This is a genomic window from Saccharothrix sp. ST-888 (assembly GCF_000955975.1).
In the GTDB taxonomy this organism is placed as follows: domain Bacteria; phylum Actinomycetota; class Actinomycetes; order Streptomycetales; family Streptomycetaceae; genus Kitasatospora.
Window position 1 is genome coordinate 1 of record NZ_JYJF01000013.1, and the last position, 57,671, is coordinate 57,671.

The 57,671-nt window shown below is 69.8% G+C and carries 47 protein-coding genes and 4 pseudogenes (1 of these 51 running past the window's edge); 26 read left to right on the top strand and 25 right to left on the bottom strand.

All coding sequences use genetic code 11. The features are described from left to right. The 4 genes and pseudogenes from UK12_RS40995 to UK12_RS41000 form a co-directional block, all read left to right on the top strand. Positions 1–302: pseudogene (locus UK12_RS40995) on the top strand (mycothiol conjugate amidase Mca); the annotation flags it as partial. Positions 303–380: 78 nt separating this feature from the next. Next, positions 381–572: a hypothetical protein gene (locus tag UK12_RS07615; RefSeq protein WP_045301019.1), complete on the top strand. Its 192-nt coding sequence runs from the start codon at positions 381–383 to the stop codon at positions 570–572. A gap of 116 nt (positions 573–688) precedes the next feature. Continuing rightward, a pseudogene (locus UK12_RS37640) lies at positions 689–847 on the top strand (DUF255 domain-containing protein); the annotation flags it as partial. A gap of 57 nt (positions 848–904) precedes the next feature. After that, on the top strand, positions 905–1,054 hold the full coding sequence (locus UK12_RS41000; protein WP_197084641.1) for a hypothetical protein: 150 nt from the start codon (positions 905–907) through the stop codon (positions 1,052–1,054). A 170-nt stretch (positions 1,055–1,224) separates the two neighbouring features. Here the strand turns inward: UK12_RS41000 and UK12_RS07620 are convergent, their stop codons facing one another. After that, positions 1,225–2,598 carry a helix-turn-helix domain-containing protein gene (locus UK12_RS07620; protein ID WP_082119407.1) on the bottom strand — a complete coding sequence of 458 codons (1,374 nt, stop codon included), beginning with the start codon at positions 2,596–2,598 and terminating at the stop codon, positions 1,225–1,227. A 424-nt stretch (positions 2,599–3,022) separates the two neighbouring features. On the opposite strand from UK12_RS07620, the gene UK12_RS07625 reads away from it, so the two are divergent. After that, positions 3,023–4,984, top strand: coding sequence for a JmjC domain-containing protein (locus UK12_RS07625; RefSeq protein ID WP_045301024.1), 1,962 nt, complete (start codon positions 3,023–3,025; stop codon positions 4,982–4,984). A 113-nt stretch (positions 4,985–5,097) separates the two neighbouring features. On the opposite strand, the gene UK12_RS37645 is transcribed toward UK12_RS07625, so the two are convergent. The 8 genes from UK12_RS37645 to argS (UK12_RS36395) form a co-directional block, all read right to left on the bottom strand. Continuing rightward, on the bottom strand, positions 5,098–6,357 hold the full coding sequence (locus tag UK12_RS37645) for an arginase family protein (protein WP_082119409.1): 1,260 nt from the start codon (positions 6,355–6,357) through the stop codon (positions 5,098–5,100). After that, positions 6,354–7,688, bottom strand: coding sequence for an MFS transporter (locus UK12_RS07635; protein ID WP_045301026.1), 1,335 nt, complete (start codon positions 7,686–7,688; stop codon positions 6,354–6,356). Before UK12_RS07635 ends, UK12_RS37645 begins: the two co-directional genes overlap by 4 nt. Beyond that, positions 7,685–8,404 (bottom strand): GAF domain-containing protein, encoded by a 720-nt coding sequence (locus tag UK12_RS07640; RefSeq protein WP_052681698.1) that lies wholly within the window; start codon positions 8,402–8,404, stop codon positions 7,685–7,687. The genes UK12_RS07635 and UK12_RS07640 overlap by 4 nt, the downstream gene beginning before the upstream one ends. Continuing rightward, on the bottom strand, positions 8,379–9,305 hold the full coding sequence (locus tag UK12_RS07645) for a S8 family serine peptidase (protein ID WP_082119410.1): 927 nt from the start codon (positions 9,303–9,305) through the stop codon (positions 8,379–8,381). Before UK12_RS07645 ends, UK12_RS07640 begins: the two co-directional genes overlap by 26 nt. Beyond that, complete coding sequence (locus UK12_RS07650) at positions 9,306–12,416, bottom strand: adenylate/guanylate cyclase domain-containing protein (RefSeq protein ID WP_045301028.1); 3,111 nt, start codon at positions 12,414–12,416, stop codon at positions 9,306–9,308. A gap of 103 nt (positions 12,417–12,519) precedes the next feature. After that, positions 12,520–14,682, bottom strand: coding sequence for a B12-binding domain-containing radical SAM protein (locus UK12_RS07655; RefSeq protein ID WP_052681699.1), 2,163 nt, complete (start codon positions 14,680–14,682; stop codon positions 12,520–12,522). Between the two features lie 186 nt (positions 14,683–14,868). After that, on the bottom strand, positions 14,869–15,060 hold the full coding sequence (locus UK12_RS07660; protein ID WP_052681700.1) for an aroma-sacti cluster domain-containing protein: 192 nt from the start codon (positions 15,058–15,060) through the stop codon (positions 14,869–14,871). A gap of 128 nt (positions 15,061–15,188) precedes the next feature. Next, positions 15,189–15,566, bottom strand: coding sequence for an arginine--tRNA ligase domain-containing protein (argS, locus tag UK12_RS36395; protein WP_052681701.1), 378 nt, complete (start codon positions 15,564–15,566; stop codon positions 15,189–15,191). Between the two features lie 125 nt (positions 15,567–15,691). Here argS (UK12_RS36395) and UK12_RS43055 point away from each other — a divergent pair, with 125 nt between their 5' ends. Further along, a complete protein-coding gene (locus UK12_RS43055; RefSeq protein WP_052681702.1) occupies positions 15,692–16,120 on the top strand; it encodes a YunG family protein in 429 nt (142 codons plus the stop codon). Positions 16,121–16,286: 166 nt separating this feature from the next. On the opposite strand, the pseudogene argS (UK12_RS44980) reads toward UK12_RS43055, so the two are convergent. Both argS (UK12_RS44980) and UK12_RS07675 read right to left on the bottom strand, forming a co-directional pair. Next, positions 16,287–16,646, bottom strand: a pseudogene (argS, locus tag UK12_RS44980) (arginine--tRNA ligase domain-containing protein); the annotation flags it as partial. Further along, positions 16,565–16,777, bottom strand: a complete 213-nt coding sequence (locus UK12_RS07675; RefSeq protein ID WP_156178595.1) for a hypothetical protein — start codon at positions 16,775–16,777, stop codon at positions 16,565–16,567. The gene UK12_RS07675 and the pseudogene argS (UK12_RS44980), both read right to left, overlap by 82 nt. A gap of 503 nt (positions 16,778–17,280) precedes the next feature. Here UK12_RS07675 and UK12_RS07680 point away from each other — a divergent pair. Further along, positions 17,281–19,320 carry a thioredoxin domain-containing protein gene (locus tag UK12_RS07680; RefSeq protein WP_045301033.1) on the top strand — a complete coding sequence of 680 codons (2,040 nt, stop codon included), beginning with the start codon at positions 17,281–17,283 and terminating at the stop codon, positions 19,318–19,320. Positions 19,321–19,410: 90 nt separating this feature from the next. Continuing rightward, the gene (locus tag UK12_RS07685; RefSeq protein ID WP_045301034.1) at positions 19,411–20,262 is read left to right on the top strand and encodes a GNAT family N-acetyltransferase; all 852 of its coding nucleotides are present in this window, start codon (positions 19,411–19,413) and stop codon (positions 20,260–20,262) included. 28 nt (positions 20,263–20,290) lie between these two features. Here UK12_RS07685 and UK12_RS07690 read toward each other — a convergent pair whose 3' ends face one another. Continuing rightward, complete coding sequence (locus UK12_RS07690) at positions 20,291–21,223, bottom strand: hypothetical protein (protein ID WP_045301035.1); 933 nt, start codon at positions 21,221–21,223, stop codon at positions 20,291–20,293. Positions 21,224–21,487: 264 nt separating this feature from the next. Between UK12_RS07690 and UK12_RS07695 the strand changes: the two genes are divergently transcribed. The 3 genes from UK12_RS07695 to UK12_RS07705 all read left to right on the top strand — a co-directional run bounded on the left by UK12_RS07695 (position 21,488) and on the right by UK12_RS07705 (position 23,517). Beyond that, positions 21,488–22,144, top strand: coding sequence for a papain-like cysteine protease family protein (locus UK12_RS07695; protein ID WP_045301036.1), 657 nt, complete (start codon positions 21,488–21,490; stop codon positions 22,142–22,144). A 10-nt stretch (positions 22,145–22,154) separates the two neighbouring features. Further along, positions 22,155–23,006 (top strand): hypothetical protein, encoded by an 852-nt coding sequence (locus UK12_RS07700; protein ID WP_045301038.1) that lies wholly within the window; start codon positions 22,155–22,157, stop codon positions 23,004–23,006. Between the two features lie 259 nt (positions 23,007–23,265). Then, on the top strand, positions 23,266–23,517 hold the full coding sequence (locus UK12_RS07705) for a hypothetical protein (RefSeq protein WP_156178596.1): 252 nt from the start codon (positions 23,266–23,268) through the stop codon (positions 23,515–23,517). 17 nt (positions 23,518–23,534) lie between these two features. On the opposite strand, the gene trhA is transcribed toward UK12_RS07705, so the two are convergent. Next, entirely contained in the window at positions 23,535–24,215 is a 681-nt protein-coding gene (gene trhA / locus UK12_RS07710) for a PAQR family membrane homeostasis protein TrhA (RefSeq protein WP_045301130.1), read from the bottom strand. 274 nt (positions 24,216–24,489) lie between these two features. Here trhA and UK12_RS07715 point away from each other — a divergent pair, with 274 nt between their 5' ends. Next, positions 24,490–26,334 carry a phosphoenolpyruvate carboxykinase (GTP) gene (locus UK12_RS07715; RefSeq protein ID WP_197084648.1) on the top strand — a complete coding sequence of 615 codons (1,845 nt, stop codon included), beginning with the start codon at positions 24,490–24,492 and terminating at the stop codon, positions 26,332–26,334. A gap of 165 nt (positions 26,335–26,499) precedes the next feature. Here UK12_RS07715 and UK12_RS07720 read toward each other — a convergent pair whose 3' ends face one another. Further along, a complete protein-coding gene (locus UK12_RS07720) occupies positions 26,500–27,714 on the bottom strand; it encodes a pyridoxal phosphate-dependent aminotransferase (protein ID WP_045301043.1) in 1,215 nt (404 codons plus the stop codon). A 79-nt stretch (positions 27,715–27,793) separates the two neighbouring features. Continuing rightward, positions 27,794–30,082: a protein kinase domain-containing protein gene (locus UK12_RS07725; RefSeq protein WP_045301045.1), complete on the bottom strand. Its 2,289-nt coding sequence runs from the start codon at positions 30,080–30,082 to the stop codon at positions 27,794–27,796. Between the two features lie 99 nt (positions 30,083–30,181). Between UK12_RS07725 and UK12_RS07730 the strand changes: the two genes are divergently transcribed. Together UK12_RS07730 and UK12_RS07735 are read left to right on the top strand one after the other, a co-directional pair. Beyond that, a complete protein-coding gene (locus tag UK12_RS07730; RefSeq protein WP_052681704.1) occupies positions 30,182–30,835 on the top strand; it encodes a prepilin peptidase in 654 nt (217 codons plus the stop codon). A 205-nt stretch (positions 30,836–31,040) separates the two neighbouring features. Continuing rightward, a complete protein-coding gene (locus tag UK12_RS07735) occupies positions 31,041–32,492 on the top strand; it encodes a S41 family peptidase (RefSeq protein WP_197084643.1) in 1,452 nt (483 codons plus the stop codon). Positions 32,493–32,615: 123 nt separating this feature from the next. On the opposite strand, the gene UK12_RS07740 is transcribed toward UK12_RS07735, so the two are convergent. After that, a complete protein-coding gene (locus tag UK12_RS07740) occupies positions 32,616–34,205 on the bottom strand; it encodes a chitinase (RefSeq protein ID WP_045301046.1) in 1,590 nt (529 codons plus the stop codon). 409 nt (positions 34,206–34,614) lie between these two features. Between UK12_RS07740 and UK12_RS07745 the strand changes: the two genes are divergently transcribed. From UK12_RS07745 to UK12_RS07760, 4 genes are all read left to right on the top strand, one after another. Next, positions 34,615–35,409, top strand: coding sequence for an isoprenyl transferase (locus UK12_RS07745; RefSeq protein ID WP_045301048.1), 795 nt, complete (start codon positions 34,615–34,617; stop codon positions 35,407–35,409). Positions 35,410–35,763: 354 nt separating this feature from the next. Beyond that, entirely contained in the window at positions 35,764–37,014 is a 1,251-nt protein-coding gene (locus tag UK12_RS07750) for a PhoH family protein (RefSeq protein WP_231591090.1), read from the top strand. A 454-nt stretch (positions 37,015–37,468) separates the two neighbouring features. Then, entirely contained in the window at positions 37,469–38,140 is a 672-nt protein-coding gene (locus UK12_RS07755) for a transglycosylase SLT domain-containing protein (protein ID WP_231591083.1), read from the top strand. 459 nt (positions 38,141–38,599) lie between these two features. Continuing rightward, positions 38,600–39,997, top strand: coding sequence for an AI-2E family transporter (locus UK12_RS07760; RefSeq protein ID WP_269431996.1), 1,398 nt, complete (start codon positions 38,600–38,602; stop codon positions 39,995–39,997). Between the two features lie 120 nt (positions 39,998–40,117). Here UK12_RS07760 and UK12_RS07765 read toward each other — a convergent pair whose 3' ends face one another. Next, on the bottom strand, positions 40,118–40,654 hold the full coding sequence (locus tag UK12_RS07765) for an alkyl hydroperoxide reductase (RefSeq protein WP_045301056.1): 537 nt from the start codon (positions 40,652–40,654) through the stop codon (positions 40,118–40,120). Positions 40,655–40,656: 2 nt separating this feature from the next. Then, positions 40,657–41,208 carry a peroxiredoxin gene (locus UK12_RS07770; RefSeq protein ID WP_045301058.1) on the bottom strand — a complete coding sequence of 184 codons (552 nt, stop codon included), beginning with the start codon at positions 41,206–41,208 and terminating at the stop codon, positions 40,657–40,659. 179 nt (positions 41,209–41,387) lie between these two features. On the opposite strand from UK12_RS07770, the pseudogene UK12_RS44985 reads away from it, so the two are divergent. From UK12_RS44985 to UK12_RS07785, 4 genes and pseudogenes are all read left to right on the top strand, one after another. Next, positions 41,388–41,555 (top strand): annotated as a pseudogene (locus UK12_RS44985) (helix-turn-helix domain-containing protein); the annotation flags it as partial. Between the two features lie 15 nt (positions 41,556–41,570). After that, positions 41,571–42,299, top strand: a complete 729-nt coding sequence (locus tag UK12_RS07775) for a LysR substrate-binding domain-containing protein (RefSeq protein WP_231591084.1) — start codon at positions 41,571–41,573, stop codon at positions 42,297–42,299. A gap of 124 nt (positions 42,300–42,423) precedes the next feature. Continuing rightward, a complete protein-coding gene (locus UK12_RS07780) occupies positions 42,424–43,500 on the top strand; it encodes an AAA family ATPase (RefSeq protein WP_045301062.1) in 1,077 nt (358 codons plus the stop codon). Beyond that, on the top strand, positions 43,497–44,234 hold the full coding sequence (locus tag UK12_RS07785; RefSeq protein ID WP_045301064.1) for an HNH endonuclease: 738 nt from the start codon (positions 43,497–43,499) through the stop codon (positions 44,232–44,234). The genes UK12_RS07780 and UK12_RS07785 overlap by 4 nt, the downstream gene beginning before the upstream one ends. A gap of 47 nt (positions 44,235–44,281) precedes the next feature. Here the strand turns inward: UK12_RS07785 and UK12_RS07790 are convergent, their stop codons facing one another. From UK12_RS07790 to UK12_RS07800, 3 genes are all read right to left on the bottom strand, one after another. Further along, on the bottom strand, positions 44,282–46,042 hold the full coding sequence (locus UK12_RS07790; RefSeq protein WP_052681705.1) for an ATP-binding SpoIIE family protein phosphatase: 1,761 nt from the start codon (positions 46,040–46,042) through the stop codon (positions 44,282–44,284). 229 nt (positions 46,043–46,271) lie between these two features. Continuing rightward, a complete protein-coding gene (locus tag UK12_RS07795; protein WP_197084644.1) occupies positions 46,272–47,021 on the bottom strand; it encodes a class I SAM-dependent methyltransferase in 750 nt (249 codons plus the stop codon). A 558-nt stretch (positions 47,022–47,579) separates the two neighbouring features. Then, positions 47,580–50,567, bottom strand: a complete 2,988-nt coding sequence (locus UK12_RS07800; protein WP_045301066.1) for an AfsR/SARP family transcriptional regulator — start codon at positions 50,565–50,567, stop codon at positions 47,580–47,582. A gap of 197 nt (positions 50,568–50,764) precedes the next feature. Here UK12_RS07800 and UK12_RS07805 point away from each other — a divergent pair, with 197 nt between their 5' ends. Then, on the top strand, positions 50,765–50,998 hold the full coding sequence (locus UK12_RS07805; RefSeq protein ID WP_045301068.1) for a hypothetical protein: 234 nt from the start codon (positions 50,765–50,767) through the stop codon (positions 50,996–50,998). 350 nt (positions 50,999–51,348) lie between these two features. On the opposite strand, the gene UK12_RS07810 is transcribed toward UK12_RS07805, so the two are convergent. Further along, complete coding sequence (locus UK12_RS07810) at positions 51,349–53,016, bottom strand: fumarate hydratase (RefSeq protein WP_045301070.1); 1,668 nt, start codon at positions 53,014–53,016, stop codon at positions 51,349–51,351. A 169-nt stretch (positions 53,017–53,185) separates the two neighbouring features. On the opposite strand from UK12_RS07810, the gene UK12_RS07815 reads away from it, so the two are divergent. Together UK12_RS07815 and UK12_RS07820 are read left to right on the top strand one after the other, a co-directional pair. Continuing rightward, positions 53,186–53,995 (top strand): DUF1707 SHOCT-like domain-containing protein, encoded by an 810-nt coding sequence (locus tag UK12_RS07815; RefSeq protein WP_231591085.1) that lies wholly within the window; start codon positions 53,186–53,188, stop codon positions 53,993–53,995. A 420-nt stretch (positions 53,996–54,415) separates the two neighbouring features. Beyond that, on the top strand, positions 54,416–54,823 hold the full coding sequence (locus tag UK12_RS07820; RefSeq protein WP_045301073.1) for a WhiB family transcriptional regulator: 408 nt from the start codon (positions 54,416–54,418) through the stop codon (positions 54,821–54,823). A gap of 87 nt (positions 54,824–54,910) precedes the next feature. Here UK12_RS07820 and glpX read toward each other — a convergent pair whose 3' ends face one another. After that, positions 54,911–55,948, bottom strand: coding sequence for a class II fructose-bisphosphatase (gene glpX, locus UK12_RS07825; RefSeq protein ID WP_045301074.1), 1,038 nt, complete (start codon positions 55,946–55,948; stop codon positions 54,911–54,913). 233 nt (positions 55,949–56,181) lie between these two features. Here glpX and UK12_RS07830 point away from each other — a divergent pair, with 233 nt between their 5' ends. Continuing rightward, complete coding sequence (locus UK12_RS07830; protein WP_045301141.1) at positions 56,182–56,685, top strand: DUF4245 domain-containing protein; 504 nt, start codon at positions 56,182–56,184, stop codon at positions 56,683–56,685. A gap of 95 nt (positions 56,686–56,780) precedes the next feature. Here the strand turns inward: UK12_RS07830 and UK12_RS07835 are convergent, their stop codons facing one another. After that, positions 56,781–57,392, bottom strand: a complete 612-nt coding sequence (locus UK12_RS07835) for a malonic semialdehyde reductase (protein WP_045301075.1) — start codon at positions 57,390–57,392, stop codon at positions 56,781–56,783. 133 nt (positions 57,393–57,525) lie between these two features. Continuing rightward, a protein-coding gene (locus UK12_RS07840) for an exodeoxyribonuclease VII small subunit (RefSeq protein ID WP_045301076.1) crosses the window boundary here: on the bottom strand, positions 57,526–57,671 show its 3' portion. It continues 106 nt past the right edge of the window; the window shows 146 of its 252 coding nt (coding positions 107–252); its start codon lies off the right edge, out of view; it ends in the stop codon at positions 57,526–57,528.

A 57,671-nucleotide genomic window follows, 5' to 3' on the forward strand; every position in this document is an offset into this window, starting at 1 on the left:
CCGAGCACGGCCACGACTCCCCGTACGGCGAGTGGATCGCGGGCTGGGAGAAGAGCGGCCGCAAGGAGCGCGAGATCACCTCCCGGGTCCGCTGTGAGGACTGGTTCGAGACCAGGGACAAGGCGCTGATCGCGCACGCCACCCAGATCGACCCGGACGGTCCCTGGTTCCGCGTCCCCCTGGACATCCAGCGCGACATCTGGCCCACCGAGGACTACGAGCTGGCCCGCTCCCTGATCGACACCGACCTGCCCGAGGACGACCTCTTCGCCGGTCTGCGCACCCCCAGCCGCGTGGCCTGACCTGCCGGTCGGCAGTCCGCGCGCGACACGTACCACCCCGGTGACCCGGCCGATGTCAGGCCGGGTCACCATGGAGAGATGAGCACCCCGATGAGCTTCACCGACCTCGCCACCGGCCTCGCCCTGGACGACAACAAGGTGACCCCCGGCCTTCTCGGTTTCGTCGTCTTCGCCGCCCTGGGTGTCGCCACCTGGTTCCTGGTGAAGTCGATGAACAAGCAGTTCAAGCGCGTCGACTTCGTCGAGGAGCCCGAGCCCGTCAAGGAGTGACCTCCCGCGCTCCCGGTCGCCTCCCCGGCCCGGCGGTCCGTCGCTTGTGCCGAGGACGCCGGTCCGACGGTTGAGCCTGCCGCCCCGAGGGGCCCGGGATGCGCGAGGATGGGCGCATGCCGAACCGACTGGCGGGCGCCACCTCGCCGTACCTGCTGCAGCATGCCGACAACCCGGTGGACTGGTGGCCCTGGGGGCCGGAGGCGTTCGAGGAGGCGCGGCGGCGGGGCGTGCCCGTCCTGCTGTCGGTCGGGTACGCCGCCTGCCACTGGTGCCAGTAGATGAACACAACCAGGTAGTTCTGACCTGGGATGTTTCCAAGGAGTACCAGAGTGAACGCGTACGATGAGCGGCTGGGCAGGGATATAGACGCCTGGGTCGAAGACCAGCTGGCCACCTCGCCCGAGTGGGCGCCCGAGCAGTACGTCAGCATTCGCCAGCAGCTGGAGGGCAGCACCCCTGCTGCTGGTGCCGACGACTAAGGGCACGAGACCGCGGATCGCAGCCCACGGGGTGGTGCCGTGCGCGTGGGTCGACCGGCTCCCGCGCACGGCACCCGGCTGACAAGAAGATCGGCAGGGCCGGGCTCAGTCAGTCCGAAGGGCGTCTGCTCGTCAGGATCGACACGAGCAGGCCGTCGATCACGAGGCCCTTATGGCACTGTCGTGACCGTCCTCGAAGCAGACGCTGGTCTCGATAGCGGAATACGGAGCCGAGGCTGGCCGGGAAGGGAAACGTTGGCGGGCGCTCCCGCCCACTCCCCCTGCATCATCGCGCGCACGAGTCCGAGCACCCGGAAACGCGGCGTGCCGGGAGTCACGTATGGGTGGATCAGCCCCGCGTCGAGCAGGCCTCGGACGCGGCGACCGACTCGAAGAGGAGGCTCGCCCAGGAGTTCCGCGATGTCACCGACCGACCAGTCGGATGCCAGCCCGGAGATTTGGAGCAGCAACTCCCTGGTGTCGGTCTCCAGGGTGGCGACCATCTCCCAGGCGCCAGCGAGAACGGCCGGTGCAGCCTCGGCCACCGCCGAGGCGATGTCGGTGGTGACATACCTGACGATGCTCTCCGGCTCGAACATGCTGAAGGCATCCGCGATGCCAAGCAGGAGCGCTGGGTTTCCATCCAGACTCCGGCACAGCTCAGCGATGGCGGCGCTGTCCAACTCAGTAGCCCTGAAGCTGGGTTGGAACCGGCGGATGTACTGCGTGAGTAACTGCACCGCTGGGTAGGCGCCAGCGTCCTCGTCCATCCATGCCGGGGCGGCGAGCGGCAAGACCGAGTGGGTTATCTCTCCGGGGAGCCGGAGTGGGCGCCTGGAAGTGGTGAGCACCTGGAACGAAGGGTGAGAAGGCCGAGGCACCCCGGCCGGCCAGCTTTCCCAGTGCGCACCGTCGACTACGAGCAGTGCAGTCCCGTTGCCGGAGAGTGCTTTCAGCACCGCATTTCGGTGGCCATACGGGGCGGACCTCCCTGAAGCGCCCACGTCGGTGGTACCGTCCGGGCCTTGGCCGCCTCCGACCCAAACCACGCGGGTGCCGGCCGCTGCCTGCACTGCGCGGGCGACCTCGATAGCCAACCGGGTCTTCCCGCTCCCAGGAAAGCCGGTGATGGTGATGAGCCGCTGGCCGCTGAGCAGCACGTTGCTCAGAAGATCGACATCGTCTTCACGACCGATGATGTCGCCGCAGGTGACGGGAAGTGTGGACTGTGCGTCCACGTCGTCGTCAGCAAGTTCAGAGTCAGCCCGGCTCTCCAGCGAATGGGCCGTGACGGCGTAATCATCATCGGAGATCCCAAGTGCACTGGTCAGCAGGCGCACGGTCACCGGATGAGGGCGAACAGTTCGGCCTGCTTCCAGTTCACGGAGGGTACGAACCCCGACCGTCGACAGATCGGCAAGTTGCAGCTGGGTCAGGCCCCGACGTATGCGCTGGGCTCTGATTCTTCCACCTATTCCTCCCTCTGCATAAGACTGCACTTGATCTACTCCTTCCCCCCACGCATTCCAGCCGATCCGCATCATGGTGCCGCTTGTGGCGGACTTGCCATACGCCCTGCTTGCAGGACGTCACGCGCTGATTCGGCTTGCGATCGTTGCACGGGCTTGGGACCTCGCACAAGCATCGAAGGAACCGTGCCCGATGAGATGTCCCCCTCAAATCCAAGTGTATCGATATGAAGCGGACGTATACACATTCGACATCGCTCGCCACCTGGAGGCGAGGACGGCCGGATCTCGGCAGGAACCGCCCTGGAGTCGCGAAGCTGCCGCTGCAACTGCCTCCATCCGCCGCAGGGTCTGCCTAGGGTCGCCGGGTCCCTGCGATATCACTGCCCGTACTCAGTCACGGAGAGTGACGCCAGGGTCAGAAGCTGATCCAGCGCATTTGAAATGAGGGTGCTCCATGTCTGTGAGACACGAGCGAAGCCAGGAAGAGTTCGCAGCCATGCCGTTCGCTCTGCCTGCCGATTTCATGGCGCGCCATTGGCGGAAACAACCGGTGCATCTGCCCGGTGCCGCCGCTGCCTTCCTGGCGAATAGCCCGACGCGAGCCGAGATCACTGCGATGCTCCGCGATGGGGCGCCGCATCAGACCGACGGTGCTACTGTCTGGTTCCTGGAAGGACTGACCTCAGGGCTGCCCGGTATCGAGGACCTGGTGGCAAATGCGCGGAGCTGGTTCGAGTGGCATGACGTGTGGTGCGATGTCTTCGCCACAACGGGTCCGTCGTCAATCGGTAGTCATTACGATGGAAGTGACAACTTCACCATCCAGTTGACCGGCAATAAGACGTGGTTTCTCAGCAGCCCGGAAGGAATTCACGCGGATGACCGCCGCAGGCGGATTATGTGTGAACCCGGGCTCGGCGCAGCCTCGATGCCGTCTACGCCCCGGGCTTTCGAGGTTCGTGCTGGCGATGTGCTTTACATCCCCAGCACCTGGATTCACTGGGGTTTCTCCGACGGGGACAGCACAAGCGTGAGCCTTGTGATCAATGTTGCCACCGCCTTCCATGCTCTGCAGGAACAGATCCTGGATGGACTACGCCGCGACCCGAGGTGGTCGCTCCCGCTCGCGGTCGGTCCGGGTAGCTCAGACGAGCGCCATCGGGCGCTGCAGAACCTCATCGCGACGGATCTGCCCAACAACCTGCACGCTGATGTGTTCGCTCGCCTGGGCGACCGCGAAGGGGCGGTCTACTCGCTCAAAGGACAGTTCATCACTCGTGAGGACACGTTGACGTGGGATCAATCGTGGATCCGTGGCTACGTCGACCAGATCGATCCGCGGCCGGAGGACGTCCGCCTGGACAGCCATCGGATCGCTGAACTGGTCCAGCTCAGAGCCCGCCGGAACTTGGAGAGGCTCCTGGTGCAGTGTCATGAGCGCTCGTCCCGGACAACGAACGAAGACGCCCGGCAGATATACCGGGCTGTCGTGACGAGGCTCCAAGGACTGTCCCACGGGACGCTCGACGCGGTCTTGATCGATCCCGATGTCTGTTCCTGGCTCGCGGTGTCCGAGCGTGACACCGCGATGGCTGCCGAACGGATGCGGGCGGAGGACCCCTTGGCACATGCTTTGGGGCTGGCACTGCTGCCCGAGCTGCTGGCGGCCCAGTCGCAGCGAACCCCCTTGATCATAACTGTCGGAGCGGACGAGGATGGTGCCCTCGCATTGCGTAGGGTCGGGCTGCAGTTGCTGCTTCCGGACCACCCGGACCGAGTGACACTGAGTGTGCGCGACGGCGATCTGTACCGTCTCGGCCCCGGTGACCGACGCCAGCTGATCCCGCTGGCGCAGCCAGCGACGGGGCCGGACGGGCTGGCGACGGTGGCGCTACCGCGGTCCTCCGCTGGGATTGTCATCACGACCGCGCGGTCGGACTGGCTTGCCAGACTGGCTCCCTGGAGTGCCATCGGTTCCGCGGTCACGTCGACGCCCGAGTGGCGCCGACGAGTTGATGCTGCTCTCGATGTCCTCGCCAGGGACACGGCTCACACCAAGGACCAGGTATCTCTGGTCTCCTGGGCACTGCTTCGTGAGGGGGCCGCAGCCGGCTGCCCTGACGAGCACCCGATCCCCGAGATGCCAGGACTCGTACTGGCGAACGCCAATGCCCCGGAGCGACTGGCGATGGCCGTGGCCTGCGCCCAGGCACGCGCGGAGATCGATGCCGTCGCAGAGTCGTTTTCCCTCGTGGCGGAAGGGACTGTCGCGCCGGCGGAGCGCAAGGCATGGGTACTCAAGATACGTAGGGAGTACCTCCGCGCGCGCATTGGACAGATGGCGGTGGAGGCCCAGGTCTCCCTAGGCGAACCGACGGACCGCAGCTGGGACGCTTCGACGCTTCGGAGCGCCCCGCTGACCCCATGGGGGCGTGTGATTCTGGAGCGATGCGACTGATCCGGCTGCACCTGGGCCTGCAGTAGTTGGCACATGACGCTGTGACGGCGCCGACGTGAAAGGGGTCGGCGCCGCCACAGCGGTACGGTTTCCTGGTCTTCGAGCTGATGCGGTCACTGACCTCTATCGCCCAAGGCACTGTCCAACACTCTGAGCAGCACGTCGGCGGCTACATGCCCCGCGTAGTGATTGCCATCAGGCATGTATTCGACGATGTCGACCCCGACGATCTCGCGAGCTCCGCACAGCCCGTCGAGCAGCTCCACCAACTGAAGGTGGGTAAATCCACCCGGTAGTGGGGTTCCGGTGCTCGGCATGACCAGTGGATCAAGGCAGTCCACGTCGATCGTCACGTAGTACGGCAGATCCGACGGAAGGTCCTCCAGGACCGACTCCGGGGTCGCAGTTGCTGCCGACACACCGGGCCAGCGGGAGACCTTGTCGTTCGGCGCGATCTCGTCCGCGATCAGTTGGCGCACTCCGAACTGGACCAACCGCTCGACCCGGGGGTCACCGAGCAGCCATCCCATGAAGTTTCCGTGATGGCACGAGGCGCGCCAGTCGTCATCGCGAGCCCGACGGTAGTCCGGGTGAGCATCGAAGTGGATGATCCCCAGCCTCGGGTGGGCCCCCAGTACACCGCGGATTGCGGGCAGGCTGATGGAGTGGTCCCCGCCCAGCACAACGGGGAACTTCCCCGCGGAAGCTGTCGCGCCGACGATCTGTTCAAGGACTTCCATGGTCTCGCCATTGCGGTCGTGCACGTCGGCAGCACTGACGTCGCCAATGTCGGCCAGCCCGACACCGCGAAGCACCCTACGTCCTCGTACCGGGTCGTACATGCCGCTCGTATCGCCCGGGACACGCTGCCGAAAGACCGTGCGACTTGCTCCTCGCAGTGTTTGTGGTCCGAATCGAGCGCCCGGGCGACCCGTCACCCCGATGTCGTACGGCATACCTACGACGACCGCCTGGACGGCGCCGTCAGCCAGAGCCGGGACCAGGCTCATGCCTTGACAGCCGAACAAGCCGACTGCCGGTGGAGCAGGGCAGAGGTCTCCTGCCTCGACCCGAACCGGTTCCTCGGTATCGACGATCAGCTGCAGATCGTGCAGTTGATCGACGAGCGGTGAGGCCCAGGACACTGCCGCTGGCTCCGCCTCGGGAGAGGCTCCGAGGCCGACGAGCGCCGCATAGGTCATCGGAGTGCGTAGCTGTTCAAGAAGAAGCTCGGCGGATCGCCCCACTCCAAAGCGCTTGCCGCTGGAGGTGTTCCAGTACGTCGCCCCATCTTCCCGCGTAGCTGTACGGATCAAGTGTGGATCTGTCACCAAGAGCCGCTCATGACCCATACCGGCGTCAACCGAGGTCATGCACTCACCTCCAACGGCGTTGGCTCGATGGTCCGCTCACGTGGCAGGGCGATTGCGGCGTAGCAGCCAGCGAGGATGATCACGATCCCGGAGGCCGCAAAGATGGTGTCGATGGGCCCGAAGGTCATCCCCGCGAAGTGTCCTCCGAAGCCTGCGAGTCCGGTACTTGCCAGCCAGCCGGCCACTGCCGCCGAGAGCATGGCGGCGAGTTCGTTGACCGGGTTGAAGACGGCAACCACTCGGCCCAGGTACTCAGAGGGCGTGGATTCGAGCAGTAGCGGAGTCATCGCGGTGTTCAGGGTTGCCACCGGTATGGCCACCAGCATCAGCAAAACGATGGCGACGACGAACTCGCTCTGTCGGGAGTAGGCGCAGACGAGGACACCGGCGATGATCAGCCCGAGCCAGGTCGCTGTCCGCGCACCGACCAGGCCCACCGCGCGCCCAGCCACCAACGCCCCCACGATCGCTCCCACTCCGAACGCCATGGAGACGAACCCGAACTGCCGAGCCGAGGCGTGGAGATTTCCCGTAGCGAAGAACACATTGAGCGTGTTGAGAGCCCCCGTCCCGATCTGTGTGATCACGGCACTCGCCAACAGGGCCACCAGCAGGCGGTTCCCGGCGAAGTACCGCAGACCGGAGGCGAAGTCCTGACGCCACCGACGAGCCGCAGAGCCAGTGCCCGGCACCGCCACAGTTGAGTCCTCGGACTGCGGAAAGCGCACCGAGCGGATCATGGCGTACGAGCACAGGTAGGAGAGCAGGTTGACAGCCATCGCCCACTGCACGCCGACACTGAACAGCAGCGGGGCCGCCAGCGGCGGCCCGAGAATCGACGCCGCTCCGGTCGTCGCCTGCCCGATTCCGGCCGCCCGGGCGCGGTCCGCCTCGCCCGGCACGATGGCTCCGACCGCGGCGAAGCGAGCCGGTGAGAAGAACTGGCCGGCCGCGTTGAGGGCGAACACCGTCAGGTAGATGCACGCCAGCCACAAGCCGACCGGCAGGGTATGCACAGGGGCCAGCGAGAGCAGCATGAGCACCGTGACGAGCGCAGCTCGGACCAGCTCGGAGTTCAGCATGATCTTCTTGTGGCTCCACCTGTCCACGAAGACCCCTGCCAGCGGGCCGACCACGAGTACGGCCGCGCCGACAGCCAGCAGCACACCACTCACCGCGACCGGCGCCCAGGATCTGCCCTTGACCACTTCGGTCGCCACCCACAGGGTCAGCGTGGTGTCGAAGACGTAGTCACCGACCGTCGAGACAGCGTGACCGCCCCACAGACGGGTGTAGTCGCGGTTGATCAGAAATCCACGCGGCGAGCTCACTGGTCCCGCCCCTCCGTTGACGAGCTCCGATCACCTTCAGCCGACGCAGGAGGTGTCGGATTCGAGCCCGGGACCGGGCGGCGAAAGGCCGCCCTCCGGGTTATCTCCCCTGCAACAGCGAGCACTTGAGCAACCAGACGCTCGTCGTCCGCGTCGAGACGGGGCAGGTCGGTGGCAATGCTCCGGAGGACATCTGTGTTGTCGGCGGCGGCGCCAGTGTTACCGGCGGCATGATGGGTGCCCTGGCGGATTTGCCGCAGCAGAGCGATCCCTGCCGCTGCCTGAGTGGACAGCAGCCCGACCAGCTCCAGAGTCTCCAACTCGTCACGCGCAGCGTCGCGGTCGAGCACCTCCAGGACCCCGATGCACAGACCCTCGTGCAGGATGGGAGCAGCAGCGATGGTGCGAGGCACATAGCCCGTCTCCTGCGCGGCCTCCTGGTCGAACCGGCTCTCCTCCAGGTCGTCGGCGATGAACGGTTGACCGCTGGCCACCACCCAACCTGCGATCCCGGTACCGGCACTGAATCTCGTGCCGACCAGGTGGCTCTCGCCTTCGCCCGCCACCGCCTCGAAGACCAGCTCATCCGTCTCGTCGTCCACCACGAAGACCGAGCATGCCTTGGCACGGAACGCGGCCTTGGCCACCTCCACGACACACTGCAGCAGGTACCGCTCACTGATCTGCGAATCAGCGTTCCATAGCGTGCTGTTCATGCTCTCCAGCTCCTTCCTCGGCGAGTGCTGCGATCCCCGTGTCGACGGGGTCGGCTGCGGCGACATTGTCGGCGGTCATGAACAGCACCGACTTCAACTGAAACGGCGTCAACCATCTGTGCTTACTGAGAATCAGAGCGGCGATCCCGGCGAGGTGCGGAGCAGCGAAACTGTTGCCGGTGTTGACGCGCTCGGTCCGGCCGGTCCAAGGCACCCTCACCCGGATTCCTCGTGCGAAGAAGTCGACTGGGGGCCCGGCGTTGTAGTAGTACCTCATCGGGTCCTCCTCGTTGTGGCAGGCGACGGAAATCACCGACGAGAAGGTCCAGGGGTAGCTGAGAACGGGCATGTTATGGGCTGAGACCACCAGGACGGTTCGCCTGAAGTAGGCGCGGTCGGCCAGCTCCCGTAGCTCGGCCGCGATTGCGGGCAGCGTGGTCGACAGGCTGAGGTTCACGATGTCGAAGTTCTGGTCGATCGCCCATGACAGGCCTTCCAGCAAGGCCTGGCCACTGCCGTTCTTACCGTGCGTGAGAACCCGCACCGATGAGAGGGAAGCTCCGGGGGCCACCGAGCGGATGACGCCGGCACACGCAGTACCGTGCCCGGCGAGGTCCTCGTGTACGCCTTCCTGGACGCTCAGTTGCCCTTGCTCGTCCATGACGACCGCAGCTGAGGTCTCGAGTCGCCCGATCTGAGGGTGAGAGTCGTCGACGCCCGAATCCACCACACAGACCCGTACGCCGGTGCCGTCCGCGCCGCCGAGAGCCCACTCGCGTGTGATGTTGGGGAACTGGCTGATGGCGAACGGCTCCAGCGGAGCCGAAGACGTGGCAGCTCCCCAAGCCGGAACCCCAGGGAAGCGGCTCGGTCGAGCCCTCAGCCAAGGTGGCACGTCCACTCAGAGGTCCTTTTCCGCTAGTTGCTGGTCGGATATCAGTGCGAGAAGTCTGTCGACGCTCGGCATCGCGGCCCGCGCGCCCTTGGCCAGGAAGCACTCCCGAGCAGTCGCGGCCGCGGTGCTGGCTCCGGCTGCATCTCCTGCGCTGTACCGCAGCATCGCGACATCGCGGTTGATGGTGCCCCGGAAGTACAGGTCATCCATGCGGGAGGCGAAGCCAACCGCATTGTCGGTCAGGCCGGTTAGCCGGTTCAGGTCATTGGTGTTTGCCGCCGCGTGAGCGGCCAGCACGCTCGACAGTGCGCCGAGGCGGGGGTCGGCAATGTCAGCCAAGGCCCGATCGTCAAGCCCCGAGTAGCGTTCGGGTACCGGGGCCCCTGCGGACACGATTTCACGCGCCGCATAGGCGTCCATGAGAGCTTCGCCGTCTGGCTGTCCGGCCGCCGCGAGGATGTCCCGGGCCTGGTAGAAGCCTTCAGCGGCGCTCGCATGAGCGTTGGCCAGCGAGTCGATCACTCCGCGAAGATAGGTCAGGGCAGCGTCGGCGCTGCGCATGCGGAGGTCGGAGGCATACCTGGCGGCGGTCTGGACGGCATCCGCCGCCTCGTCGAAGCGGCCATCGAGTCCGAGTAGCCCCGCCATTGCCCCCAGAATGGGTACCAGGTTGACGCGGCTGCCTTCGAACGTGACGACAAGCTCGCGGCAGCGAGTAAGACCGTCACTGACCGGGGCCGGCCCCCATAATGCGAGCTCGACGGCTGTCCGGTCGATACGGTCGATTTCGCGCGCGTCATCGAGGAACTGCGCGTGCCTACGGGCAGCTGTCAGACTCTCCTCAGCGGCGCCGACCTGCTCGCTCATGAGGTGGCGATGCGAGCGCAGCTGATGGAACCGGCACCAGGCAAGGTGGTCATCAGGTTGCAGGTGCGGCTCGAAACGCTGCTCGGCGGCCAGTACCGCCTCAAGCGTCATGTTCCCCCCACGCAAGCTGATGATCTCCCTCTGGATTGGCACGACCCAAGAGGAGAGCTCTGAGGACGCGGGAGCTTGGTCCTGTGACCAAGAGCGCAAGACGGCGTCCGCAACATCCAGCTCCCCAAGTTCGAGCCGTGTGTCGGACAGCCACAGCGTCAATTTAAGACGCCCGAGGTCGTCGCTGGCAAGGACACCGAGCGCGCGCTCCAGCAGACCAGCGGCCGAGCGGAGGTCTTTGCGGTTCGTTGCATCCGCTGCCTGCCAGGCGAGCTGCTCTGATGCCCGTCGACTGATGTCCTGGGTCGAGGCGCTGGCGGGGTGAAGCTGGCGGCTCAGGAGAGCGGCTGCCTCCAGGTGGTAGGTGAGCATGCTGTCGCTGTTCGCACCGTCGGGGACTGCGTAGCCGTCGGCCTCCGTAGCGCGGCTCACCAGAGCAAGGTGCCACCGCAGGCGGCTCCGCTTGCCCGACAGCTCGTAGGTGGTGTCGCGGCTGAATGCCTGCACAAAGCAGTGCCTGGCAGAGATCCGGTTCCCCGTGAGCAGCCGTGTGCGGCGCAAACGTTGCAGGCACGCGCTCAGGTCCAGTGGCTCCTGCCCGTCTTCGGCGAGGACGTATTCGATATCGGTGTCGGCGAAGTCCCGGCCGAGCACTGCGGCTATCTCCAAGACCCGCCGGTCATCCGGATGCAAGCGATCAAGCCTGGCCGCGAAGACTGCTGTGATCGTGTGCGGGAGTGGTTCGTTGGAGTTGTCCTCCATCGCCAGTAGTAGCTCGGCAAAGAGGGGGTTACCCTCGCTCGCCGACGCGACCTCCTCGCAGACCTCGTCAACGGTGTGTGCCACCACGTCACCGCTCGCAGCAAGTTGCGACACCAGGAGAAGGGTCTCGGCGTGGGTCAGCGGGACGAGGTCGAGGGTTAGCACGCTGGTCCCACCAGTCGGCCAGTCCGATCTGATGTCAGCCAGTTCGGGACGCGCTGTGCACACCTGGAGCACCGGAAGGGTCGAGAGTTCGTCAGCCAGGTACTCCAAGATGTCCAGCAAGGACGGCTCAGCCCAGTGCAGGTCTTCCCAGACCAGTACCAGAGAGCTGCGCGCGGCCAACGTCATAAGAAACGTACGCAGAGCCCACGCCAGCTCCTCCACTTCGGCGCCGTGCCGGGGTGAAGTCGATCGCTGTGCCAGGCCGCCCAGGCACGTCGCTGCGCGGGCGATGGCAGAGTCCGTCGCGGCGCCGTCGACAATGGCCGCCCACTCCAGGGGGGCTGACTGCAACAGCTCCACGATCGGGAGATAGCTGACACCACGGTTGAACGACTGCGCGCGACCGCGGAGTACGACCGGCTCTGGCGCTCCAAGGTCCGATAGGAACTCATCAAGTAGCCGGCTCTTCCCTATCCCGGGTGCTCCCAGCACAGTTACCAGCGCACCGCGACCGTTGCCTATGGAGCGCTCGTAAACCTGCCGGAGCTGTGCGAGTTCGGCCTCCCGGCCGATCAGCGGCGTCAGCCGCGTCGCCGACTCGATGGAGGAGGACAGCCCGTCGACGCACCAAGCTCGGACGAGGGCTTCCTTGCCCTTCAGAGTGAGCGCAGGCACCTCCCGCATGTGCGCCCTACCCCGTAGGGCTTGGGCGACTGCCTCACCAACCAGGACGCGATTGGGCGGAGCCGCCGACTGCAGCCGACTGGCCGTGTTCACAACGTCGCCGACGATCCGGAAGTCGCCGCTCCGGTCGTACGTTGCGGAGACCGGTCCCGAATGCACACCGATACGCACGGCGACGTCCAGGCCGAAGTCACGCTGCAGCTCGACGTTGAGCATCTCCAAAGCCGAAATGATCTCGACACCTGCTTGGACTGCCCGTATGGCGTCGTCCTCGGCGACTTGCGGCATGCCGAAGACTGCCATCACCGCATCGCCGATGAACTTCTCCGTCGCTCCTCCGTTGTCCCAGATGATCCGGGACACCAGCCCGAAGTACCGGTCCATCACGGCGCGGAGCGCCTCAGGATCGAGGCCCTCGCTCATGGAGGTGAACCCGACGAGATCAGCGAAGAGAATGACGACGTGGCGGCGGGTGGCCTCCTGCCTGTCGGCCTTCGTCAGCGTTGCTCCGCATCTGGCACAGAACATGGCTTCCGGGGCTGCCAGCGCCGCACAGGTCCCGCAGGTAGAACTGCTTGGCCGGGAATTCATACGTCCAACCTCAGGTTCAGCCTTCGACGTGCCGCGGCCGTCATCGGGCGGCCTGCGCCGTGGGGGCCAGCAGGACGCGCAGCGCGTTCATGACTCTGTCGGTGTCGACATCGGCTGTCGGCTGCTGGAAGTCGACAGCCGCCCCACCTGGCATGACCAACGCCATCGTTGTGCCTGGCTGACCAGAGCCCTCCTGGGCGAGCCAGGCGGACATCTCCGCATAGCCGGCTCGATTCTGCTTGTTCAGGGTCTCGGCGTGCGCCGCCACGAGGTCGGCAACCGAGCAGAGCTCACCCAGGCTCGCGAATGGGACGGGGGCCAGTTGTTCCGGAGCGATCCGTCGACGGCCGTCGTCCCATCGTCCCGGTTCCTCTGGCAGGAGGGACCGGCCGTAGCGGCTGAAGTAGAGCAGCGAATGGCTGGAGTCGACTCCGCCGACGAAGGGACGGCCGACCACATCGCGCTTGATCTGAGCCTTCAGGCTGGACGGCACGCTGTCGGTCTCCGCTCCAGGCACATGCTCGATTCCGGTGGCCAGGTCGCGCCAGCTCAGTGCTCGAGCGATGGAATGAGACTCGGGCAGCGGTAGGACCTCCACGCCGAAGCGTGCCGGCTGCTTGGCGACGATCGACCCTGGTGTCAGGCCGAACTCACCGACGCCGGCGAGTGACCAGAGATTCCGATGCCGAACCAGGAACTCGTACGTCTCCCTGGCCTCTTCGGGAGTCTCGGAAGGGAATCCCGTGAAGCCCATCATCTGCACGCCGATACCGGCCTCGGTCAGCTGCTCCAGGATCACAGGCACCTGGGAGATGTTCACTCCCTTGTCGATGAGGTCGAGTATTCGCTGAGTCGCCGACTCGTACCCGAAGGCGATCGCCACGCAGCCGGCCCGCTTCAGTAGCGCTGCGGTGCCACGCTTGGGGAAGGTTCGCTCCAATCGCAGCTCAGCGCTCCACTGCAGGCCGAGGTCAGCCTCAGCCATCGCCTCGGACAGGGTGCGTAGGTAGCGCGGGGACATCGCGTCTACCGAGAAGTACAACGTCTTTGCGAAGGAGGCGATTTGGGCGAGATCCTGCATCACCACCTCAACTGGTCGCTCGCGTGACGGTGAGGTGGGCCGGTCATCGTTCAGCCCGTAGTCACAGAAGGTGCACTTGTTCCAGTAGCAGCCGCGGGTCGGGCTGTACAGGACGACTGGCTCGGGTGACCAGTAGGAGGACCAGTCCCAGATGTCGTACCTGGGAGCCGGAAGGCGTCCGACGTGCTCGTAGTTCAGGCGGATCGCCTTGGTGTCAGAGCCCGGAAGGAGAACCCCGGGTATCCCCTGGAAGGCGGTCTTGTCCCTGACTGCGCACAGGATGTCGACCAACGGCGTCTCACCCTCGCCGGGTACCAGCAGATCTGCGTCGGCGAAGATCTTCCAGACATCAGCCGGATCACGTGCGTACTTGACGTCGTCGCAGACCTCTGTGCCGCCAAAGACGATAACCGCGTTCGGACACTGCTGTCGTATCTGCCTTGCCATACGCAACGCGAACGGAAGTTGGCTGCTGTAGCTGACCGAGAGGCCGATCAGCTGCCACTCCCGCTCAGCGAGCAGCTCGGCAAATGGTCCGTCGAAGTAGTCGGAGAAGCCGCCGGTCACCTTGTCGAGCACAGCGGGATCTGCGAGATCGGCACGGCTGAGAAAGTTCACGGGCCCGCTCATACGGAGTGAGTAGCCGCTGAAGATCCCGGGAAGTGACCGCAGCGACAGCAGGTTGACGAATCGGCGGGCCGCCATCGCCGCGTCCTGGTACACCGGATAGTCGTAGAAGTCCTCCGGCGCGCGCAGCACACCTATCGCACGCTGCATGAAGTCGTCAGTGAGACCGAGTGCTGTGAGCGCTGCCTGATACCGCAGCTCATCGGCTCTGCTGGGCGACTCCATCGTCCCCACGCCCTCACGGACGGACGCCGCTTCGGCCAGGAGTCCGGATACGTAGTCGGGGCGCGCCAGGTAGTTCAGCGAGTTGATGTTCGCATCCTCGCAACGGAAGGCGGTGAAGCCGTATTCCGCGCAGTTGGCGACCAAGTAGGAGATCGAGTGGTACGGGTATGTGGGGTCGGTGAGTGGCGGATTGATCAGCAGGTAGGGCAGGTCCGAGTTCTCCGGACGTACCCGGTCGGCAAGTTGAGATATTGGGAGTGTCACCGTCATGCTTCACCTCTCACTGCCTCTGAGCCGACCACCACCGACGAGGTCTTCTCTCTGGTTACTTGCTGCTTTCGACCCGCGTGGTCCCCACAGCGGTATGGCCGAACCGCCGAGGGGCGGAAGCTCGCTCGTGCGAGCATCCGCCCCTCAGAACCCTTACGCCGGGCTGCTGTGCAGCCCCGGGCATGACTAGCCGATGCGGACGAGGTTGATGTCTTGGCCCTCGACCTCAGCGCTCACGACGGCGAGCTTGGCCTGCACCGAGGTGAGAACCTCGACCTCGTGCTCCGTCAGCTTGGAGAAGGCAGCCTTCTGCTCCTCGGTCAGCATGTCCACCGCGTTGCCAGCTTCCGCGAGCTTCCGAATGGGGTCGAACGCCATGATGCAACTCCTCACAGGGATGATTCGATTCGCTTGCCCGTTGAGCGTATGAGTGCTGCGAGGCAGTCTGCGGCAGGAAAAGCTGCGGCCTGTACCGGCCAGAGCCAGACCTGCAAGTCGGCCCGCCCCTACTGCCGGTCTCTGCCGGTTCTGGCTGCTTCTGCCCCTCGGGGCTCGCGACTGCTGTGACGGTCCACCAGCTCGCCAAGCCCTACTGGTCCGTGCGAGAGCAGCCAGCCGGCGCTCCGGGCGGTCTCGGAGGCCATCTGGAAGTGGAGGGCCTGGTGGCTGTCGACGACGTAGAGGAGCTGGTTGGCGCCGAGCATGCCGACGCGGTCGCGGATGGCGGCGAGGTCGGTGGTGGCACAGCCGTAGCCGCCGTCGCTCTTCTGGAGGATCAGCGGAGTCGGTTCGCCGTTGGGGCTTTTGATGTCGTCGAAGAAGACACACAGGGCTCCGTCGGAGCGGACGGCGACACCGGCGTGGACGGTAACGTTGTTCCCCACGGTTGTGGTCACCTAATTCCCCAGGTGCTCGCCGTGGATGGTGTGGCGAACGGGCCCCTGGAGTGGACCAGGCGGTCGCCTGCTGACGGCCGCTGTTGTCAGTGGCCGTTGCGAGGATCATTGCCGTGATCCCGTTGCTTCTTACTGACATCGAGCGTGCCGTTCGCAGTAGTTGGGGCGCTGACACAGCCCCGCCGGAAGTCCGGTCGCGGTGGGGCTTGGACAACCCGGCCCGGGGCCAGTGCGGAGTGACCGCCATGGTCCTCAACGACCTGCTCGGCGGCGAGCTGATTCGCGGCGAGGTCCGGGTCAACGACGAGTTCAGGGACTACCACTGGTGGAACCGCCTGGGGCTGGGAGTAGAGATCGACCTCACCCGAGAACAGTTCAGGCCGGAGGAGATCGTCATCGGCGGCACCGTCGTCCCTCGGCGGCCAGTGACGGAGTGGCGTCGGCTTCGTGAGGAGTATGAACTCCTTCGCGGCCGCGTGATGGAGGAACTCGGTCTGCATCGGCAGCAAGCCGAAGCGGGTGAGCCTTCCCAGGTCCACTAGCCTGCCGCAGCGTGGGCACCTTTGGAGAGCGCCCACGCTCGCCAGCCATGCGTGGGCCTTCGCGGCAGCTACTGCTTGATTGGCGGGTTGTCGCTGGTGTTCTTGGGCCGGAGGCTTCGAGGTCGGCACACACGTCGGCGAGCATGTGGTTGTAGTAGCTCTCGCCGATGGCGTCTGCCTCTTCGAGGAGGACGCCGAGGCGGGCGTAGACAGTTTCGAAGTAGACCTTCGACTCGTCGACCATGTCCTGCCACGAGGCCACGGTGTCGGGATTGCTGCCCTGGAGGTCGACGACGCGCCGGCGGGAGCGGTCGGCGAAGGCGGCGTCACTGTCGAACTTGGCGCGTGATGCCTTGTAGAGGGGCGGTTGAAGCGGGGCATCGACGGGCCGGAGTCGGTGGTCTCGGTGTCGTCGCCGAGCTCGTCGGGGTGCTCGATGAGGTACTAGATGAACATGCCGAACTGGGTGCCCGAGTCGCCGAGGTGGTTGCGGCGGATGACCTTCTCGCCGGTGACGGGGCCGCAGGGGATGTCATCCGCGGTGACCCGGAAGTAGTCCGCCGAGGACGTCAGACAGAGCCTGATGGCGTCGATCACTGCGGATTTCTCGCTGTCGTTCTCCCCGACCAGGACGCTCAGCCCAGGCCCGAAGACCACGTGAACAGAGGTGTCGACCCCTTCACCCAGTCCCTGCGGTGCCGGGCCGTAGATCCGGAAATTCCCTGCCCTGACCTCAGCGAGATACACGTACCCTCCGCCCCCAACTGCACTGACCGCACCATATGCCGCGCGACGGACCGGGACCGTCGTGCAGACGCACCCGCCCCGGTGACGTGGCTGTACCCGGGTATCGGGACGGGGCTGGCCGCCGCACATCGGCGCGCGCCGAAACCTGAGCTCCGAACCCGGCATGGTCCTGCCTGAACCTGGCCGGCACTGTGGAGCGGACCCGTATGGGGGAGTGCATGGGGGATGGCTACGTTCCCGGCGTGGTGTAGCCGGCCGATCAACGACACGGATGCCATCTGCAGTAGCGGCCTCGACGCAGATGGGATGATCCTCGCTCACCACGTGATGGCGCATGAGTGTAAATCGGCCAAGCGGACGGAGGTGCGCGGGTCCCACGGTCGGGGCCGGAACGCTGTGAGAGGCTGGGGCGTATGAACCGGTTGGCTGGTGTGACCTCGCCTTATCTGCTTCAGCACGCTGACAATCCGGTCGACTGGTGGCCCTGGGGACCGGAGGCTTTCGAGGAAGCGCGACGGCGAAATGTACCCGTTCTGCTATCAGTTGGCTACGCAGCGTGCCACTGGTGCCACGTCATGGCCCACGAGAGCTTCGAGGACGAGGCCCTGGCGGCGTACGCCAACGAGCACTTCGTCGCGGTGAAGGTGGACCGCGAGGAGCGGCCGGACGTGGACGCCGTCTACATGGAGGCGGTGCAGGCGGCCACCGGGCAGGGCGGGTGGCCGATGACGGTCTTCCTGACCCCCGAGAAGGACCCGTTCTACTTCGGCACGTACTTCCCGCCCGAGCCCCGGCACGGGATGCCCGCGTTCCGGCAGGTGCTGGAGGGGGTCACCGCGGCGTGGCAGGAACGGCGGGACGAGGTCGGCGAGGTGGCCGCCCGGATCAGGGACGAACTGGCCGAGCGGGCGTCGGTCTACGGTGCGGGGGCCGAGGCCCTGAACCCGCCGGGGGAGGCGGACCTGCACCAGGCGCTGGTCGCACTCAGCCGCGGCTTCGACCAGAAGCGCGGCGGCTTCGGCGGAGCGCCCAAGTTCCCGCCGTCGATGGTGATCGAGTTCCTGCTGCGGCACCACGCCCGTACCGGCTCCGAGGCGGCGCTGCAGATGGCCGAGCGGACCTGCGAGGCGATGGCCAGGGGCGGCATCTACGACCAGCTCGGCGGCGGCTTCGCCCGCTACTCGGTGGACGCGGAGTGGGTGGTGCCGCACTTCGAGAAGATGCTCTACGACAACGCCCTGCTGCTGCGGGTCTTCGCGCACCTGTGGCGGTCCACCGGCAGTGCACTGGCCGGCCGGATCGCCCGGGAGACCGCCGACTTCCTGCTGCGTGAACTCCGCACGGCGGAAGGCGGTTTCGCCTCCGCCCTGGACGCCGACAGCATCGACCCCGGCACCGGGAAGTCCGCCGAGGGCGCCTACTACGCCTGGACGCCGGAGCAGCTGACCGAGGTGCTGGGCGAGCGGGACGGCGCACTGGCGGTCGAGCTCTTCGAGGTCACCGGCACCTTCGAGCACGGCAGCTCGGTGCTCCAACTGCTCGGTGAGCCGGACGACCCGGCCGCCTACGAGCGGATCCGCGCCCGGCTGTTCGAGGCCCGTGCGCAGCGACCCGCGCCCGCCCGCGACGACAAGGTGGTGGCCGCCTGGAACGGGCTCGCCATCGCCGCCCTCGCCGAGACCGGCGCGCTGCTGGAGCGCCCCGACCTCGTCGAGGCGGCCGAACGTGCGGCCGACCTGCTGCTCGCCGTCCACCTGACGGCCGACGGCCGCCTGCTGCGCACCTCCCGGGACGGCAAGGCGGGGGAGAACGCCGGAGTCCTGGAGGACTACGCCGACACCGCCGAGGGCTTCCTCGCCCTCTACGCCGTCACCGGCGAGGCCGAATGGCTGGACCTGGCGGGCGGGTTGCTCGACACCGTGCTGGCGCACTTCACCGACCCGGCGTCCGGGGCCCTGTACGACACGGCGGACGACGCGGAGGAGCTGATCCGCCGCCCGCAGGACCCGACCGACAACGCCACCCCCTCCGGCTGGACCGCTGCGGCCAACGCCCTGCTCACGTACGCCGCCTACACCGGGTCCGACCGCCACCGCAGTGCCGCCGAGCGGGCCCTGGGCATCGTCGGCGCGCTCGGCGGCCGGGCGCCGCGCTTCATCGGCTGGGGGCTGGCCGCCGCCGAGGCGCTCGCCGACGGCCCGCGCGAGGTCGCCGTGGTCGGCCCGGCCGCGGACCCGGCCACCGCCGTACTGCACCGCACCGCGCTGCTCGGCACCGCCCCCGGCGCCGTGGTCGCAGTCGGGGAGCCCGGAGCGGCGGACGTCCCGCTGCTCGCGGACCGTCCGCTGCTGGCCGGGAGGCCCGCCGCGTACGTCTGCCGGCACTTCACCTGCGACGCCCCGACGGCGGACCCGGCGGTGCTGGCGGCGAGCCTGGGAGCACGGGCGGAGTAGCCCGGCACTGTGGCGCACCGCTCGGCGACCGTCCGGGCCGGGGCCGGTATATCGGCTGCGTGCGGCGGCGGGTGCCGGGCACAATGGGCCATGACCTGGACTCTCAGCTCGTCGCCGGCCGAATTCCGCGCCGAGGCCGGTGACTTCCTCGCCGCGCACCCCGCCGAGAACACCGTGCTGCTCACGCTGCTGGACCGGCTCGTTGCGGCGGCCCCGGAGCTCCTGGCGGAGCGGCCGCCCGGCTTCGGCTGGTGGCGGGCCGAGCCGGGAGCTCCGGTCGGCGGGGTCTTCGTGCAGACACCACCGTCTCCGCCCCGGTTCGGGCTGACACCGCCGGCGGCAGCGGCGGAGCTGGCCGCACTGCTGCGAGCGCGGGGCGCCGAGCTGTGCGGAGTCGGCGGGGGCAAGGCAGCGGCGGAGGCGTTCGCGGCGGCCTGGGGCCGGGAGGCCGGTGTGCGGGTGCGGGTCAGGGTCAACGAACGGCTCTACCGGCTGGGCGAGTTGGTCGAGCCGTCGCCCGCTCCGAGCGGCCGGGTCCGGCGGGCGGGTGCGGGCGACCGGGAGCTGCTGGTCCGGTGGCTCGGGGCGTTCGCGGCCGAGATCGGCGGGCCGGCCAGGACCGACCACGCGATGGCGGTCGACCGGCGGACCGCCGAGGGCGGTCTGCACATCTGGGAGGACGAGGGACGCCCGGTCTCGTTCGCCGGGGTCAGTCCGGTGGTCGCGGGCATGTCCCGGATCGGACCGGTCTTCACCCCGCCCGAGCTGCGCGGCCGCGGCTATGCCAGTGCCGTGGTCGCGGCCGGTTCCGTCCATGCCCGGACGGCGGGCGCGAGCGAGGTCCTGCTCTACACCGACCTGGCCAACCCGGTCAGCAACTCGATCTACCGGAAGCTGGGATACCGCCCGGTCGAGGACTGCGTGGTGTTCGACTTCGGCTGATCCGGCCGCCTGACCCGCAGCGAGGCGGTCACTCCCAGTCCCAGCGGACCCCGAGCAGGCACGGCCGCAGGCCGCTCGCCACCAGGTGGACGCGGTGCTGCCCGTCCAGGGTCAACTCCTCGGTCTCGCAGGGCTTCTCGCCGGGAGCGTGGCTGAGGAAGCGGTGGCAGCGGACGGGCAGGGCGTCCCGGTCGAAGCTGATCTGCAGGACGTACTGGCCGGCGCCCGAGTTGAAGCCCCGGATGTACTCGCAGCTGGGCTCGTGCCCGGGGGTGTCGTCGAAGCCGTACCCGAGCAGGTGGGTCTCGCCGGCGCGCAGCCGGCGGTCCAACAGCAGCTCGACGAGCAGGAGTTGGGCGTCCTGGTCGCGGCGGATGCGGCCGGGGCGGCAGTTCTCCTCGGCCCGCACGGTGACCCGGTCGATGTCGCAGCCGGGGTCGCCCTGGTAGAGGGCGAGGTAGCGGTCGGTGCCGTCGCGGTGGGCCCGCAGGGCGTGCTGGGAGTCGCGGCCGAGGATCCGGCGGTCGGCGCCGACCCGGATCCGCTCGATGTGGGTGATGGTGTGCAGACCGCTGTCGCGGGGGCTGGCGATGGTGGCGAGCAGGCGGTCCACGGCGGCCGCGGGGGTGATCAGGTCGCGGTAGGGCCGCACGGCGGGGGAGGCCGATGCGGCGGGGACGCTCTGCCGGGGGCCGAGCAGCCGGGTGAGCGAGTGCTCGGGGACGTCCAGGACGTCCTCCAACACCCGGACCGCGCGCAGGGATTCGGCTCGTTCCGGTCTACGGCGACCCTGCTGCCAGTAGCTCAGACTGGTGACGCCGACGTGGACGCCGCGCTGGGCGAGGTGCTGCTGGACCCGGTGCAGGGCGAGTCCCCGGGTCGCGATGGCCGTCCGCAGGGCGAGGTGGAAGGGGCCGGTTCTGAGTACGGCCGAGAGCTCGGCCTGAACGATGGGCTGCATCTCCTGCTCCCCGTCTGGTTTCCTGCGGTCTGTCCGGTTGACCGTGAATATTCACACGGGTGTGGTGGATTGTCATCTGGTCTGGACAACTGACGGGCAGTCGGGTAGTGCCGCGTTCACACCTGGATGTGCCCGTTCACACCGGCGCCGACCCCTGCCCGACGTCCGTTGACCACCCCTGCCGAGTGGGTCGATGCTCGCTCTCAACGCGTCCGGACGCGGTCCCCCAGCGCACTACCTGTGCACTCCGCAGGAGGAACCCACATGTCACAACCTCGGATACGCCTGCGCCGCGCGCTCGCCGCGCTCGCGCTCGGCGTCCTGGCGCCGGTCCTCAACTCCGCCGCCACCGCTCCGGCGCAGGCCGCCGAGCAGCAGGGCGGCCACCCGGCGGCGCAGACCCGACTCGCCGCCCGGCAGCGCCCGGTGCTCGCCGCCGACACCTGGCGCAAGCTCGACATCAGCATGGAGCAACAGCAGCAGAACAACTGGTGCTGGGCGGCGAGCGGCAACACCATCGCCAGCTACTTCGGCTACGGCTACAGCCAGAACCAGTTCTGCAACGCCGCCTTCGGCCGGGCCACCGACTCCAGCTGCCCCAACAGCCAGGCGGCCCTGGACGATGTGCAGACCGCCCTGAGCTGGGCGGGCATCAACCCGGGCAGGTACGTCAACGGCTACCTGCGCTACTCCACCGTGCAGAGCGAGATCGACGCCAACCGGCCGATCGAGACCCGGATCCAGTGGAGCTCGGGCGGCGGCCACATGCACGTGCTGTACGGCTACGACACCAGCAACAACTGGGTGTACTGGGGAGACCCGTGGCCGTCCAACTACCGCTACAACTGGGCGGACTACACCTACTACATCGACAACGGCTCGTTCTCCTGGACCCACTCCCTCTACCGGATCGGCGCGTGAGGAGACGACCATGACCGAGATCCGCAGGAACCTCCGCCGCGTCGCCGCCACCACCGTCCTCGCCGCCGCCCTCGGCCTGGCCGCCGCACCGCTCGCCTCGGCGGCGGACAGCGCCGGCGCCCCGCAGCCGGTGGCCCAGTCCGACCTGGCGGCCGCCCGCAGCGCGGTCCAAGCCCCGGCCGTACAGGACCAGTTGAGCCACTTCTTCGCCCGCAAGGGCGTCCCGCCGAACCAGCCGCTCGGCATCACCGCGGCCGACGAGGCGCAGGCAGCCGCCCAGGCGGCCCCGCGGCTGAGCGGCGCGACCGTCCCCGTCTACACCCTGGACGCGGCCTTCGTGCAGGGGACGGCCGGCGCGCCGGCCGCCAGGCCGGACTTCGTGGCCAGCAAGGTGGTCGCCAGGGACGGCCAGTCCGCCTCCGTCTGGACGGTGCGGCAGGGCTCCGGCTGGCGGGTGGTGAACATCGCCTCCGGCGGTGACGAGACCGACTACCCGGCCAAGGCGGCGGCGGACGGCGGCGGCACCGCCTTCCGCGAGCCGCAGGTGAACGCCTGGTACGTGCTGCGCGGCGGCCGGGTGCTGCCGCTGGACGACGAGGCGCGCCGCTCGGTCGGCGCGGCCGGGGTCAGCCTGGCCGAGTACCGCACGCTGGTGCACCGGCGCTACGCCGACAAGCTGCCGGGCTCCGCGTACGACCGGGCGGGCGAAGGCGGCGGCTACCGGCTCGGCGCCGAACCCGAGGGGAACACCGGACCGGCGGGGCAGGGGGCGGGCGTGCCGCTGCTGGTGGCGGGCTCCGCGCTCGGGGTCACCGCACTGGCGGGGGCGGGCCTGGCGGCCCGCCGCCGGTTCCGGGGCTGAATTCGGCGGACGGCGGAGCGGCCCGGAGGTCTCGGACCTCCGGGCCGCTCCTGTTCGGCGGGGGCGCGGCTGCCCGCTCCTCCGAGCGCCCGCACGCCCCCGACGGCGGGCCTCGCGCCCCGGAGGGCGTGCGCGCCCCGGGAAGTCTGCACGCGGAATTGATGCAACGTTGATCCCCCGTTCGCCCCGGCGGGCAGGAGCGCATGTCACCGTGGGTGGAGACGTTGTGTCATGCGGTCATGCGGCTGAAGGGGCGCCGATGGCGATCAGGTATGGACAGCTCTGGGGGGCTGTGGCGGGGGTGTCGGCAGCGCTGGCGGTGGTCGCCGGCTATCTGCTCGGCGGGGAGCGGATGGTCTGGGCGGTCGCCGCCGCCGAGACGCTGGTGTTCATGGGATGGGTGGGGCGCCGGTTCCGCAGCCGGGCGCTGACCGGGCCGGCCGTCCACGGCGCGAACGCGGCCCACTGCGAGCGCTGCCGCCGGGCCCGCGCCCGGCTCGACCACCGCTGAGCTCGGGTGTGCGGGTGTCAGCCGGCCGCGCTGTAGGCGACCAGCGAGACGCCGACGTACTGCACGATGAACGCGCCCAGCGTGAAGGCGTGGAACACCTCGTGGAACCCGAACCAGCGGGGTGAGGGGTCGGGCCGCTTGAGCCCGTAGACCACGCCGCCCAGGGTGTAGAGGACGCCGCCGACGATGAGCAGGGTGAGGACGGCGGCGCCGCCGGTCCGCAGGAAGTCCGGCAGGAAGAAGACCGCCGCCCACCCGAGCGCGAGGTAGCACGGGGTGTAGAGCCAGCGCGGGGCGCCGACCCAGAACACCCGGAAGGCGATCCCGGCGAGCGCGCCGCCCCAGACCAGCCAGAGCAGGACCTGCCGTCGCCCGCCGTGCAGCAGCAGGATCGTGAACGGCGTGTAGCTGCCCGCGATGATCAGGAAGATGTTGGCGTGGTCGAGCCTGCGCAGCACGGCCTCGCCGCGCGGGCCCCAGCTGAAGCGGTGGTAGACGGCGCTGACGCCGAAGAGCAGCCAGGCACTCACCGAGTAGACCGCGCAGGCGACCTTCGCCGCCGTCGACCCGGCGAGGCAGATGAGCACGATCCCGGCGGCGAGCGAGGCCGGGAACATCCCGGCGTGCAACCAGCCCCGCCACTTCGGCTTGACCGGGTCAAGGAGGGCTGCGGAGGCCGTGCTCTGGTCGGCAGTCATGGCCAACATGCTACTTACGGAACCGTAGGTTACCAATAAGTAGGAAGTGGCCCTACTCACTTTTGGACGTTCTGGAGTGTTCGGGCCCGGTATCGAAGGGTCGCGATCGGGCCGCAGGAGCCCTGGGGGCGGCCTCCAGTTCGACACAATGGCGCAAAACTTCCGTCAAAAGCGCCAAGGTGCCGTGTTCGGGGTGGTGCGTCGGGGCTACGGTGTAACCACCCTCAAACCCCCGCAACGCCATCTCCTGTCCGAGTTGGCGTGAAACGGAGCGATCGTGTCGTACGAGAACTCTGCTCTCGCAACCGCGCCCACCCGCCACAAGCGCCTGCTCGCCTGGGTGAGCGAGATCGCGGAGCTGACCCAGCCGGACCGCATCGAGTGGTGTGACGGCTCGGACGAGGAGTACCAGCGCCTCGCCGACCTGCTCGTCGCCCAGGGCACCTTCAAGAAGCTCGACGCCGAGAAGCGCCCCAACTCCTACTACGCTGCCTCCGACCCCTCGGACGTCGCCCGGGTCGAGGACCGGACGTACATCTGCTCCGAGGAGGAGAAGGACGCCGGCCCGACCAACAACTGGAAGGCCCCCGCCGAGATGCGGGAGATCTTCGCCGGTGAGACGGGTCTGTTCCGCGGTGCGATGAAGGGCCGCACGATGTACGTCGTGCCGTTCTCGATGGGCCCGGTCGGCTCGCCGCTGGCCGCGTACGGCGTCGAGATCACCGACTCCGCCTACGTCGCCGTGTCGATGCGCGTGATGACCCGCATGGGCCAGGCCGTGATCGACCAGCTCGGCGAGGACGGCGACTTCGTCAAGGCCGTCCACACCGTCGGTGCCCCGCTGGCCGAGGGCCAGGCGGACGTGCCGTGGCCGTGCAACACCACCAAGTACATCTCGCACTTCCCGGAGACCCGCGAGATCTGGTCCTTCGGCTCCGGCTACGGCGGCAACGCCCTGCTCGGCAAGAAGTGCTACGCGCTGCGGATCGCCTCCACCATGGCCCGCGACGAGGGCTGGCTGGCCGAGCACATGCTCATCCTCAAGCTCACCCCGCCGGTCGGCGCGGACGGCACCGGCGGCGAGGCCAAGTACGTCGCCGCCGCCTTCCCGAGCGCCTGCGGCAAGACCAACCTCGCCATGCTCCAGCCCACCATCCCGGGCTGGAAGGTCGAGACCATCGGCGACGACATCGCCTGGATGCGCTTCGGCGCCGACGGCCGCCTCTACGCGATCAACCCGGAGGCCGGCTTCTTCGGCGTCGCCCCCGGCACCGGCCTGGACACCAACGCCAACGCGATCGAGACCCTCTGGGGCAACACCGTCTTCACCAACGTCGCGCTGACCGACGACGGTGACGTCTGGTGGGAGGGCCTCACCGACGAGCCGCCGGCCCACCTCACGGACTGGCGCGGCAACGACTGGACCCCCGGGTCCGGCACCCCGGCCGCCCACCCGAACGCCCGGTTCGCCGTCCCGGCCGCGCAGTGCCCGACCATCGCCCCCGAGTGGGAGGACCCGGCGGGTGTGCCGATCTCGGCCATCCTGTTCGGCGGCCGCCGCGCCACCGCGGTCCCGCTGGTGACCGAGTCCTTCGACTGGCAGCACGGCGTCTTCCTGGGCGCGAACATCGCCTCCGAGAAGACCGCCGCCGCCGAGGGCACCGTCGGCGAGCTGCGCCGCGACCCCTTCGCGATGCTGCCGTTCTGCGGCTACAACATGGGCGACTACTTCGCCCACTGGCTGAAGATCGGCCGGCAGGCCGACGCCGCCAAGCTGCCGAAGATCTACTACGTGAACTGGTTCCGCAAGAACAGCGCGGGCAAGTTCGTCTGGCCCGGCTACGGCGAGAACAGCCGCGTGCTCAAGTGGATCGTCGAGCGCCTGGAGGGCACCGGCGAGGGCGTCGAGACCCCGATCGGCGTGCTGCCCACCGTCGAGGGCTTCGACCTCGACGGCGTGGAGATCCCGAAGGACGACCTCGACCTGCTGTTCTCGGTCGACGCGGAGATCTGGCGGCAGGAGGCGGCGCTGGTCCCGGCCCACCTGGAGCTCTTCGGCGACCACACGCCGACCGAGCTGTGGGACGAGTACCGCGCGCTGGTGAAGCGCCTGGGCTGACGGGCCCGGGATCCGAGACGCCGCCGCTCCTACCCTCACCAGGGGCGGCGGTACTCGACGACAGAACCGACGGCCGGAGCCCCGGCCGGGCGGCCTCCCCGGTCAGGCGGAGACCGTCCGGGCCGCGGGCTCCGGCCGTCGGTCGTTCGCAGCCCTCTCGGGCAACTACGGCTGCGCGTACCCCGAGAGGAAGTCACCGATCCGGGTGACCGCGTCCGTGATCTCCTCCGGGCGCGGGAGGGTGACCAGCCGGAAGTGGTCGGGCTCGGGCCAGTTGAAGCCGGAGCCCTGGACGATCAGGATCCGCTGCGCCCGCAGCAGGTCGAGCACCATCTGCTGGTCGTCCTTGATCTTGTACACCTGCGGGTCGAGCCGCGGGAACGCGTACAGCGCGCCCTTGGGCTTCACGCAGCTGACGCCGGGGATCTCGTTCAGCAGCCGGTACGCCGCGTCCCGGGACTCCAGCAGCCGCCCGCCGGGCAGCACCAGGTCCCTGATCGACTGCCGTCCGCCGAGCGCCGCCGCCACCGCGTGCTGCGCCGGCATGTTGGCGCAGAGCCGCATCGAGGCAAGGACGTTGAGGCCCTCGATGTAGCTCCGGGCCCGGGCCCGGTCGCCGGAGAGCACCATCCAGCCGGAGCGGAAGCCAGCGACCCGGTACGACTTGGACATGCCGTTGAAGGTGACGCAGAACAGGTCCGGCGCCAGGGTGGCCAGCGGGATGTGCTCCGCGTCGTCGTAGAGGATCTTGTCGTAGATCTCGTCCGCGTAGATCACCAGCCGGTGGCGGCGGGCGATCTCGGCCAGGCCCTCCAGGATCTCGCGCGGATAGACCGCGCCGGTCGGGTTGTTGGGGTTGATCACCACCAGTGCCCTGGTCCGGTCGGTGACCTTGGCCTCGATGTCCGCGAGGTCGGGGTACCACTCCGACTGCTCGTCGCAGCGGTAGTGCACGGCGGTGCCGCCGGCCAGGCTGACCGAGGCCGTCCACAGCGGGTAGTCGGGCGCCGGGACGAGCACCTCGTCGCCGTCGTCCAGCAGCGCCGTCATGGCGAGCTGGATCAGCTCGGAGACGCCGTTGCCCAGGAAGACGTCCTCGACCGAGAGGCCGTGCAGGCCGCGCTCCTCGTACTGCATGACCACGGCGCGGCGCGCGGAGAGCAGGCCCTTGGAATCCCCGTAGCCGTGCGCACCGGCGAGGTTCCGCAGGATGTCCTGGAGGATCTCGGGGGGCGCCTCGAAGCCGAACAGGGCGGGGTTCCCGGTGTTCAGCTTGAGGATGCGATGCCCCTGGTCCTCCAGTCGCATCGCCTCGTCGAGCACCGGGCCGCGGATGTCGTAACAGACATTGGCGAGCTTGCTGGACTGGATGACCTGCATGTCTGAGTACTTTACGGCGCCGCCCCGCCGATCACCCCGTGGTCTGGGACACAGCCCGGTGCTCAAGACCGGCTGAGCCCTACTCCGGCGGCAGCGCGTAGATGTGCGGGCCGAACTGCGCGAACAGCCGCTCGCCGTCCGTGCTCAGGTACCAGTCGTCCGCCGAGCCGCCCTGGACGGAGAAGGTCCAGCGCAGGCTCGCGCTCTTGACGTCGACCGCGAACACGCCCGCCCCGAACGAACCGGGCACGAACAGGGTGTCCTTGACCAGCACCGGCGCCGTCAGCGCCGAGACGTTCTTGGGCAGCGCGCAGCGCCACAGCTCCTTTCCGGTGGCGGCGTCCCAGCCGCAGACCGAGGGGGTGCCGTCGCTGCCGTACACCACGCCCTTGGCCGCGAAGGGCGGGGTGAACATCCGCTTCTCGTCCGCGGGCACGGTGATCTTCCACTGCTGCTTGCCGTCGGAGAGCCGGACGGCCTGCAGGCCGGTCCGCTCGGTCAGGCAGTACGCCTGGGTGTCGTCGGCGGAGGCCGGGAAGGCGGCCGGGGAGCCGGTGTCGGCGTACCAGATCTGGGTGCCGTCCTTGCCGTTGCGGGCGACCAGGTTGTTGCTGCTGTCGGTGTAGTAGACGTTGCCGGCGGCGGCCAGGCCGGCCACGAAGACGGAGGCGTCCTTCTTCCGCTCCTGGAACCAGATCTCCTGCTGGTTGTCGAGCGAGATCGCGGCCACACCGGAGGTCATGGACCCGAACATGACACCTGCGGGTGACAGGTTGGCCAGCATGTAGACGGCGTGGTCGTCCGCGCCCAGCAGACCGTCGGGGGTGAGCGAGTCGCCCTTCGGGTCCTTCCCGGCGAACTGCCAGCGCGGCACCCCGCTGTCGGCGGTGAAGCCGATGAGCTGCGTGTCGGCCTGGGCGAAGACCAGGCCCTTGGTCGTCAGCAGCCTGATGGCGGGGACGTCCCGCCTGGCCCACTTCTGCTTGCCGGTCACCGTGTCCAGCGCCACCAGGCTCTCGCCCTGCGGGCAGAGCACCCCGCCGATCACCAGCGGGGGCAGCGAGGTCAGGTGGCCCTGGGCGTCGTAGGTCCACAGCGGCTGCGGCGGCACACCGGCCGGGCGGGACTGCTTCGGCGCCGGCTGCGGTGCCGTACCGGTCGGAGTGGGTGCCGGGGGGTAGTGGTTCTGGCGGGGGGTCAGCGCCCAGACCGCGCCGCCGCCGACGGCGGCGACCGCGAGGGCCCCGCCGCCGAACAGGAAGGCCCGCCTGGACGGCTTGGCGGCAGGTGCCGGCTGGCCGCTCGGCACGGTCTGCGGAGCCTGCAAGGAATAGGAGGTCGGCGCGGCGTGCACGGACTGCGGGCCCTGCGGGCCCGTTCCACGGCCGAGCTGCATGGTGCCCGGGACGGCGGCGTGGTCCGCGCCGGTCGGCGAGTAGCCGCCGGACGGGGCGACGGCGCTGCCGCGCGCCGGGGTCTCCATGTCCATCACCTTCGCGGCGTGCTGCGCCAGCGCCCCGGTGACCGGTGCGGGCAGCCAGCCGTCCCGCAGCACCGCCGCCGTGCCCTCCGGCGCGAGCAGCTCGGTGAGCTCCTCCGGACTCGGCCGCCGCGCCGGGTCCTTGGCCAGGCAGGCGGCCACGACGGGCCGCAGCGCGGCGGGCAGCGCGTCCAGCCCGGGCTGGTCGTGCACCACCTTGTACAGCTGCGCGGCCGGCCCCGAGGCGGATTCGAACGGGCCCTCCCCGGTGGCCGCGTACACCAGCACCGAGCCGAGCGAGAAGACGTCACCGGCCGGTCCGATCGGCAGGCCGGAAGCCTGCTCGGGGCTCATGTAGCCGGGCGAGCCGACCACGATCCCGGTCCGGGTGAGGTTGTCGCCCTCCATCGCGCGGGCGATCCCGAAGTCGATCAGCCGAGGGCCGTCGGCGGCCAGCAGCACATTGGACGGCTTGAGGTCGCGGTGCACCAGACCGGCCCGGTGCACGGCCGCCAGCGCCTGCGCCAGGCCCGCGCCGAGCGCCCGTACCGAGTCCTCGGGCAGCGGCCCGTGCGCGAGCACGGCATCGGTCAGCGAAGGACCGAGCACATAGGCGGTGGCCAGCCAGGGCACCGGCCCGTCCTGGTCGGCGTCCACCACCGGCGCGGTGTACGCGCCGTCCACCGCCCGTGCGGCCTCGACCTCGCGGGCGAACCGGCTGCGGAACTCCTGATCCTCCGCCAACTCCGGCCGGACGACCTTGACCGCTACCGTCCGGCCACCCGCCGAACGGGCCAGGTAGACCCGGCCCATCCCGCCGGCACCGAGCCGCGCCAACAGGCGGTACGGTCCGACCGCCTCCGGGTCGGTGACGTCCAATGGCTCCATCTGTTGCTCCCCGTTGCAAGGTGATTCGCCATCACTGGTCGCTGGCTCCGCAGATGGTACGGGTCGTACGCTCGCCCAGTCGGGCGGAGGGGGGCAGCTGTGGTCGGGGAGTCGGTCGGAGTGCCGGTCGGGGCGGTGGCGGGCGCCGCTGCCGGGCTGCTCGCGGCGCCGCTGCTGCGCGCGGCGGCGGCGCGCTACGCGGTGCCCCACGGCGAGCCGTGGCGTGCCCGCGGCGCACCGGGCGGTCCCGGCGTTCTCCCGGTCGCGCTGGTCGCGGCCGGGGTGGGCGCGGTGATCGGCGCGGCCGCGCGGTGGCCGCAGCTGCTGCCGCTGGCCTGGGTCGGACTCTTCGGCGTGGTGCTCGCCTTCGTGGACGCGGCCGTCCACCGCCTGCCGGACGTCCTCACCCTGCCGCTCGCCCTCGGCACCGCCGTCCTGCTGCTGCTGACCGAGCCTCAGGGCGCGGTCCTGCTGCGCTGCCTGTACGCCGCGGCGGCCCTCGGCGCCTGCTACGGGGCGCTCGCACTGCTGGCCCCGATGGGCTTCGGTGATGCCAAACTGGCGCCGACCCTGGGCGCGGTGCTCGGCTGGTACGGCTGGAGCACCGTCCTGGCCGGATTCTGGTACGGCTTCGTGCTCGCCGCGCTGTGGGGTGGCGCGCAGTTGCTGACCCGGCGGATGAAGGGCGGCGACTCGCTGCCGTTCGGTCCCTGCATGCTGCTCGGCGCCCTCCTGGCGGTCCTCGCCGCGTAGCGGCCGCGAGCCCGGTGAGGAAGCCCGTGTCGGAGCTCGGCCGCACAGCTCCCGGGCCCCCGGGGGGGCTGCGGTTCAGCCTCGAAAGGGGTGCTGGCACCACCGGAACTGGGGAGCCAGCACTATCGCCGGACCGCGGCGGCCGCAGGGAGCATGGTCACCGGACGTCACCGGACGTCGGATCACCCACGGGGAGGGCACCACCGTGCTGCTCAGGAACTCTTCGGCCAGGGCCGCCACGGCGGCCGCACTGCTCGTGATCGCGGGCGGATCGATCCTGCCCGCACAGCCCGCGGCCGCCGCCGTCCCGGGCGCCGCCGCAGCCTCCCGGTGGGCCGACGGCGTCTGGCGGATGGACGGCTACGGCACCGTGCTCACGGTCGCCGGCGACCACTTGCAGACCTACCAGACCACCTCGGTCAGCTGTCTGAAGGGCGACGGCGCCGGGCGCTCCGGCACCGCTGCCGGATCGGTCACCTTCGCCGCCCCCGACGCGACGGTTCTCACCCTGCGCCCCCGGGGCACCCGGGAGGCCGCCCTGCACATCGGCGGTTCGCCCGGCGACCGCATGCTGCGCCGGATCCCGGCCCTGCCCGCCGACTGCAGCCGTCCGGGGCCCACCGGCCCGGTGGCGTCCTTCGACGTCTTCTGGCAGACCTTCGAGGAGAACTACCCCTTCTTCGCCGCCAAGGGCATCGACTGGCACGCCGTCAGGGAGCGGTACCGTCCCCGGATCAACGCCGGGAGCACCGACGCGCAGCTGTTCGCCGTCCTCAGCGAGATGGTCCGGCCGCTGTACGACGCCCATGTCTCCGTCGACGCCGGTGACACGGGCTTCTTCGCCCAGGGCCGCCCCGGCACGGCGGTGCCCAGCCCGGAGCTGGACGCCCGGGTCCGCGGCTACGTCGAGGAGTGCGATCTCGGCGGCCGGCCACTGCAGTACTACGCCGGGAACCGGATCGGCTACGCCGACCTGCCGAACGGCCAGGGCTATCTGCGGATCTCCGGCTTCGGCGGCTACACGGACGATCCGCACGACAGCTACGCGGCCAACAGCGCCGAGCTCCAGCGGGCACTGGACGAGATCCTGACCCCCGAGCGCACCGCCCGGCTGAGCGGTCTGATCATCGATCTGCGGATCAACGGGGGCGGGTCCGACAGTCTCGGTCTGCAGATCGCCTCGCGCCTGACCGACCGCTCCTACCTCGCGTACAGCAAGACGGTGCGCAACGACCCGGCGGACTCGAGCGGCTTCACCCGCCCGCAGCCGATCGTCGTCCAGCCCGCCCGAGGCGCCCGCTACACCGGCCCGGTCGCGGTTCTGACCAGCGGGTCCACGGTCAGCGCGGGGGAGACGTTCACCCAGGCGCTGATCGACCGGCCGGGCGGCACGGCGCGGATCGGCGAGTCCACCCAGGGCGTCTTCTCGGACGTCCTGGAGCGGAGCCTCCCCAACGGCTGGCAGATCGGCCTGCCCGACGAGGAGTTCCGCACCCGCTCCGGTGGGACGTTCGACGGGCCGGGCATCCCGCCGCAGTACCCGGAACCGGTCTTCACCCCCGAGGAGTTCAGCCACCACCGGGACTCGGCCTTCGACCGCGCGGTCTCCCTGCTGAGCGCCACGGGCCAGGCGGCCGCCACGTCCCGGCCCCGGTGAGCCGGCAGGCCCGCCGTACCCGGTCGGTACGGCGGGCCTGGTCCGGAGCGCCGTCCCACCCTCGAAGGGCGGCGTTCCAGGGGGAGTTGCGGCACGGTGGGGAGCTGCCGCACGGCGCGGGAGTTACGGCATCGCGTGGAGGTGGGCACCCACGTTGGTGGAGAAGTCGTTGCCGTTCGCCGCGTCCCAGTTGGTCGACCAGGTCATCGCACCCCGGATGGTCGGCCACTTGGCCGGCGGGACGAAGCTGCCGCAGTTGGTGCCCTTGGCCAGGCAGTCCAACGCGTTGTTCACCACGGTGGAGTTGACGTAGCCGCCGCCCGCCGCCCTGCTGGACGCCGGGACACCGATGCCGACCTGGTCCGGACGCAGGCCGCCCTGGATGTGGGTGCAGACCTGGCTGGTGATGAAGTCCACGGTGCCCTGGTTGTAGACCTTGCCGTCACAGCCGTTCATGCCACCGGAGTTGTAGAACTGGGTGTTGACGACGGTCAGGATGTCCTTGGTGTTCAGCGCCAGTTGGAAGTACGCGCCCGTGGTGCTGTACATCCCGATGGTCTCCGGCGCCATGGTCAGCACGAAGCCCGGGCCCACCTTGCTCTGCAGGGTGTGCAGCGACTGAGCCAGGTAGACCGGGTCGACACCGTTCTCCAGGTCGATGTCCACCCCGTCGAAGCCGTACTGCCGGATCAGGGCGTACGCGCTGTTGGCGAAGTTGTCGGCGGAGGCGGTGTTGTTCACCGCGATGGTGCCGTTCTGCCCGCCGACCGAGAGCACGACCCGCTTGCCCGCCGCGTGCTTCGCGGCGATGTCGGCCTTGAAGTCCGCGTCGGTGTAGCCGCCCAGCTTGCCGGCCAGGGCCGGGTCCAGGGTGAAGCTGATCGCGCCGGGCGTGCCGGTCGCGTCGGCGAAGGAGACCGCGATGATGTCGTACGCGCTCTGCACGTCGCGCAGTCGCTGCACGGTGGCGCCGTTGTCGAAGTTCTGCCAGTAGCCGGTCAGGGCGTGGGCCGGGAGGCCGCTGCTCGGCGGGGTGGTGGGCCCGGTCGGCGAGGAGCTCGGGGACGAGCTGGGGCTGCTGCTCGGCGAGCTGGACGGGGAGGAGGACGGCGAGCTGGACGGGGAGGTCGAGGGGGACGTGCTGGGCGACGAGCTCGGCGTCGGCGAGGAGGTGCCCCCCGGGCCGGTCAGCGTGATGTCGTCCGCGCCGTAGGCGCCCTGGCCGTACCAGCCGTGCACGTACACCGTGACGGTGCTGGTGTCGGCACCGGTGGTGAAGGTGCTGCTGAGCTGGTTCCAGCCGCTCTGGCTGGACCAGCTGGACGGGTCCGTGCCACCGGTGCCGCTCGCGCCCAGGTAGACGTACGGGCCCTGGACCCAACCGCTCAGCGTGTAGCTGGTGTTGGGCAGCACGCTGACGGTCTGCTGGCAGTTGGCGGTGTCCGAGCTGCCAGGGGTGGCCTGGAGGGCGTACCCGCCGGAGTGCACGGGGGAGGAGACCGCACTCGCCGTGCCGGTGCAGCTCCAGCCGGAGAGGCCGCCGGTCTCGAAGCCGCCGTTGGCGAGGAGGTTGCCGACCGCCGCGCTGGCGCCGCCCGCGAACAGGGCGAGGCCGGTGCCGGCCAGTGCGAGGGCGGTGGTGCCGGCCGCGAGGGCCGTGGGGACGGTGCTTCGGCGGCGCCGGTGGGACGGCGGCTGCAGCGTACGGGCCATGGAGGCACTCCGTGGGGGAGGAGGGGGAGCCGCCGCGGTGGGGGCGGGGCGGCTCCGTGTGGGGGAGGGTGGACCGCAGTGGAGCTGTCGGGGGCGGCCGGCCGGCCGGTGCGCGCCGGTGTCCGCTGCCCTCGCTCCACAAGCTGGACTAGACCAATGGCAAGCGTCAAGCATCCGGAGGCCGTCTTACGGCTTATTTAAGGAAGCGGTGACCGTTCCGTGTCCGGGCCGGCCGGGCCTGCGGCCGCACCGGTGACCGCATCGGATCCACACCCGGTCAGATGCATTCGTACACGCTTGTGACACCTTCGGTACCTGCGGCTTTTACCTTCACGTACCGTGCGGGAGTAGGCTGCGCCAGGGGTTTTCAGTCGCATCCGGGGGACTGAGTACGGAGGGGCCGAACGTCATGGGTCTGCGCGATGTGGTCGAGAGCACGCCGGGTCTGCGCACCCTGCTGGACAACGCCTACCGGCTCTACGGCCGCCGGGTCGAGGTGCACCTCGACAACACCCCGCACCACATCGGGGTCATCCTGGACGGCAACCGCCGCTGGGCGAAGGCGACCGGCGGTAGCACCGTCTACGGTCACCAGCGCGGTGCGGACAAGATCAGCGAGTTCCTGGGCTGGTGCGACGAGACGCACGTCCAGGTCGTCACGCTCTGGATGCTCTCCACCGACAACCTCTCCCGGCCGGCCGAGGAACTGGTTCCGCTGCTCGGGATCATCGAGGACGCGGTCCGTGGGCTGGCCGAGTCCCGCCGTTGGCGGGTGAACCCGGTCGGCGCGCTCGACCTGCTGCCCGAGCACACGGCCGACGTCCTCAAGCAGGCCGCCCAGGCCACCGCGCACGTCCAGGGCGTCACGGTCAACGTCGCCGTCGGCTACGGCGGACGGCACGAGATCGCCGACGCGGTGCGCTCGCTGCTCCAGGAGCACGCCGGCCGGGGCACCTCGATCGAGGAATTGGCCGAAATCCTCACCGTCGAGCACATCGCCGAGCACCTCTACACCACCGGCCAGCCCGACCCCGACCTGATCATCCGGACCTCCGGTGAACAGCGCCTCTCGGGCTTCCTGCTCTGGCAGAGCGCCCACAGCGAGTTCTACTTCTGCGAGGCGTACTGGCCGGCCTTCCGCAAGGTGGACTTCCTCCGGGCCCTGCGCGACTTCCAGCTGCGCAACCGCCGCCTGGGCCTCTGACGGGCGGCCTCTGACGGGCGCTCGCCCGAAGGAACTTCAGGGGCTCGACCCTACGGCCGGCCGGGCCGGTGCGTGGCTGAAGCGTGTTCAGATCGTCTGCCCGGAAGGCGTCCCGGTAAACGTTCGTCGACAATGATCCGTCAACTGCGTGCGGCGGGTATGCACCACGGTTCGCCTGGGAATACCCCAGTCAGACCGGTACCCCGGCCACCGGGGTCGCGGGGACCGGCTTGCCGCGGGTGACGCTGGGTCATCCGCTCGGGAGGCCTAGTGGTCAGTACCAAGAGCCGCCGGACACCAGACCGGCGCACGTACGTTCTCGACACCAGCGTGCTCCTGGCCGACCCGCTCGCCATGACGCGCTTCGACGAGCACGAGGTCGTCCTCCCGGTGGTGGTGGTCACCGAACTGGAGGCCAAGCGGCACCACCCGGAGCTGGGCTACTTCGCCCGCCAGGCGCTGCGCCTGCTGGACGACTACCGGATCCGCTACGGCCGGCTCGACGAGCCGATCCCGGTGGGCGAGCTCGGCGGCACCATCAGGGTCGAGCTCAACCACTCCGACCCCTCCGTGCTGCCGGCCGGGTACCGCTCGGGCGGAGGCGAGGCGGACACCCGGATCCTGGCGGTCGCCCGCAATCTGCAGGCCGAGGGCTACGACGTCACCGTGGTCTCCAAGGATCTGCCGCTGCGGATCAAGGCCAGTTCGGTCGGCCTGCTGGCCGAGGAGTACCGCGCGGAGCTGGCGATCACCTCGGGCTGGACCGGGATGGCCGAGCTGCAGGTGTCCGGTGACCAGGTGGACGCCCTGTTCGGGGCCGGCCACGACGTCTCGGTGGAGATCGACGGCGCCGACGAACTGCCCGTGCACACCGGCCTGGTGCTCACCTCGGAGCGCGGCCGCGCGCTCGGCCGGGTGACGCACGACGGCCGGGTCCGACTGGTCCGGGGGGACCGGGAGGCGTTCGGGCTGCGGGGCCGCAGCGCCGAGCAGCGGGTGGCGCTGGAACTGCTGCTGGACCCCGAGGTCGGCATCATCTCGATGGGGGGTCGCGCGGGTACCGGTAAGTCCGCGCTGGCGCTCTGCGCGGGTCTGGAGGCGGTGCTGGAGCGGCAGCAGCACCGCAAGGTGATGGTGTTCCGCCCGCTCTACGCGGTCGGCGGGCAGGAGTTGGGCTACCTGCCGGGGAGCGAGGCCGAGAAGATGGGCCCGTGGGCCCAGGCGGTCTTCGACACCATGTCCGCGGTCACCACCCCGGACGTGATCGAGGAGGTGATCGCCCGGGGGATGCTGGAGGTGCTGCCGTTGACCCACATCAGGGGCCGGTCGCTGCACGACGCGTTCGTGATCGTGGACGAGGCGCAGTCCCTGGAGCGGAACGTCCTGTTGACCGTGCTGTCCCGGATCGGTCAGGGCTCGCGGGTGGTGCTCACCCATGACGTCGCGCAGCGCGACAACCTGAGAGTCGGGCGGTACGACGGCGTGGTCGCGGTGGTGGAGAAGCTCAAGGGCCACCCGCTGTTCGCGCACGTCACCCTCACCCGCTCCGAGCGCTCCCCGATCGCTGCTCTGGTGACGGAGATGCTGGAGGACATCCAGCTCTGAACTGCGCCCCACATCAGGTCAAATCGTCCTAAACAGGCATCAAGGAACCTGCCGCATAGCGGCAGGTTCCTTGGCTGTCACCACATCTGACTGTCCCTTCTCCCGAGTAACGGCAAACCCCCTGCTCGCAGGAATTGTGAGATCCGCCACGCAACCGGGAATTGCGTAGACACGTCCTGGTGCGGCATGGTGAGGGTTCTGTCAGGCCCCGCGTACGGCACAGAACTCGCCCGGCAACTCCGGTCGGCGGGCGGACAACTGAACACCGATTGAGCCGTGCGCCGCCCGATCCACTCGCTTGTCCGACTCAGTCTCGGCCCGGCGCCGGGCCCGAGTCTCCCGTGACCAGCACCTGTGGAGGCCAGCGCCAAGGGGCATGTTGCGTCCGAACGGTCACGCGCGGGCGATGCTGGAAGGAAACCATGTGACTCGGATCTCGGTCCGGGGAGTCGCTGTGGCCTCTGCCACCGCGGTCACCGCTGTAGGTGCCGTTGTCGGCGTGGCCTCCGGTAGCGAGGGCAAGAACACCCAGCCGATGGATGTCGCGGGTGCCACCCTGCTCGCCGACGTCCCGACGGGTGCCCACGCACAGACCGTCAGCGACAACTTCATCCAACAGGCCGGCGCTCAGCAGGCGTCCGCCGACCAGGCCGCGCAGGAAGCCGCCGCCAAGAAGGCCGCCGACGAGGCCGCGCGCCAGAAGGCCGCCGCCGACGCGCAGGCCAAGGCCGACGCGGAGAAGGCGGCCAAGGCCGCCGAGGAGAAGCGGAAGGCCGACGAGGAGGCCGCGAACCGCGCCAAGGCGCGGACCGAGATGGCCGCGGTCAGCGCCAGCCCCGGTTCGGTCCAGGCGCTGGCCGCCTCGATCGTGGGCGACTCCGGTCAGTTCCAGTGCTTCAGCCACATCGTCAACAACGAGAGTGGCTGGGACTACCAGGCGACCAATGCGAGCTCCGGAGCCTACGGTCTGGTCCAGGCGCTGCCGGGTTCGAAGATGGCCTCGGCCGGTTCGGACTGGCGGACCAACCCCGCGACGCAGATCAAGTGGGGCCTGAACTACATGAACGAGCGCTACGGCTCGCCGTGCGGTGCCTGGTCCTTCTGGCAGAGCCACAGCTGGTACTAGGAGCGAAGCAGCTTCCCTAGAGGCCCCCGACCTGCGTCGGGGGCCTCTCGGCGTCTCCGCGGTCCGCCCCGGCCGGCTGACTGCCCACTGTCGGTAGGTGCCTGTACACAGGCGGGCCGCCCCGCCCAGCGCTGCGCTGACCATGGCGCGGGTGGGCGGTGCGGTCCAGGTGCGGACGCGGGGCGCCGGGGAGGGTCCTGGTTAGCCCCGGCACCGGCCGGTCCGCCGACAGTTGGCTCTGCAGTGGGCCCTTTGCACCCGACCCTTCCCCGCCGAGCCGGGGTCCGAAACCAGTGAATTGTCCGGTATTGGGACATTTTCTTCCCCTGTGACATGGGAAACTCCCCGCGCACACCTCTCATCCTGGGCGAATCCGAGTCCGTCGGACGGGTAGCGTCGTCCCCGACAGCCGTGACTGGGACGACCCACGGCGCAGTAGGGGCCGATCGGGGAGCGGTGGTGTCAAAGGTGGCGCGGGGCGCAAGAACGGTGCTGGCGGTGTCGGGGGCGGGAGCCCTGGCCTCGCGACTGGTGGCGGTGCTGGCCGAACGGCGACGAGCCGCCCGCGCGGCGGAGGAACAGTCGATGGACCCCGGCGACGACATCGTGCCGATCGACATCGTGCCCATCGACCACGTACCGGCGCCGCGCGCCGCGCAGCCGGACGTCGCCGCGCGGCGTCCCGGGGCGGAGCGGGCACCCGCGCCGTACGGGCGCGAACCCGGCAGTGCTCCCGGCCGTCCGGCGAGCCCGGTCGAGGCCGTGCCGTGGGCGCTGCGGGTGGCCGCCGAGTCCACCTGGCGGCTGCTGCTGCTCGCGGCGGCGCTCTACCTGGTCTTCCGGGTGGTGGACATGCTGCGGCTGGTCGCCTTCGCGGTGCTGGCGGCGCTGCTGATCTCCGCACTGCTGGAGCCGACCGTCTCCTGGCTGCGGCGGCACGGTGTGCCGCGCTCGCTGGCGGCGGCGGTCACCTTCCTCAGCGGTCTGGCGGGGATCGGGCTGGTCGGCTGGTTCGTGATCTGGCAGGTGTCCACCAACCTCAACTCGGTCACCGGCAAGGTCCAGGCCGGTGTCAACCAGCTGCGCGAGTGGCTGGTCACCGGGCCGCTGCACCTGACCCAGCAGCAGATCAACGACTTCGCCAAGCAGATCTCCACCGCGATCGGCACCAACTCGGAGCAGATCACCTCGGCCGGATTCACCGGTGTGGCGATAGCGGTCGAGGTGCTCACGGGCGTCGTGCTGGCGGCCTTCACGACCTTCTTCCTGCTCTACGACGGTGCCAGGATCTGGAGCTGGCTGCTGCGCGGCCTGCCCCGTCACTCCCGGTACGCGATGGCGGGCGCGGGCCCGAAGGCGTGGGCCACCCTCACCGCGTACGTGCGCGGCACGGTGTGCGTGGCCTTCATCGACGCGCTCTGCATCGGTGTCGGCATCCAGCTGCTGGGTGTCCCGCTGGCGCTCCCGCTGGCGGTGATCATCTTCCTCGGGGCCTTCGTGCCGCTGGTCGGGGCGCTGGTCACCGGCACCGTCGCGGTGCTGATCGCACTGGTCACGCAGGGGCCGTTCACGGCGCTGATGGTGCTTGTGGTGCTGGTCGCGGTGCAGCAGATCGAGGGGCACCTGCTTCAGCCGCTGATCCTCGGCCGTGCGGTGCGGGTGCATCCGCTGGGCGTGGTCCTGGGCGTGGCAGCGGGCACGATCGTCGGGGGGATCGGCGGCGCGATCGTGGCCGTCCCGCTCATCGCGGTGACCAACACCGTGGTGGCCCACCTGCGCCAGCGCAACGCGGCCGGCCAGCAGGTCTTCGAGGCGCTCGAGGCCGCCCGCGTCGCGGCCCCGAACTCCGAGTCCTGAGCCCCGAGTCCTGAGCGGCCCCGGAGAACGGAAGCCGCCGAGCGGCGGAGCGGGCCGAAAACCAGAGAGGGGCCCTGCCGGACGGTGTGTCCGGCAGGGCCCCTCTCCGTGTCGTGTGCGTCAGAGCGCAGCCAGGACGGCCTCGGAGTCGAGGGTCGCGGCAACGGCCTGGACGACGGCGGCGATCTTCATCGACGCCTGGACGGTCGTGGCGTCCACGCCCGCCTTGCGGAGGACCTGCTCGTGCGAGTCGAGGCACTGGCCGCAGCCGTTGATCGCGGAGACCGCGAAGCACCACAGCTCGAAGTCGATCTTCTCCACGCCCGGGGTGCCGATGATGTTCATCCGCAGACCGGCACGCATGGTGGCGTACTCGTCGTTGGAGAGCAGGTGCAGCGTCCGGTAGTAGACGTTGTTCATGCCCATGATGGCGGCGGCGCCCTTGGCGGCGGTGTACGCCTCCGGGGTCAGGTTCGCCTTGGCCTCGGGCTCCAGCTCACGCAGGACCGCGGGGCTGCGGGTGGCCATCGCGCAGGCCAGCACGGTGCCCCAGAGCTGCTGGGCGGGGAGCTCGGAGTTGCCGATGACCGCGCTCAGGTTGAGCTTGAGGTCCTTGGCGTACTCGGGCAGGGCCGCCTTCAGTTCGTCGAGCGCCATGGTCAGCCGGCCAGCAGGGCCTGGGCGTCGAGAGTGTCCTCGCCCCTGGTCCAGTTGCACGGGCACAGCTCGTCGGTCTGCAGGGCGTCCAGCACCCGCAGGACCTCCTTGGGGTTACGGCCGACGGAGCCGGCGGTCACCATGACGAACTGGATCTCGTTGTTCGGGTCCACGATGAAGACGGCGCGCTGTGCCAGGCCGTCGGCACCCTCGACGCCGCAGGCGCGCATCAGGTCGTGCTTGACGTCGGCCAGCATCGGGAAGGGGAGGTCGCGCAGGTCCTTGTGGTCCTTGCGCCAGGCGTGGTGGACGTACTCGGAGTCGCCGGAGACGCCGAGGATCTGGGCGTCGCGGTCCGCGAACTCCTCGTTCAGCTTGCCGAACGCGGCGATCTCGGTCGGGCAGACGAAGGTGAAGTCCATCGGCCAGAAGAACACGATCTTCCACTTGCCCTCGTAGGACTTGTGGTTGATCTCGGCGAAGGCGTTCGCGGCGTCCAGGTCGACGCAGGCGTTGAGTTCGAACTCGGGGAACTTGTCACCGATCGTGAGCACGTTCGCTTCTCCTGTGGTGCGATTGAGGGGAGGTCTGTCCGGATTGCCTATGGTTCGGCCGTTTCGGACTCCTCCACACTGACACACCGCGTACTGATCGGGGAAATAGCTAGACTCGATCCATCTGATCGGAGAGAGCTATCAGTAACTCGCACCACCCCAAGCCCCGCACCCCTACGATCGCCCAGCTCAAGGCGTTTCTCGCGGTCGTCGAGCACCGGCACTTCCGCGATGCGGCCGCTGCGGTCGGGCTCAGCCAGCCGGCGCTGTCCGGAGCGGTCGCGGCCCTGGAGGAGACGCTCGGGTCGCAGCTCGTCGAGCGTACGACGCGGAAGGTCATCATCACTCCGCTGGGTGAGCGCGTGGCCGAGCACGCACGCCGGATGCTCGCCTCGCTGCACGACCTCACCGAGGAGGTGGAGGCGGCCCGCCGTCCGTTCACCGGGCCGCTGCACCTCGGTGTGATCCCGACCGTCGCCCCGTACCTGCTGCCCGCCGTGCTCCGGCTGGCCCGCCGCAGCTACCCGGAGCTGGATCTGCACGTCCACGAGGAGCGCACCCCCTCGCTGCTGGAGGGGCTCGCCGCCGGGCGCCTGGACCTGCTGCTGCTCGCCCTGCCCGCCGGCGGGGCCGCGCCCACCCGCGACATCCCGCTCTTCGACGAGGACTTCGTCCTGATCACCCCGCCCGACCACGAGCTGGCCGGGCGGACCGACGTACCCCGCGACGTCCTGCTCGACCTCGACGTGCTGCTGCTGGAGGAGGGCCACTGCCTGCGCGACCAGGCCCTGGACATCTGCCGCGAGGTGGGCGCCGACCCCTCCGGCGGATCCACCAGGGCCGCCGGGCTCTCCACCCTGGTCCAGCTGGTCGCCGGGGGTCTCGGCGTCACCCTGCTACCCGCCACCGCCCTGGACGTCGAGGCCGGGCGCGCCGACCGGCTGGCCTCCGTCCACTTCGCCGCCCCGGCCCCCGGCCGCCGGATCGGCCTCGCCACCCGCCCCGGCTCGGCCCGGAGCGAGGAGTACGAGCGTTTCGCCGCCTCCCTGCGCGAGGTGCTGGGCGAGCTGCCGGTCCGCATCGTGACGTGACCGGGCGCCCCGCTGCCGGGGCTCGGCGTCCCGCCGGGGGCGAGGCCGGGCCTGCGGGTGATTGGAGCCGCTGCGACGGGTACTCAATCCATGCAGCACGCCGACCGGTTGAGGGGTGGCCGCCATGTACGTCGCCAGACTCGGGATCGACAGCATCGGGGGCTTCCGGGGCGAGCGCGCCCTCGACCTGGACCTGACCAGGCCCGACGGCTCGCACGCCGGCTGGACGGTGTTCGCCGGGCCCAACGGCTCCGGAAAGACCGCACTGCTGCATGCCGTCGCCCACGCGCTCGGGTGCGGCCCCGGCGACCCGTCCTGGCTGGACGAGGGCGAGGTGCGAATCGTCGACAGCGGGGCGGAGGAGCTGCGCTGGCGGCTCATCCGGACCGACGGCGTCCTCGCCGAACACCGCTCGGGCGCCCGTACGGCCGGCGCACCCGTCGCCACCCGCCTGTACGGCTCCGCTTCGCTGGACGGCGGCCCGCACTGGCCGGCCGGGCGCCGCGGCGAGTCCTTACTCGCGCTGCTCGGTGACGGACTGCTGCCCGACGGCCACCGCATCGCCCGGCTCGACCGGGACGGCCTCTGGGTCGCCCGCGGCGGCCGTGCCCTCCCGGCGGACGCCCTCGGCGCGGGCGTCAGGGCCGTTCTCGCGCTGGTCCTCGACCTGCTCGGGGCCGCCCGATCGGCCGACCCCGACGAGGAGTTGGTGATCGACGGCGAGCCTCCCACCGTCCCCGCGCCCGGCGTCGCCCTGATCGACGAGGCCGAGGCCCACCTCCACCTGGCCCGGCAGCAGTGGCTCGGCGAGTGGCTGGTCGCGCACTTCCCCAACGTCCAGTTCCTGGTCTCGACCCACAGCCCGTACATCTGCCAGGCCGCCGACCCCGGCGGCCTGATCCGGCTGCCGGGTCCCACCGAGCAGGCCCCGCCCCGGGTCCTGGACGAGGACCTCCACCAGCGCATCGTCTACGGCAGCGGCGACGACACCGCGCTCACCGAACTCTTCGGACTGCCCAGCGTCCACTCCCCGCAGGCCGAGGCCGAACGCCGGCTGCTGATCGCCCTGGAGCGCAAGCTGTACGCGGGCAAGGCGTCCACCGCCGACATCGCCGAGTACCGCGCCCTCGGCGCCCGGCTGAACAGCTCGCTCACCGCCCGGGTGGACGAGGCCAGGACCGACCGAGGCGGCACCCGGTGATCCCGCTCCAACGGCCGCCGCTGCACGACCGGTTGGCCGCCGACCTGGCCCGGCGCACCGACGCGCTGCGCACCGCCGGGCCCAGCACCGCCACCGGGCGGGCCGCCTGGCGCACCGCCCGCGAGCCCAAGGCCCGGCTGCGCGCCCTGCTGAACCGGATGGCGCCCGGGCTGGTCCGCTGCATGTACTGCGGCGACAACCTCGGCACCGACATCGACCACTTCGAACCCATCGCCCGCGCCCCGCTGCGCACCTTCGACTGGCACAACCACCTGCTCGCCTGCGCCTACTGCAACAGCAACCGCAAGCGCGACCGCTTCCCCTGCGACCCCGTCACCGGCGCCCACCTGCTGATCGACCCCTCCCGCGAGGACCCGGCCGACCACCTGCAGCTCTACCTGGAGTCCGGCGCGTACCGGGGGCTGACGCCCAAGGGCCACGCCACCATCGACGTGTTCGGCCTCAACTCCCGTGGTGAGCTGGTCCGGGGGCGGCGACTGGCTTTCACCGTGGTCAAGTCCCTGCTGCGCGAGTGGCACCGCCAACGCGGCGCAGCCCCGGACCTCGCAGGGGAGTTGACCGACGCACTGGCGGTGCTCTGGCAGGCGGACGTGCTCCGCGCGGTCCTCCGCCTCACCCGCACCCCGGCGCTCGCGGAGGTGGTCCTGGGCGCGGAGGCGTACGCCGCGCTGAGCCAACTCGCCGACGAGGAGCCGCGTTTCGGTACGCAGTGAGGACTACGGGAGGAGCGTGCCGTGCAACCGTGGGGATGCCTGGCGGGCTAGGGGATCCGCTGCTCGAACCAGACCACCTTGCCCGCGCCGAGCCTGGTCGCGCCCCAGCGGTCCGCGCATCTGGCCACTATCTGCAGTCCCCGTCCGCGTTCGTCCTCCGGGCCGACCCGCTGGGCCCGGGGCAGTACGGGACTGTCGTCCCCGACCTCGCAGCGCAGCACCGAGGTCCGCACCAGTCGGAGCGTGACCGGCCGGGTGGCGTGCTGGATGGCGTTGGTGACCAGCTCGCTGACCATCAACTCGGTGTTCTCCGCGAGTGGTTCGAGCCCCCAGCGGCGCAGTGCGTGCCCGGTCAGGCGGCGGGCGCGCCCCGGGGTCTCGTGCCGGGGCTGGAGGTACCAGTACGCGACGTCCTCGGCCGGGATGCCGTCGAAGGCGGCGGCCAGCAGCGCGATGTCGTCGGCCCGGTCGCCGGGCGGGAGGATCCGCAGGGCCTCCTGGCAGAGGTGCTCGGGCGAGTGCCGGTGCGCGTTGCCGACACGGCTGCGCAGCAGTTCGAGGCCGGTGCCGATCGGCCGGCGCCGGGACTCCACCAGTCCGTCGGTGAAGAGCAGCAGTGCGGAGCCGGGTGGTGCGGGCAGCTCGGCCGAGTGGAAGTCGACCCCGCCGACCCCGATCGGCGCCCCGGGCTCCAGGTCGAGCAGCTCGCTGCGGCCGTCCGGGTGGATCAGCACCGGTGGTACGTGACCGGCGTTGGCCAGCACCACCCGGTTCGCGATCGGGTCGTACACCGCGTACACGCAGGTCGCCAAGTGCTGCTCGTGGCCCAGCCGTTGGGCCTGCTCGTCGAGGTGGTAGAGCACCTCGTGCGGCGGCAGGTCGAGGGCGGCCAGGGTCTGCGCGCTGGTCCGCAGCTGGCCCATGATCGCGGCCGAGGTCAGCGAGTGGCCCATCACGTCGCCGACGATCAGGGCCATCCGGTTGCCGGGCAGCGGGACGGAGTCGTACCAGTCGCCGCCGACCTGGGCGCCGCTCTCGCCGGGCAGGTAGCGGTGGGCCAGCCGGACGCCGTGGCGCTGCGGCAGATGGGTCGGCAGCATGCTGCGCTGCAGCTCGTCGGCGATCTCCCACTCGCGCGAGTAGCGCAGCGCGGTGTCCACGGCGAGCCCGGCCTGGGTGGCCAGGTGGTTGGCGGTGGCGGTGTCCGCGAGGTCGAAGGCGGTGGCGGCGTCGAACGCGGCCGTCACCGGGTCCGCCACGGCGGGCTGCGAGGCCGGGACCTTTCCCGGGCGGCGGATCAGCAGCAGCAGTCCGAGTGCCGCCTTGCGCCCGCGCAGCGGCAGTGCGAGCAGTGCCGTACCCGCCGCCAGCCTGGCCAGCGTCCGGGCGCCGTACAGCTCCTCCAGCAGCGGGCGGAGCCCGGCGGCGGACGGGGTGCCCAGGACCACCGGGCCGGACGGCAGCTGCTGGTCGAACGCCCGGGCGAGCACACCGTCCGGCCGGACCTCCAGCGTCGGCGAGCAGCGGCCGAGCCGGGTGCCGTGGGCGTGGTGGATCCGCAGCGCGGTCGGGCGGCCCGGGTCGCGTTCGAGGTTCGGCAGCGGGTCGCGCAGGTGGACCACGGCGGCGTCGGCCAGCGTCGGGACCACGACCCGGCCGAGGTTGCGCAGGGTCGCGGTCAGGTCGAGCGAGCTGTTGATCCGCCGAGCGGCGCTGTCCAGGTACGCCAGCCGTTCGGCGATCGGCTGGCGCCCTGCTGCGGGGTGCGGCGGTGCGGTGGCGGATGTGGGGGAGGGAGGAAAGGTCATGGGCGTCATCGAGGGTGGCGAGCGGCGCTGGACGGGCACGGTGGGCGGCTGCCCTGCCTGGGGCTGGTAGTGGTCGCGCACGGGCTGCCCGTTCCGGTAGGTCGAAGGAGTCTGGGGGAGTCAGCGATCCGGTGGCCGATCGTTCGTGTTCTCGATGGATCCTGTGGTCATGGGGCCCCGGCCCTGGGGCCGGCCGGTCGGTGCGTCCGCCGATCCACCGCCCGGCCCGTCAGCCGACCCGGCGGCAGCGCAGGAACAGCTGCTCCTCCGGCGGCAGGGCGGTACTCGCCGGGGCGTACGGGTGGCCCGAGTGCCCCTCGACCGTGAAACCGGCCTGGGCCAGTGTCTGCTCCAACTCCTCGCGCAGATAGCCGCTGATCCTTATCTCGTGCCCGAGGAAGGGCAGCGGTGCGTAGTCGAGATCGGCTTCCACCATGCCGAGTGCGAGCAGACCGCCGGGCCGCAGCAGCTCGCGGATCCGGCCCAGCACCACGGGTATCTCGTCCTGGGGCAGCAGGATCAGCGAGAAGAAGGCGGTCGCGGCGGCGAGGCCGCCTGCCGCCCGTGGGCCCAACTCCGGTATGCCCCAAGCATCCACGGCGCGCGGCGTGGCCAGGTCGTACATGTCCATCCGGTGGTAGCCGGCCGCCGGGACCGAATGGCGGGCCAGCGTCAGCATCCCGTCCGAGAGGTCCAGCCCGGTGACCCGCAGGCCGCCCAGGGTGAGCTGGCGGATCGTCGGATCGCCCGTACCGCAGCCGATGTCGAGGACGGGTGCACCGGGCTCCAGCTCGGCCAGCAGCCAGTCGCCGCACTCCAGCTGGCCGGCCTTCGCGGGGAAGGCCTCGCCGTAACGGGCGCCGATGGTGTCGAAGGCGACGGCCTGCAGAGCGCGCTCGGTGCGGCGTCGGCAGGTCTGCTGGTCGGCGGAGGCGGGCCCACGGCCCCTGGCGGGATCGGATATCTGTCCGGTCGTCACGATTTCGAGGCACCTTTCCACCCTGGCCGCCGCCCGGCCACGCCGCCGACAGCCCTCCTCGGCCCCCGGCCTCGCCACCTGCTGCGGTCCGCCACGCTCCCGCGTCACTGTGCTGCCTGCTGCCCTGCTGGTTCCCGTGTCCCGCTACTCGCTGTCGCGCCCACCGCCGCACCGGGGCTCCCCGCCCCGGCCCCCGCTCCGTCCGTGTCGATCCCGGCAGCGCTTCGGGCACACTGCACTGGCCTTTGAGAATAGGCGTGATCACTCGGCCATGGGATCCCTTTCCGGCCAACTCATGGTCGTTGGGACGAATTTGGCCGGGATCGTGGGAGCACATCGGGGCGGGAGGGGGTGGTGCGGGCGCTCGTCCCGCGCCGCACAGCGCGCCGGACGCAACGCCGCTGACCTGTGGAGATGCGATGTATCAAGGCGTTTATCGAACGTCAATCGGCATCTGACAGAGTCTCTCTCAGCGCCGGGGAAGCGTCAGGGCGTTCCCGCAGCCGGGGGGCTGCGGGAACGCCGACGTACGGGGGATCTCCTGTCGGGGGACGGAGATCACGGCGCAGGGGGTGCGGAAGGCTCGGTGTGCTGCTGCTCGATGAGGTCCTGCAGGGGGAGGGCCTCAGGCACACCGAGCCGCGTGAAGATCGAGTGCGCCTCCTGGAGGCAGGCCAGACCACGTGCGGGCTGACCCAACTCCAGGAGCGCCTCACCCAGTGCCGCGTTGGCCAGCCCCTGGCAGTACGCCGCATCCAGCTCCTGCGCGATCGCCAGCGCCTCCTCCGCCGCCTCGGCGGCCTCCGGAAGCTGACCGTCCGCCAACAGGCAAGGCGCCAACCGGGCCAGCGAGTAGCCCTCCCAGATCCGCCGCTGCTCGGACTGGTACAGCCGATGCGCCTCCCGCAGCCGAGTCGCCGCCTCACCGGGCGAGCCCGTGGACCGCAGCACGACACCGAGCTGGTACAGCGTGTCCGCCAGACACGGCGCATTCCCGGACGCGCGCGCCGCCACCACCGCCGCCTGCGCCGAACCGACCGCCTCGTCATGCTGGCCGAGCCCGAGGTGCGCCCGCGCCAGATTCCCCAGCAGCCGTGCCTCGCTGATGGTCGCCCCGAGGTTGCGGCTGATCACCCGCGCCTCCTGGAAGAACGGCAACGCCTCGGCCGGCCGGTCGGCCAGACTGAGGACGACGGCCAGGAGGTTGGCAGCGTTGACGCGCAGCTGGGTCTGACCGTCCTTGCCCTGGAATTCCAGGCTGCGGCGGAACGAAACCTCTGCCTCGTGGTACTCGCCCGCGACGTGCTGGAGAAACCCACGGGCCAGCTGGATACGCGCGAGGGTTGCGGCGTCAGAGTTCGACCTGGCGTGGGTGTCGGCGACGTCCAACGCCACCCGTATCCGCTGACCGTGGGTCGGATCCTCGACCAGCCCGTTCAACACGATCAGCAGGTCTACGGCGGGTCGCAGCAACTCCAGCTGTTCCTGGACCCCGGCCTCGACACTGCTGAGCACCAGGGCGAGTTCCGAGCGCAGCCAGTCCCGGGCAGCGTCACTGTCGGAGAAGGACAGACCGGGCGAGACCGGCCTGTGGAGTGGCTCCGTCAGCATGTCGTCGGGTTCGATCGCCTGCGCGGCGTTCCGCATGGTCGCAAGCAGTGCGTCCAGCAGGCGAAGCAGTGCGGCGTGCTGGGCGGAGGTGTCCCGGTGCTTCTCGTTCTGGCGCTGCGCGAACAGGCGGAGCAGGTCGTGGTAGCGGTAACGGCCGGGAGTGAAGCACTCCAGCATGTTGGCCTCGACCAGCGCCTCCGCCAGCGCCTCCGCCGCGTCCTGGTCGGTCCCGAGCAGGTCCGCGACGGCGGTCAGCGGGAGGTCGGGGGAGTCGACCAACGAGAGCAGCCGAAAGGCACGTGCTTCCTCTGTCTTCAGCTGCCCGTAGCCGAGGCCGATCGTGGTCTCCACGGCCAGGTTGCCGAGTTGCAGTTCACTCAGACGCTTGCGTTGGTCCGCTAACCGACGGGCCAGATCGGAGACGCTCCAGCGCGGACGGCTCGCCAGTCGCGCGGCGGCGATGCGGACGGCAAGCGGCAGGAAGCCGCAGGCGGTGACCACGGCCAGGGCTGCCTCCGGTTCGGCCGCCGCACGCTGCTCACCGACGATCGCAGAGAACAGCGCCAGCGCCTCCTCCGGTGTCAGCTCCTCGACGTCCACCAGATGGGCACCGGGCAGTTCGGCCAGCCGGGACCGGCTGGTCACCAGCACGGCGCTGCTGGAGATGCCAGGGATCAGTGGTCGGAGCTGTTGGGCGTCCTTGGCGTTGTCGAGCAGGATGAGCATCCGCCGGTCGGCGAGCAAAGAGCGGTAGAGCGCAGCGCGCTGCTCCAAGGTGTCGGGGCTCTCGGAGGCCCCCAGCGCGTAGAGGAAGTCACCCAGGACCACGGCGGGATCGGCCGGGGACGCACCGGCGCCGCGCAGATCGGTGTACAGCTGCCCGTCGGGGAACTCCGACCGCAGCCGATGGGCGACGTGGACGGCCAGGGTGGTCTTTCCGACCCCACCGATCCCGGCCAGTGACGTCACGACGACGGCCTGCCCCGACCCGCTGCCCAGGACGTGCTGAAGCTCGCCGACGAGTTCACTGCGGCCACTGAAGTCGGACACATCGGCCGGAAGTTGTGCGGGTGGGACGAATGCCGCCGCTTCGTCGGCCACGCTCGACCTCGCAACCGAGGCCAGGGGCGGCATCAGCGTGGGGTCCCCGGCGAGGATACGGGTGTGCACTGCTCCCAGGCCGGCACCTGGTTCGACGCCGAGTTCCTCGATGAGCAGCTTGCGAGTGTCGGTGTAGACGCCCAGCGCCTCCGCCTGACGGCCGCAGCGGTACAGGGCGAGCATCAGCAGCTCGCGGAGCCGTTCCCGCAGGGGGTGCTCGGCGGCAAGCGAACTCAGCTCGGCGACAGTCTCCGCGTGGAGCCCGATCTCCAGGGCCGCTGCGCAGCGTTCTTCGGCCGTGGTGATCTGACGTTCGGCCAGCCGCATTCGCTGGGCCTCGGCGTAGGGGCCGGGGATTCCGGCCAAGGCGCGCCCACTCCACAGGGAGAGCGCGGAGACGAGAAGGCGGTGAGACTCCCGGAAGTCACCGGTGGACCTGGCCGTCGCCGCAGCGGCATATTCGCCTTCGAACGCTGCCAGGTCGAGTGAACCGGGGGGGATTCGCAGCGCATAACCGTCACTCACCGATACCAGCACCTCAGCGGGGGTGCGCACCTCGCGATGAGGCTCGATCACCGTCCGGAGCCGCGACACGTAGGTGCGAAGCGCGGCCACGGCCTGTGGCGGAGGACGGTCGCCCCAGAGACCGTCGACCAGATCCTGAGTGCTCACCGGTCGGCCGTGATTGAGCAGAAGGGCGGTGAGCACTGCCTGCTGCTGAGGTGAGCCGAGTGAGAGCGGCTGTTCCTCTCGCCATGCCTGGACGGGGCCGAGCACCTGGAAGCGCAACGTGTGCGGCTTCTCCCGAAGCTCCATGAGATCCCCCGATGGCATTGGTGGTGCTTCCCGAGCGTCACGCTCCACGGTCTCGCGTGAGGCGCCAGCTTATGAGGAAGCGGGCAAACGTTGGAGAAGAAGACAGGCCTCGGGGTGTTTATAAGACATTTAACGAACACTACGATACTGGGCTCACGCCTTGACTCTCCGGTCGGGCCGAAGTGACCTGATGACCCGAAAGGCGGCTTTGATCCATGGCCGACACCACTACCAACACCACCGCACCGGTCGAGACCCCGGTGGTACCCGAGCAGCACGCGCCTACGGAGCACGCGCTCCCGGCTGCCGACGCCCAGCCTATTCTCGATGTCCTCAACGGGCTGAACGACAGCGAGCCCGAGACTCAGGCCGAGCCTGGCACCAAGGCCCCGCAGCCCAAGAAGGACGGCGGTTTCGAGCCGCTGGGGACCGTAATCAACCACCCGTAGCGGGATGTCGCCAGTGCCCTGCTCTGCCTTTTCGGCGGCGCAGGGCATTTTGCGTTGTCCGGACGCCGTTCGCCAGGAACCTCGATCTGATCAGAGACATCGAGAGCCGATCGGACAGGGCGACGAGCAGGCCCGGCATGCGGTCGCCCAACTGTCCCGCATGGTGGTGACGGTGGTCCTCGCCGAGTCACCGCTTCCCGGGAAGTGGGAGCTGTGCAGCCGACTTGCGACTGCTGCGCCCGGGCGCGGCCCACTGCCCGGTCACCGTGATCGCCTGAACGATCGGCAGAGCCGTCCCGCCCGGCCCCCGAAGGGGCGTAGGCGGGACGGCTCTACGGTGTCGGTGTCCGCTACTCGGCCGAGCGGACCCGCAGGTTGGTGATCAGCGGGCCGTCGGTGACCTCGGCGAAGAAGTCGTTGCCCTTGTCGTCGACGACGACGAAGGCCGGGAAGTCCTCGACCTCGATGCGCCAGACGGCCTCCATGCCCAGCTCGGCGTACTCCAGGACCTCGACCTTCTTGATGCAGTCCTGGGCGAGCCGGGCCGCCGGGCCGCCGATCGAGCCGAGGTAGAAGCCGCCGTGCTTGGCGCAGGCGTTGGTGACCTGCTTGGAGCGGTTGCCCTTGGCGAGCATGACCATCGAGCCGCCCGCCGCCTGGAACTGGTCGACGTAGGAGTCCATGCGGCCGGCCGTGGTCGGGCCGAACGAGCCGGAGGCGTAGCCCTCGGGGGTCTTGGCGGGGCCGGCGTAGTAGACCGGGTGGTCCTGCATGTACTGGGGCATGCCCTCGCCCGCGTCCAGCCGCTCCTTGATCTTGGCGTGCGCGATGTCGCGCGCCACGACCAGGGTGCCGCTGAGCGAGAGCCGGGTCTTGACGGGGTACTTGGACAGCTGCGCCCGGATCTCGGACATCGGCTGGTTCAGGTCGATGCGCACGACCTCGTCGTCCAGGTGCTCGTCCGTGGTGTCCGGCAGGTACTTGGCCGGGTCGGTCTCCAGCTGCTCCAGGAAGATGCCCTCGGCGGTGATCTTGCCCAGCGCCTGGCGGTCGGCCGAGCAGGAGACCGCCATCGCGACGGGCAGCGAGGCGCCGTGCCGCGGCAGGCGGATCACGCGCACGTCGTGGCAGAAGTACTTGCCGCCGAACTGCGCGCCGATGCCGATCTTCTGGGTCAGCTCGGTGACCTTCTGCTCCAGCTCCAGGTCGCGGAAGCCGTGGCCGGTCTTGGCGTCGCCGCTGGTCGGCAGGTTGTCCAGGTAGTGCGCCGAGGCGTACTTGGCGGTCTTCAGCGCGAACTCCGCGCTGGTGCCGCCGACCACGATCGCCAGGTGGTACGGCGGGCAGGCGGCGGTGCCCAGCGAGCGGATCTTCTGCTCCAGGAAGGACAGCATCGACGCCTCGTTGAGGATCGCCTTGGTCTCCTGGTACAGGTACGACTTGTTGGCGCTGCCGCCGCCCTTGGCCATGAACAGGAACTTGTAGGCGTCGCCGTCGGTCGCGTAGAGCTCGATCTGGGCGGGCAGGTTGTTGCCGGTGTTCTTCTCGTCCCACATGGTGACCGGAGCCATCTGGGAGTAGCGCAGATTGAGCTTGGTGTACGCGTCGTAGACCCCGCGCGCGATCGCGGACTCGTCGGCGCCGGAGGTCAGCACGTTCTGGCCGCGCTTGCCCATGACGATCGCGGTGCCGGTGTCCTGGCACATCGGCAGGATGCCGCCGGCCGAGATGTTGACGTTCTTCAGCAGGTCCAGCGCGACGAACCGGTCGTTGGGGCTGGCCTCCGGGTCGTCCAGGATGCGGCGCAGCTGGGCGAGGTGGGCGGGACGCAGGTAGTGCGAGATGTCGTGCATCGCCTCGGCGGTGAGCAGCCGCAGGGCCTCCGGCTCGACCTGCAGGAAGGTGCGGCCCCCGGCCTCGAAGGTGCTGACACCCTCGGAGGTCAGCTTGCGGTACGGGGTGGGATCCGCACCGAGCGGGAGCAGGTCGGAGTATTCGAACTCTGGCGTGGGAGCCATGGGGGAGGTCCTTAACTGATTCGGCTGCGACGACGAAGCATCCTCAAGGGTAGGCGTCGCGGAAGAGGCCGGTGCGGGCAGGTGAGCCTGCGTGACGGGAGTCACGCCGATGCCGTCAGGTCATGCTGAACTGCCGTTCGGCCGGGGGTGCGATGGCTAGTCTTAGCTTGTGGACAACTTGCCGTCATCGCCGTCACCGCAGGACGACTCGGGCCAGCCGCCCGTCTCCATGACCAAGCCCGAGCAGCCCGAGCCGGCGCCCCAGCCGGCGCCCCAGCCGGCGCCGGTGCTCGCCCCGAAGCCGGCCCCGGCCGACGCTGCCCCGGCCGGCACGACACCGGTCGCCGAGGCGGAGCTACGGGCCTCGGACGCCGACCGTGAGCGGATCGCCGACCTGCTGCGCGACGCGTACGCGGAGGGCCGGCTCACGATGGAGGAGCACTCCGAACGGATCGAGGCGGCGTACGGCGCCAAGACGCTCGGCGATCTGGTCCCGCTGACCCGGGACCTGCCCACCCACCGCCCGATCTCGATGGAGAAGCCGCCGCTGCGGCAGCCGGACCCCGCGCCCGCTCCGGTGCCGAGGCCGCCGGCCCGCCAGGAGGCGCCGACCATGGTGGCGGTCTTCGGTGGCGCGGAGCGCAAGGGGCGCTGGCGGGTGGGCCCGCATCTGCGCGCGGTGGCGGTGTTCGGCGGGGTGGAGATCGACCTCACGGACGCGGTGTTCGAGTCGCCCGAGGTGGTCATCGAGGTGACCGCGATCTTCGGCGGGGTGGAGATCCGGGTACCGGAGAACGTGAGCCTGCACGGCGGCGGCGTCGGTATCTTCGGCGGCTTCTCGGTCCGGGAGCAGACGGCGGCCGACCCTTACGCACCGGTGGTCCGGGTGAAGGGCGCAGCGGTCTTCGGCGGCTGCGAGGCCAGGCCGCGCCGGGGCAAGAAGCTGCGCGAGTGGGCCCGCAAGCAGCTCGACTTCTGAGCACCCGCCCCACTGGACACCACGCACCTCCAGTACACCCGACACCTCCGGGACACCCGACACCTCAGGGCAGTTGGGCCACCGGGTGCGTGTCCGCCCCTCAATCACCGCACCGGCTCGGACAGTTGCGCACGTCCGGGCCGGTCGCGCTGTCTCTGGCGGCCGGGTTCGGGGCGGGCGTGGCGGCAACCGCCCGCCGGGCACTCGACCTTGGGGCGAGTGCAGTCCGTAGTCGGTCGGGTGCGTTGTGCATGAACCGGGATACCGCGGGGTAGTTCCTCCCGCACATCGTTTCTTGTACGGCTGTGACCCCGGAGGCGGCGGACGGCGAACCGGCCGAGGCCAGCTGGGGTGAGCACGGGGCAGCCGGGCAGGGACGCGAGCCTTCCCCCGAGTCTCGAAACCTCGTAGGAGTAAGCCGTGCTGCATCCGATCGAGTCCAGCGTCCGTACCGCTGTCGTGGTGGCGGGGCGGCGCAGTCCCGCCGGCCCGGTCGGCACGGGGACGCAGCAGCTCGACCACCCCGAGGACAGTCCCTGGCACACCGGCGCGGCCTGTCGCCGCGACGAGGCCGGGCTGTTCTTCGCACCCTCGAAGGAGCCCACCGCGGCCCGGCTGTCCCGGGAGGAGCAGGCCAAACAGGTCTGCGCCCGCTGCCCGGTGCTGCTGGAGTGCCGGGAGCACGCGCTCGTCCAACCGGAGCCGTACGGGGTGTGGGGCGGGCTGACCGCGGCCGAGCGGCGTGTGGTGCTGGCCCGGCGGCGCCGCCGCGACGGCGAGCTGCGGGAGGCCCGCCGAGTGGGCGAGCCCAGGCGGATAGCGGGCTGAACGGCCGGTGGCCTCGGGGAAGATCCCCGAGGCCACCGGCCGTTCAGCGGTCCGCCGACATCCGCCAGCGGACGTCGGCGTCTGCCGTCAGTTGGCGCGGTCGAAGTCGATCGCGCTGTAGGCCCGCAGCTTCGAGAGCTTGTGGACCGAGTCGATCTGGCGGATCGTGCCGCTCTTGGAACGCATCACCAGGGAGCTGGTGGTGGCGGTCTCCTGGCGGTAGTGGACACCGCGCAGCAGCTCGCCGTCGGTGATGCCGGTGGCGACGAAGAAGACGTTCTCGCCGCTGACCAGGTCGTCGGTGCTGAGAACGCGGTCGAGGTCGTGACCGGCGTCGAGGGCCTTCTGCCGCTCGGCCTCGTCCTTCGGCCACAGCCGGCCCTGGATGACGCCGCCCATGCACTTCATCGCGCAGGCCGCGATGATGCCCTCGGGGGTGCCGCCGACGCCCATCAGCAGGTCGATGCCGGTGCCCTCGCGGGCGGCCATGATGGCGCCGGCCACATCGCCGTCCGAGATGAACTTGATCCGGGCGCCGGCCTCGCGGATCTCCTGGACCAGGCCCTCGTGGCGGGGGCGGTCCAGGACCACCACGGTGACGTCCTCGACGGCACTGCCCTTGGCCTTGGCGACCCGGCGGATGTTGACGGCCGCGGGGGCGGTGATGTCGACGAAGTCGGCGGCCTCGGGGCCGGCCACCAGCTTGTCCATGTAGAACACGGCGCTGGGGTCGAACATGGTGCCGCGGTCGGCCACGGCCAGCACGGCCACCGCGTTGTTCATGCCCTTGGCGGTCAGCGTGGTGCCGTCCACCGGGTCGACGGCGACGTCGCACTCGGCGCCGGTGCCGTCGCCGACCCGCTCGCCGTTGTAGAGCATGGGGGCTTCGTCCTTCTCACCCTCTCCGATGACGACCACGCCGTTCATCGAGACGGTGGAGACGAGGGCGCGCATGGCCTTCACAGCCGCGCCGTCGGCGCCGTTCTTGTCGCCGCGCCCGACCCAGCGACCGGCTGCCATGGCGGCGGCCTCGGTCACACGGACGAGTTCGAGCGCGAGGTTCCGGTCCGGAGCCTCGGGTGCAACCTCAAGGGATCGAGGGAGGTTGTGCGGGTGGGTGGTCATCGTCGTTACCTCTCTGTACGCGACGGCCAGCGAGCGCCCGACTACTGCCTGGTCGAACGCCGTGATGAGGGTGTTGCGATCGTATCTGGCTACGAGATGACTGTCTGTGGCGCACCCCGCCGCTACCTGCGGCTCTGAGCCGTTTTGCGGCGTTTCCGTCCTCGGCGCGGACCCCGGTTGCCGGAGGTCCGGTACCGATGGGTCACTATGAGGGGGTGGCAGGCAGCAGCAGCATGAGGGGCCGGCAGACGGTACGGGACATGGTCCTGTCGATGGCGGCGATCGGTGTCGTGGTCGCGGTGGGGTACGCGTTCCTCCCGCACGATGGCGGGGACGGCGTGCACGTCGTGGACTACCGCTCCTCGCTCGCCTCGGCGAAGCGTGCCGCTCCGTACCCGCTGCTGGGGCCGGAGGGGCTCTCCGACAAGTGGCGGGCCACCTCGGTGGAGTACAAGCAGGACGCCAAGGGCACCGCCACCTGGCACCTGGGCTTTGTGACTCCGTCCGGCGACTACGCGGCGATCGAGCAGAGCAACGGCAGCCGGGACCAGGTCATCGCGGACGCCGTGTCCGGCGGGCAGCCCGACGGCAACGCCTCGGTCGACGGCAAGGAGTGGGAGCGCTACCAGGGCAGCCGCTACCGCGGCCTGACCGTGCAGACCGGCAGCGCCACCACAGTGGTCACCGGCAGTGCCTCGTACCAGGAGCTCTCCGAGCTCGCCCAGGCGCTGAAGTAGCCCCCCGACGACAGCACGGACGACAACAGTGACGACAGCGGCAAGGCCCCCGGCTCTCGGAGCCGGGGGCCTTGTGCGTCGCGCCGTGCCGCGGGTCAGACGGTGGTGACGACCTCGTCGTACGCGAGGCGCGGGCTGCGCGGGAACCAGGCGTTCTCGCCCGGCTTGCCGATGTTGACGACGGCCAGCACCGAGTGGTCGCCCTCGGGGAAGAACTCCTTGTTCAGGGCGTCGGCGTTGTAGCCGGTCATCGGGCCGGCGGCCAGGCCGGCGGCGCGGACGCCGACGATGAAGTACGCGGCCTGCAGGGCGCCGTTCAGGGTGGCGGAGGACTCGCGGACCGAGCGGTCGGAGAAGAAGAGGTCCTTGGCCTGCGGGAAGTGCGGCAGCAGGGCCGGCAGCTCCTCGTGGAACTCGTTGTCCTGCGCCAGGATCGCGACCAGCGGGGCGCTGGCGGTCTTCGGCTGGTTGCCCTCGGCCATGTACTGCACCAGGCGCTCGCGGCCCTCGGGGGTGCGGACCAGGACGATGCGCAGCGGCTGCTGGTTGAACGCCGTCGGGCCGAACTTGACCAGGTCGTAGATGGCCTGGACCTGCTCGTCGGTCACCGGCTCGTCGGTGAACGTGTTCGCGGTGCGGGCCTCGCGGAAGAGGAGGTCCTGGGCGGCGGCGTCGAGCACCAGGGCGTCGTTGGCTGCGGTAGTCATGCTTCTACACCTTTTGCTGGAAACGTAAGCGTCGGGGCGGCAGCATCGCCGCTCGGCAGGTCCAACGGTATGTGAAACTTAAACTATTCCGCAATCTGATGGTGATGTGGCTCACGTCCCGCCCGCGCCGGGTTCACGCCCCCGCGCTGTCGGTATCCCCCTCCTCGGCCGCCAGGGCCGCGTCGAGCCGTGCCCGGGCGCCGTCCAGCCAGCGCTGGCAGACCTTCGCCAGCTGCTCGCCGCGCTCCCACAGCGCCAGCGACTCCTCCAGCGGGACAC

Excerpts from the sequence above, each read along its gene's own strand:
- UK12_RS07740 (WP_045301046.1), bottom strand. The coding sequence starts at position 34,205 with ATGGCCCGTACGCTGCAGCCGCCGTCCCACCGGCGCCGCCGAAGCACC.
- UK12_RS07700 (WP_045301038.1), top strand. The coding sequence starts at position 22,155 with ATGACCGAGATCCGCAGGAACCTCCGCCGCGTCGCCGCCACCACCGTC.
- UK12_RS07695 (WP_045301036.1), top strand. The coding sequence starts at position 21,488 with ATGTCACAACCTCGGATACGCCTGCGCCGCGCGCTCGCCGCGCTCGCG.
- UK12_RS07640 (WP_052681698.1), bottom strand. The coding sequence starts at position 8,404 with ATGAACAGCACGCTATGGAACGCTGATTCGCAGATCAGTGAGCGGTAC.
- UK12_RS07660 (WP_052681700.1), bottom strand. The coding sequence starts at position 15,060 with ATGGCGTTCGACCCCATTCGGAAGCTCGCGGAAGCTGGCAACGCGGTG.
- UK12_RS07800 (WP_045301066.1), bottom strand. The coding sequence starts at position 50,567 with ATGCCATCGGGGGATCTCATGGAGCTTCGGGAGAAGCCGCACACGTTG.
- UK12_RS07765 (WP_045301056.1), bottom strand. The coding sequence starts at position 40,654 with ATGGCGCTCGACGAACTGAAGGCGGCCCTGCCCGAGTACGCCAAGGAC.
- UK12_RS07780 (WP_045301062.1), top strand. The coding sequence starts at position 42,424 with ATGTACGTCGCCAGACTCGGGATCGACAGCATCGGGGGCTTCCGGGGC.
- UK12_RS07750 (WP_231591090.1), top strand. The coding sequence starts at position 35,764 with ATGACGCGCTTCGACGAGCACGAGGTCGTCCTCCCGGTGGTGGTGGTC.
- UK12_RS07835 (WP_045301075.1), bottom strand. The coding sequence starts at position 57,392 with ATGACTACCGCAGCCAACGACGCCCTGGTGCTCGACGCCGCCGCCCAG.
- UK12_RS07810 (WP_045301070.1), bottom strand. The coding sequence starts at position 53,016 with ATGGCTCCCACGCCAGAGTTCGAATACTCCGACCTGCTCCCGCTCGGT.
- UK12_RS37645 (WP_082119409.1), bottom strand. The coding sequence starts at position 6,357 with ATGACCTCGGTTGACGCCGGTATGGGTCATGAGCGGCTCTTGGTGACA.
- UK12_RS07615 (WP_045301019.1), top strand. The coding sequence starts at position 381 with ATGAGCACCCCGATGAGCTTCACCGACCTCGCCACCGGCCTCGCCCTG.
- UK12_RS07745 (WP_045301048.1), top strand. The coding sequence starts at position 34,615 with ATGGGTCTGCGCGATGTGGTCGAGAGCACGCCGGGTCTGCGCACCCTG.
- trhA (WP_045301130.1), bottom strand. The coding sequence starts at position 24,215 with ATGACTGCCGACCAGAGCACGGCCTCCGCAGCCCTCCTTGACCCGGTC.
- UK12_RS07685 (WP_045301034.1), top strand. The coding sequence starts at position 19,411 with ATGACCTGGACTCTCAGCTCGTCGCCGGCCGAATTCCGCGCCGAGGCC.
- UK12_RS07790 (WP_052681705.1), bottom strand. The coding sequence starts at position 46,042 with ATGACCTTTCCTCCCTCCCCCACATCCGCCACCGCACCGCCGCACCCC.
- UK12_RS07720 (WP_045301043.1), bottom strand. The coding sequence starts at position 27,714 with ATGCAGGTCATCCAGTCCAGCAAGCTCGCCAATGTCTGTTACGACATC.
- UK12_RS07705 (WP_156178596.1), top strand. The coding sequence starts at position 23,266 with ATGGCGATCAGGTATGGACAGCTCTGGGGGGCTGTGGCGGGGGTGTCG.
- UK12_RS07655 (WP_052681699.1), bottom strand. The coding sequence starts at position 14,682 with ATGACGGTGACACTCCCAATATCTCAACTTGCCGACCGGGTACGTCCG.
- UK12_RS07690 (WP_045301035.1), bottom strand. The coding sequence starts at position 21,223 with ATGCAGCCCATCGTTCAGGCCGAGCTCTCGGCCGTACTCAGAACCGGC.
- UK12_RS07625 (WP_045301024.1), top strand. The coding sequence starts at position 3,023 with ATGCCGTTCGCTCTGCCTGCCGATTTCATGGCGCGCCATTGGCGGAAA.
- UK12_RS07805 (WP_045301068.1), top strand. The coding sequence starts at position 50,765 with ATGGCCGACACCACTACCAACACCACCGCACCGGTCGAGACCCCGGTG.
- UK12_RS07680 (WP_045301033.1), top strand. The coding sequence starts at position 17,281 with ATGAACCGGTTGGCTGGTGTGACCTCGCCTTATCTGCTTCAGCACGCT.
- glpX (WP_045301074.1), bottom strand. The coding sequence starts at position 55,948 with ATGACCACCCACCCGCACAACCTCCCTCGATCCCTTGAGGTTGCACCC.
- UK12_RS07830 (WP_045301141.1), top strand. The coding sequence starts at position 56,182 with ATGAGGGGCCGGCAGACGGTACGGGACATGGTCCTGTCGATGGCGGCG.
- UK12_RS07650 (WP_045301028.1), bottom strand. The coding sequence starts at position 12,416 with ATGTTCTGTGCCAGATGCGGAGCAACGCTGACGAAGGCCGACAGGCAG.
- UK12_RS07620 (WP_082119407.1), bottom strand. The coding sequence starts at position 2,598 with ATGATGCGGATCGGCTGGAATGCGTGGGGGGAAGGAGTAGATCAAGTG.
- UK12_RS07725 (WP_045301045.1), bottom strand. The coding sequence starts at position 30,082 with ATGGAGCCATTGGACGTCACCGACCCGGAGGCGGTCGGACCGTACCGC.